Source organism: Desulfosporosinus meridiei DSM 13257, assembly GCF_000231385.2.
Taxonomy (GTDB): Bacteria; Bacillota; Desulfitobacteriia; order Desulfitobacteriales; family Desulfitobacteriaceae; genus Desulfosporosinus; species Desulfosporosinus meridiei.
Map to the genome: position 1 here is coordinate 3,247,303 of NC_018515.1, position 57,671 is coordinate 3,304,973.

Annotated in this window: 55 protein-coding genes, 1 pseudogene and 2 riboswitches (2 of these 58 only partly in view); of the genes and pseudogenes, 13 read left to right on the plus strand and 43 right to left on the minus strand. The window is 39.5% G+C overall.

Annotated features, from left to right (window positions below; translation table 11 throughout):
• A protein-coding gene (locus DESMER_RS14945; protein ID WP_014903897.1) for an aspartate kinase crosses the window boundary here: on the minus strand, positions 1-372 show its 5' end (the start). 1,020 nt of this gene lie to the left of the window's left edge; 372 of the gene's 1,392 nt are visible here — the first part of the coding sequence; it begins with the start codon at positions 370-372; its stop codon lies beyond the left edge, outside the window.
• A gap of 361 nt (positions 373-733) precedes the next feature.
• The gene (locus DESMER_RS14950) at positions 734-1,504 is read right to left on the minus strand and encodes a phosphatase (RefSeq protein WP_014903898.1); all 771 of its coding nucleotides are present in this window, start codon (positions 1,502-1,504) and stop codon (positions 734-736) included.
• A 205-nt stretch (positions 1,505-1,709) separates the two neighbouring features.
• Here DESMER_RS14950 and DESMER_RS14955 point away from each other — a divergent pair, with 205 nt between their 5' ends.
• Positions 1,710-2,867 carry an amidohydrolase gene (locus DESMER_RS14955; RefSeq protein WP_014903899.1) on the plus strand — a complete coding sequence of 386 codons (1,158 nt, stop codon included), beginning with the start codon at positions 1,710-1,712 and terminating at the stop codon, positions 2,865-2,867.
• 171 nt (positions 2,868-3,038) lie between these two features.
• Here DESMER_RS14955 and DESMER_RS14960 read toward each other — a convergent pair whose 3' ends face one another.
• A complete protein-coding gene (locus DESMER_RS14960; protein ID WP_014903901.1) occupies positions 3,039-3,644 on the minus strand; it encodes a hypothetical protein in 606 nt (201 codons plus the stop codon).
• A 363-nt stretch (positions 3,645-4,007) separates the two neighbouring features.
• Between DESMER_RS14960 and DESMER_RS14965 the strand changes: the two genes are divergently transcribed.
• The gene (locus DESMER_RS14965) at positions 4,008-7,256 is read left to right on the plus strand and encodes a DEAD/DEAH box helicase (protein ID WP_014903902.1); all 3,249 of its coding nucleotides are present in this window, start codon (positions 4,008-4,010) and stop codon (positions 7,254-7,256) included.
• 35 nt (positions 7,257-7,291) lie between these two features.
• Here the strand turns inward: DESMER_RS14965 and DESMER_RS14970 are convergent, their stop codons facing one another.
• The 8 genes from DESMER_RS14970 to DESMER_RS15000 all read right to left on the minus strand — a co-directional run bounded on the left by DESMER_RS14970 (position 7,292) and on the right by DESMER_RS15000 (position 15,198).
• A complete protein-coding gene (locus DESMER_RS14970) occupies positions 7,292-9,097 on the minus strand; it encodes a two-component system sensor histidine kinase NtrB (protein WP_014903903.1) in 1,806 nt (601 codons plus the stop codon).
• Between the two features lie 98 nt (positions 9,098-9,195).
• On the minus strand, positions 9,196-9,318 hold the full coding sequence (locus tag DESMER_RS23110) for a cyclic lactone autoinducer peptide (protein WP_014903904.1): 123 nt from the start codon (positions 9,316-9,318) through the stop codon (positions 9,196-9,198).
• 8 nt (positions 9,319-9,326) lie between these two features.
• Positions 9,327-9,908, minus strand: a complete 582-nt coding sequence (locus tag DESMER_RS14975; RefSeq protein WP_014903905.1) for an accessory gene regulator ArgB-like protein — start codon at positions 9,906-9,908, stop codon at positions 9,327-9,329.
• The gene (locus DESMER_RS24480; protein WP_242830988.1) at positions 9,895-10,182 is read right to left on the minus strand and encodes a hypothetical protein; all 288 of its coding nucleotides are present in this window, start codon (positions 10,180-10,182) and stop codon (positions 9,895-9,897) included. Before DESMER_RS24480 ends, DESMER_RS14975 begins: the two co-directional genes overlap by 14 nt.
• A gap of 270 nt (positions 10,183-10,452) precedes the next feature.
• A complete protein-coding gene (locus DESMER_RS14985; RefSeq protein ID WP_014903907.1) occupies positions 10,453-10,902 on the minus strand; it encodes a hypothetical protein in 450 nt (149 codons plus the stop codon).
• 239 nt (positions 10,903-11,141) lie between these two features.
• Complete coding sequence (locus DESMER_RS14990) at positions 11,142-11,693, minus strand: hypothetical protein (RefSeq protein WP_014903908.1); 552 nt, start codon at positions 11,691-11,693, stop codon at positions 11,142-11,144.
• Positions 11,694-11,853: 160 nt separating this feature from the next.
• Positions 11,854-13,593 carry a methyl-accepting chemotaxis protein gene (locus DESMER_RS14995; protein ID WP_014903909.1) on the minus strand — a complete coding sequence of 580 codons (1,740 nt, stop codon included), beginning with the start codon at positions 13,591-13,593 and terminating at the stop codon, positions 11,854-11,856.
• A gap of 246 nt (positions 13,594-13,839) precedes the next feature.
• Complete coding sequence (locus tag DESMER_RS15000; protein WP_014903910.1) at positions 13,840-15,198, minus strand: citrate/2-methylcitrate synthase; 1,359 nt, start codon at positions 15,196-15,198, stop codon at positions 13,840-13,842.
• A 129-nt stretch (positions 15,199-15,327) separates the two neighbouring features.
• On the opposite strand from DESMER_RS15000, the gene DESMER_RS15005 reads away from it, so the two are divergent.
• Positions 15,328-15,909, plus strand: a complete 582-nt coding sequence (locus tag DESMER_RS15005) for a hypothetical protein (RefSeq protein WP_014903911.1) — start codon at positions 15,328-15,330, stop codon at positions 15,907-15,909.
• A gap of 114 nt (positions 15,910-16,023) precedes the next feature.
• Positions 16,024-16,171: riboswitch (cyclic di-AMP (ydaO/yuaA leader) on the minus strand.
• A gap of 92 nt (positions 16,172-16,263) precedes the next feature.
• Here DESMER_RS15005 and mch read toward each other — a convergent pair.
• Entirely contained in the window at positions 16,264-17,232 is a 969-nt protein-coding gene (gene mch, locus DESMER_RS15010; protein ID WP_014903912.1) for a methenyltetrahydromethanopterin cyclohydrolase, read from the minus strand.
• A 200-nt stretch (positions 17,233-17,432) separates the two neighbouring features.
• A complete protein-coding gene (locus DESMER_RS15015; RefSeq protein WP_014903913.1) occupies positions 17,433-17,804 on the minus strand; it encodes a response regulator in 372 nt (123 codons plus the stop codon).
• A gap of 170 nt (positions 17,805-17,974) precedes the next feature.
• Here DESMER_RS15015 and DESMER_RS15020 point away from each other — a divergent pair, with 170 nt between their 5' ends.
• Positions 17,975-18,316, plus strand: a complete 342-nt coding sequence (locus tag DESMER_RS15020; RefSeq protein ID WP_014903914.1) for a helix-turn-helix domain-containing protein — start codon at positions 17,975-17,977, stop codon at positions 18,314-18,316.
• A 94-nt stretch (positions 18,317-18,410) separates the two neighbouring features.
• Here the strand turns inward: DESMER_RS15020 and aguB are convergent, their stop codons facing one another.
• From aguB to DESMER_RS15035, 4 genes are all read right to left on the minus strand, one after another.
• Positions 18,411-19,289, minus strand: coding sequence for an N-carbamoylputrescine amidase (gene aguB, locus DESMER_RS15025; RefSeq protein WP_014903915.1), 879 nt, complete (start codon positions 19,287-19,289; stop codon positions 18,411-18,413).
• Positions 19,286-20,329 (minus strand): agmatine deiminase family protein, encoded by a 1,044-nt coding sequence (locus tag DESMER_RS15030; protein ID WP_014903916.1) that lies wholly within the window; start codon positions 20,327-20,329, stop codon positions 19,286-19,288. Before DESMER_RS15030 ends, aguB begins: the two co-directional genes overlap by 4 nt.
• Positions 20,330-20,613: 284 nt before the next feature.
• Positions 20,614-20,748, minus strand: coding sequence for a hypothetical protein (locus DESMER_RS24760; RefSeq protein WP_014903917.1), 135 nt, complete (start codon positions 20,746-20,748; stop codon positions 20,614-20,616).
• A 359-nt stretch (positions 20,749-21,107) separates the two neighbouring features.
• Positions 21,108-21,395, minus strand: coding sequence for a hypothetical protein (locus tag DESMER_RS15035; protein WP_014903918.1), 288 nt, complete (start codon positions 21,393-21,395; stop codon positions 21,108-21,110).
• A 497-nt stretch (positions 21,396-21,892) separates the two neighbouring features.
• On the opposite strand from DESMER_RS15035, the pseudogene DESMER_RS24950 reads away from it, so the two are divergent.
• Positions 21,893-22,153 (plus strand): annotated as a pseudogene (locus tag DESMER_RS24950) (site-2 protease family protein); the annotation flags it as partial.
• Between the two features lie 383 nt (positions 22,154-22,536).
• On the opposite strand, the gene DESMER_RS15045 reads toward DESMER_RS24950, so the two are convergent.
• The 3 genes from DESMER_RS15045 to DESMER_RS15055 all read right to left on the minus strand — a co-directional run bounded on the left by DESMER_RS15045 (position 22,537) and on the right by DESMER_RS15055 (position 27,859).
• Positions 22,537-24,276, minus strand: coding sequence for a hydantoinase B/oxoprolinase family protein (locus DESMER_RS15045; protein WP_014903920.1), 1,740 nt, complete (start codon positions 24,274-24,276; stop codon positions 22,537-22,539).
• 2 nt (positions 24,277-24,278) lie between these two features.
• Complete coding sequence (locus DESMER_RS15050; protein ID WP_014903921.1) at positions 24,279-26,381, minus strand: hydantoinase/oxoprolinase family protein; 2,103 nt, start codon at positions 26,379-26,381, stop codon at positions 24,279-24,281.
• A 104-nt stretch (positions 26,382-26,485) separates the two neighbouring features.
• Positions 26,486-27,859 carry a UbiD family decarboxylase gene (locus DESMER_RS15055; RefSeq protein WP_014903922.1) on the minus strand — a complete coding sequence of 458 codons (1,374 nt, stop codon included), beginning with the start codon at positions 27,857-27,859 and terminating at the stop codon, positions 26,486-26,488.
• 214 nt (positions 27,860-28,073) lie between these two features.
• Positions 28,074-28,250, minus strand: a riboswitch (cobalamin riboswitch).
• Positions 28,251-28,462: 212 nt separating this feature from the next.
• Between DESMER_RS15055 and DESMER_RS15060 the strand changes: the two genes are divergently transcribed.
• Positions 28,463-30,682, plus strand: a complete 2,220-nt coding sequence (locus DESMER_RS15060) for an N-acetylmuramoyl-L-alanine amidase (RefSeq protein ID WP_014903923.1) — start codon at positions 28,463-28,465, stop codon at positions 30,680-30,682.
• A 96-nt stretch (positions 30,683-30,778) separates the two neighbouring features.
• Here the strand turns inward: DESMER_RS15060 and ilvN are convergent, their stop codons facing one another.
• The 4 genes from ilvN to mutT form a co-directional block, all read right to left on the minus strand.
• On the minus strand, positions 30,779-31,276 hold the full coding sequence (ilvN, locus tag DESMER_RS15065) for an acetolactate synthase small subunit (protein WP_014903924.1): 498 nt from the start codon (positions 31,274-31,276) through the stop codon (positions 30,779-30,781).
• Positions 31,273-32,973, minus strand: coding sequence for a biosynthetic-type acetolactate synthase large subunit (gene ilvB / locus DESMER_RS15070; RefSeq protein WP_014903925.1), 1,701 nt, complete (start codon positions 32,971-32,973; stop codon positions 31,273-31,275). Before ilvB ends, ilvN begins: the two co-directional genes overlap by 4 nt.
• Positions 32,974-33,413: 440 nt before the next feature.
• Complete coding sequence (locus DESMER_RS15075) at positions 33,414-34,583, minus strand: benzoate/H(+) symporter BenE family transporter (RefSeq protein ID WP_014903926.1); 1,170 nt, start codon at positions 34,581-34,583, stop codon at positions 33,414-33,416.
• Positions 34,584-34,602: 19 nt separating this feature from the next.
• Positions 34,603-35,004 (minus strand): 8-oxo-dGTP diphosphatase MutT, encoded by a 402-nt coding sequence (gene mutT / locus DESMER_RS15080; RefSeq protein WP_014903927.1) that lies wholly within the window; start codon positions 35,002-35,004, stop codon positions 34,603-34,605.
• 271 nt (positions 35,005-35,275) lie between these two features.
• Here mutT and DESMER_RS15085 point away from each other — a divergent pair, with 271 nt between their 5' ends.
• Complete coding sequence (locus tag DESMER_RS15085) at positions 35,276-36,472, plus strand: MFS transporter (RefSeq protein ID WP_014903928.1); 1,197 nt, start codon at positions 35,276-35,278, stop codon at positions 36,470-36,472.
• Positions 36,473-36,572: 100 nt separating this feature from the next.
• Here DESMER_RS15085 and DESMER_RS15090 read toward each other — a convergent pair whose 3' ends face one another.
• The 9 genes from DESMER_RS15090 to DESMER_RS15130 form a co-directional block, all read right to left on the minus strand.
• A complete protein-coding gene (locus DESMER_RS15090) occupies positions 36,573-37,379 on the minus strand; it encodes an ABC transporter permease subunit (RefSeq protein WP_014903929.1) in 807 nt (268 codons plus the stop codon).
• 45 nt (positions 37,380-37,424) lie between these two features.
• On the minus strand, positions 37,425-38,300 hold the full coding sequence (locus DESMER_RS15095) for an ABC transporter ATP-binding protein (RefSeq protein WP_014903930.1): 876 nt from the start codon (positions 38,298-38,300) through the stop codon (positions 37,425-37,427).
• 66 nt (positions 38,301-38,366) lie between these two features.
• Positions 38,367-39,377, minus strand: coding sequence for a class I SAM-dependent methyltransferase (locus DESMER_RS15100; RefSeq protein ID WP_014903931.1), 1,011 nt, complete (start codon positions 39,375-39,377; stop codon positions 38,367-38,369).
• A gap of 25 nt (positions 39,378-39,402) precedes the next feature.
• Positions 39,403-39,642: a hypothetical protein gene (locus DESMER_RS23870; protein WP_014903932.1), complete on the minus strand. Its 240-nt coding sequence runs from the start codon at positions 39,640-39,642 to the stop codon at positions 39,403-39,405.
• Positions 39,618-40,931: an ABC1 kinase family protein gene (locus DESMER_RS15110; protein ID WP_014903933.1), complete on the minus strand. Its 1,314-nt coding sequence runs from the start codon at positions 40,929-40,931 to the stop codon at positions 39,618-39,620. Before DESMER_RS15110 ends, DESMER_RS23870 begins: the two co-directional genes overlap by 25 nt.
• A gap of 188 nt (positions 40,932-41,119) precedes the next feature.
• Positions 41,120-41,458, minus strand: coding sequence for a phage holin family protein (locus tag DESMER_RS15115; protein WP_042334601.1), 339 nt, complete (start codon positions 41,456-41,458; stop codon positions 41,120-41,122).
• A 14-nt stretch (positions 41,459-41,472) separates the two neighbouring features.
• Positions 41,473-41,799, minus strand: a complete 327-nt coding sequence (locus DESMER_RS15120; RefSeq protein ID WP_042333836.1) for a hypothetical protein — start codon at positions 41,797-41,799, stop codon at positions 41,473-41,475.
• Entirely contained in the window at positions 41,789-42,226 is a 438-nt protein-coding gene (locus DESMER_RS15125; RefSeq protein ID WP_014903936.1) for an SHOCT-like domain-containing protein, read from the minus strand. The genes DESMER_RS15120 and DESMER_RS15125 overlap by 11 nt, the downstream gene beginning before the upstream one ends.
• 54 nt (positions 42,227-42,280) lie before the next feature.
• Positions 42,281-42,691, minus strand: a complete 411-nt coding sequence (locus DESMER_RS15130; RefSeq protein ID WP_014903937.1) for a DUF2089 domain-containing protein — start codon at positions 42,689-42,691, stop codon at positions 42,281-42,283.
• Positions 42,692-42,926: 235 nt separating this feature from the next.
• On the opposite strand from DESMER_RS15130, the gene DESMER_RS15135 reads away from it, so the two are divergent.
• Entirely contained in the window at positions 42,927-43,253 is a 327-nt protein-coding gene (locus DESMER_RS15135; RefSeq protein WP_014903938.1) for a DUF1904 domain-containing protein, read from the plus strand.
• A 188-nt stretch (positions 43,254-43,441) separates the two neighbouring features.
• On the opposite strand, the gene DESMER_RS15140 is transcribed toward DESMER_RS15135, so the two are convergent.
• From DESMER_RS15140 to DESMER_RS15155, 4 genes are all read right to left on the minus strand, one after another.
• Entirely contained in the window at positions 43,442-44,485 is a 1,044-nt protein-coding gene (locus DESMER_RS15140; RefSeq protein WP_345787927.1) for a potassium channel family protein, read from the minus strand.
• Between the two features lie 298 nt (positions 44,486-44,783).
• The gene (locus DESMER_RS15145; RefSeq protein ID WP_014903940.1) at positions 44,784-45,710 is read right to left on the minus strand and encodes an arginine deiminase family protein; all 927 of its coding nucleotides are present in this window, start codon (positions 45,708-45,710) and stop codon (positions 44,784-44,786) included.
• A 518-nt stretch (positions 45,711-46,228) separates the two neighbouring features.
• Complete coding sequence (locus DESMER_RS15150) at positions 46,229-47,176, minus strand: ketopantoate reductase family protein (RefSeq protein WP_014903941.1); 948 nt, start codon at positions 47,174-47,176, stop codon at positions 46,229-46,231.
• 54 nt (positions 47,177-47,230) lie between these two features.
• Positions 47,231-47,557: a YnfA family protein gene (locus DESMER_RS15155; protein WP_014903942.1), complete on the minus strand. Its 327-nt coding sequence runs from the start codon at positions 47,555-47,557 to the stop codon at positions 47,231-47,233.
• A gap of 266 nt (positions 47,558-47,823) precedes the next feature.
• Here DESMER_RS15155 and DESMER_RS15160 point away from each other — a divergent pair, with 266 nt between their 5' ends.
• From DESMER_RS15160 to DESMER_RS15175, 5 genes are all read left to right on the plus strand, one after another.
• Positions 47,824-48,744 carry an ABC transporter ATP-binding protein gene (locus DESMER_RS15160; RefSeq protein ID WP_014903943.1) on the plus strand — a complete coding sequence of 307 codons (921 nt, stop codon included), beginning with the start codon at positions 47,824-47,826 and terminating at the stop codon, positions 48,742-48,744.
• The gene (locus tag DESMER_RS24485; RefSeq protein WP_242830989.1) at positions 48,737-49,207 is read left to right on the plus strand and encodes an ABC transporter permease subunit; all 471 of its coding nucleotides are present in this window, start codon (positions 48,737-48,739) and stop codon (positions 49,205-49,207) included. The genes DESMER_RS15160 and DESMER_RS24485 overlap by 8 nt, the downstream gene beginning before the upstream one ends.
• Before the next feature lie 123 nt (positions 49,208-49,330).
• Positions 49,331-49,741 (plus strand): hypothetical protein, encoded by a 411-nt coding sequence (locus tag DESMER_RS24490; RefSeq protein WP_242830990.1) that lies wholly within the window; start codon positions 49,331-49,333, stop codon positions 49,739-49,741.
• Between the two features lie 10 nt (positions 49,742-49,751).
• A complete protein-coding gene (locus tag DESMER_RS15170) occupies positions 49,752-50,561 on the plus strand; it encodes a GDSL-type esterase/lipase family protein (protein ID WP_014903944.1) in 810 nt (269 codons plus the stop codon).
• A 62-nt stretch (positions 50,562-50,623) separates the two neighbouring features.
• The gene (locus tag DESMER_RS15175) at positions 50,624-50,809 is read left to right on the plus strand and encodes a ferredoxin (protein WP_014903945.1); all 186 of its coding nucleotides are present in this window, start codon (positions 50,624-50,626) and stop codon (positions 50,807-50,809) included.
• Between the two features lie 285 nt (positions 50,810-51,094).
• Here the strand turns inward: DESMER_RS15175 and DESMER_RS15180 are convergent, their stop codons facing one another.
• The 6 genes from DESMER_RS15180 to DESMER_RS15205 all read right to left on the minus strand — a co-directional run.
• On the minus strand, positions 51,095-52,147 hold the full coding sequence (locus tag DESMER_RS15180) for an HD-GYP domain-containing protein (protein ID WP_014903946.1): 1,053 nt from the start codon (positions 52,145-52,147) through the stop codon (positions 51,095-51,097).
• A gap of 319 nt (positions 52,148-52,466) precedes the next feature.
• The gene (locus DESMER_RS15185; protein WP_014903947.1) at positions 52,467-53,105 is read right to left on the minus strand and encodes a fumarylacetoacetate hydrolase family protein; all 639 of its coding nucleotides are present in this window, start codon (positions 53,103-53,105) and stop codon (positions 52,467-52,469) included.
• A 26-nt stretch (positions 53,106-53,131) separates the two neighbouring features.
• Positions 53,132-53,800 (minus strand): hypothetical protein, encoded by a 669-nt coding sequence (locus DESMER_RS15190; RefSeq protein ID WP_014903948.1) that lies wholly within the window; start codon positions 53,798-53,800, stop codon positions 53,132-53,134.
• A 230-nt stretch (positions 53,801-54,030) separates the two neighbouring features.
• Complete coding sequence (acs, locus tag DESMER_RS15195; RefSeq protein ID WP_014903949.1) at positions 54,031-56,283, minus strand: acetate--CoA ligase; 2,253 nt, start codon at positions 56,281-56,283, stop codon at positions 54,031-54,033.
• A gap of 68 nt (positions 56,284-56,351) precedes the next feature.
• A complete protein-coding gene (locus DESMER_RS15200; protein WP_014903950.1) occupies positions 56,352-56,537 on the minus strand; it encodes a hypothetical protein in 186 nt (61 codons plus the stop codon).
• A 334-nt stretch (positions 56,538-56,871) separates the two neighbouring features.
• On the minus strand, positions 56,872-57,671 hold the 3' portion of the coding sequence (locus tag DESMER_RS15205) for a HEAT repeat domain-containing protein (RefSeq protein ID WP_014903951.1). It continues 607 nt past the right edge of the window; only the last 800 of its 1,407 coding nucleotides appear in the window; its start codon lies off the right edge, out of view — the gene reads right to left on this strand; the stop codon is at positions 56,872-56,874.

Genomic DNA, 57,671 nt, shown 5'->3' on the forward strand with positions numbered 1-57,671 from the left:
ATAACCTGATGCGATAATATCCTCCATACTGTTAAGGTAAGCTTTCGTTTGTTCAATACGTTCTACTAAGAAATCTCGACATACTTTTGGATTTAAACCTAGTTCGACAAAGGTTTCATTGATATTTAGAGCCATACTTAACAAGTCATCCATGGCTGATTCATAATCTTCACCTTTGATAAAGCGCTGATAAATACCCGGTGCCTTGGTCTTTTTATCTTCAAGCAACATGTTGGTCACCCCTGCATATGCAGAAACAACGAACACTCTTCCATAACGAAAACCATCTGAACTTGGGTATCCGATGATATCTTTTAAGACATTTTTAAATTGCAGCATAGATGTTCCGCCGATTTTTTCCACTGTTAGCATAATCTAATTCGAACCCCTCTTCTGTTTTCTTGTTTCTTGTTTCTAAACTATCATAATTCGTCGAGACTCGTAACAATCCTTCAAGCTTTCATAATTTAATCATTCTGTTATAGATAACAAAGCTTCTGACTTGTCCAATTATACGCTAAAAATTCTCAATGATCCAATTCAAAAACAACTTTACTCATAAAATCAATCTAAATTTTAGTCATAGAAGAATAAAGAACTCCAATTTCGAAAATGAGCTTTTATTTTGATCAACTAAATAAGAGGCCATCGAAATGTTATTAAAGACATCCGACAGCCTCCTGATTGTAAGGGAGCCCTCACTTATAAGGGAGACCCCATCTAATTGTTATACTTAAGCAATAGATAACCTATGCATAAGCATAGAAGGTTTTATATCTTTACGTCGTATGCGACGTGCAGCCAGATAATCCAGGACTCGCTCTAGGGAAGTGTTGAGAATATCTTGTCCCGCTATTCCAGCCTCTTGAACCAACTCTATGGCTTCACTAAACTCACCAACTCGATCACAGTAGTGAGCATCACTTCCCAAAATTACCGGACTTCTATACTTTGCCATATAGCGAGCAATCGATTTACAGTTTTTTCGAGCTGCAGCTTTTTCTTGTATTGTTGATAGTGAGCTATTATTAACCTCCAGCGGGACATTTAGTAAGGCAGAAGCATAGGCAATTTTTTCAAGATCCATTTCAAAATCTGGTCGCCCGGGATGAACCATTATATCTGTATATGGATTTAACATTGCTTTGATATAAGCTTGAGTGTTTTCTTCACATGTTCCACCTGGATAACAGATAGGGTGCAGCCCAACAAGGATAAGGCTCAACGTCTCTAAATATTTTAAGGGCATATCTAATTCCCCTTCAGGATTGATGATATTTGCTTCAACACCCGGCATGATTTTTACACCAAATAACTGATCAGGGATAATTGTTAAGTTTTCAAAATGGAAAAGGTGAGGTGCACCCGGCATACTTGGACCATGGTCTGTCATTCCCATCAGTCTAAGTCCTCGACGTGAGGCTGCCAGCGCATTTTCTGTTACCGTACTATACGCATGTCCGCTTGCAAGGGTATGAGTATGCAAATCCACTAACATTTCCATTCTAACACCTCATTATCTCTCAAATTAATTACAATAATCCTTCTAATACCTATCATAAAGGATAATTGTTAATGAGTTATTATCACTTGGTAAAGTTCAAGTTAAAGATTATGGTTATTGATAATCTATAGCATTATTCAAGTGAATTCAGGGAATAACTATTTTGTTAGTGTACAATGATCCTTACGAAATGATGAGGTGTTAAATGGATAGCATTCTGTTAAAAAATTGTTTGACAATTGACCTGAAAACAGGCAATAAAGAACTTAAGGATATTCTGATAGAAGAGGGAATCATTCGCAGAATTTCTACAACTATCGAAACGCCCTCTTGTCAATGCAAAACAATCGAAATCGGAGAACGTTTTGTCCTTCCCGGATTAATCGACTGCCATACCCATTTGGGCATCATAGAAGAGGCCACCGGTAAAATAGGAGTCGATAACAATGAAACTTCCGACTCCGTCACACCTCATTTACGAGGGTTAGATGCTATCAACCCACAGGATATTGCGTTTGTCGATGCTCTACGAGCTGGAGTGACCACGGTTATGACCGGACCTGGAAGTAATAATGCTGTGGGCGGATTAAACTTAGTGATTAAGACCCAGGGAAGCATCATTGACCAAATGATTGTCCGAAGTCCCGCAGGCTTAAAAATCTCACTTGGTGAAAACCCCCTGAGTACCTATGGAGCCCATGGAAAATGCCCGGTTACGAGAATGGGTATAACCGGACTGATCCGAGATCTTTTCATGAGAGCTCAAGACTATCTCGAATTAAAGCAAGCCGGCCAGATCAAATCCCGGGATATCCGCTTAGAAGCAGTAATCCCCGTTTTAACCGGTCATATTTCATTACGGGCCCATGCTCACAGAGCTGACGATATCGTGACTGCTGTCAGGATTGCTGAAGAATTTAAAATAAAGAAGCTGGTAATCGAGCATGGCACAGAAGCCCATTTAGTTGCGGATTACTTAGTTGAGAGGAATATCCCCGTAGCATTTGGGCCTATGCTTACCCCTCGAATTAAAATGGAGTTAAAAAGTCGAAATTATAATTCGGTCTTAAAGCTTACTGAAGCAGGAGTAAAAGTTTCCTTAATTTCTGATCATCCCTACAATTCTATTGATCAGCTTAGAACCGTTGCTATTTTAGCTATCTCCGAAGGGCTATCTCATGTTGATGCGATAAAATGCCTAACTGTCCACCCAGCAGAAGTATTGGATTGTAACAATCGATTGGGACAACTTAAAGAAGGGTCTGACGCAGATCTTGCCATATTCTCTGAGAACCCCTTTAACTCAATGTCCAAGGTAATAATGACGATCATCAATGGTAAAATTGCCTATCAAAAGGATTAATATCAAGTGTGACATTTCATAGCTGCGCTGCGCATTAATTTTCTAGTCCTTTGTCTCTTATGACAAAGGGAGTCTTCAGAAAGCATATCAAAAACCCCTCTAAAATTGATCCGCAAGAAGGGTCTGAAACGCTAAAACGTTTCAGACCCTTCTTGCGATCAGGATATTTGATCATGTCATACCTAAACTCTCATTCTCATTATAATAGCGACTCGAATTAGCTAACATAAAAAGTGGATTACGCAGGTAATCAATTGGGTATAAGTCATCCCTCGAAGAAATAAGAGCCATAATCTTGGAAATCTTTGTCGATGGATCAATGGCTAAGATTACAAATACATCTTTTGCTGCAGTTAATGGATAGATTATATTATTTTTGTTAAAAACATCATGATAAGCATCTAAAGTAAGCACCCGAAAATCCTGATTACGCCAACGAGTATCATAAAGCTTAAAGGCTTGATGGGCAACTAAGGTGAGAAACATGTCCTCAGTCAAATACAGCTCGATCCCCATCATATAACCTTCTTGATCTAGATCATTCCAAAATTCACAATGAAATGCTTTATCCACTGCTTCTCTATAAGTTTTAGTAGCTAAACGCATTTGACTCAAACTCTGCCCCATACTGTTCCATTTAATCCTTGGAATGCTAAGACTGCTTACATCATAAAAAAGACCAATTTCGCTTTTATCGAGGGTATACTCTTCAATAGAGTCATTTGGCATTAGGTAGATATAACCCATTTGCATGTGATTATCGCAGGTGATAAGCAAGGAAAATCCCCCCTAAGCTTCGTATTCTAGCATTACTAGTAATTCTGCACAAGTGTAGTATTTCCTCTATATTTCAATGATACAATAATCGACATTCCTTTACAACTTAGACACTCTCTTGAAGAGAGTGAACTACCATTAAGGCATATCCTTAATAATCCGAAATAATTATCACGACAATAGGCGGGGAAGTTTAGAAGATTAATGCAAATTTTGTATTTATTTTACTATTTAATGGTATATCACGTCTAAAAAATCTCCTCCATATAATTACAATTACATTCACACATTAGACGGATAGCCTTGGTTTATGTTATGCTTAAGTGATCTTCATTCCCTTAAAATCGATCAAAGGAGTATCCTATGTCTCGTTTTACTCTTACTGAACAATTAATTCATGAACTAGCTGATAGTGATCGTGTGTATAAACTAGGCCAGGCTTATTACACTGCAGGAAGAGTCATTAATTTCTCTTTTTCAGCTGAAAAGGGAATTGTTAATGCCTCTGTCATAGGAGGTTTACGTTACGTTGTACAGGTTGCCTTTAATCGTGAAGGCACACTTCGTTCTTACCGCTGCACCTGTCCGGCTTTTACAGATAGTCCCGGAGCATGTAAACATGTCATTGCAGTGTTAAAAGCTTCTCAGCAAAAAATACCCTCGGACTGGCCTAGCCCTATCCCCTCTAACCATATAGTAAATGAACTTCTAAGCGCCTTCGCTAATCACCCTCAAGAATCCATACAGGATAAACTAACTTTAAACATTGAGCTTCAAACAACCCCTTCTCATCGGCTCTCCACTCACCTCCAACTAAAATTAGGTCTGCAACGTCTTTATGTAGTTAAAGACATCGGACAATTGCTCAAAGCAATCAAAACCGGACAATCAATTGAATTCGGTAAGCAATTTACCTTTGAACCTTCAAGGCAAACCTTCAAAGCTGAAGATCGCACCGTTATAACCATGTTGCAAGAGATGTACGACCAGCATGCAGCTATCGCCGAAATGCAGGGGCCCTATTATTACACCCCGCTGTTAAACCAAAAGACCTTGCCTTTAACGGGCTACTACTTGTCTAAGTTTTTGGACGCACTAGGGGACAGGGTATTTCTCTGGAGAATCGGCTCCTCTTCTCTAGAACCTACGCAGGTTAATAGACAAGGTCTACCTATGGAATTCTTATTACAGCCTCAAGGCCCAGACCTTTCTTTATCTCTTAACACAGACGAATTGCCGATTTTATTGACACCTGACGGCAGGTATTATGTTTATCAAGATAAAATATTTCAAGCCTCATCCACACAAAAAGACTTAGTGCCTGCGCTCATAAAAACATTACGAGAAGGGGCTTCAACCCAGATCCTTATTCCTGCTGCGCAGAAAGAGTATTTTGCCTCTGAAGCCTTACCGTTGATCGGAAAGCTCGGGCAAGTTTCGATAGACCCCTTGTTAGACGAGAAATTCTCTCACGAAAGTCTACAAGCTAAGATCTACTTTGACCGGGCAATCGATATGGGAATCACAGCTCGCTTAGAATTTCAATACGGGGATATTATTATTAACCCCTTTGCTTCGACACGAGAAAACAATAGTGTTGTGGGTAATGATGACATGATCCTGATACGTTCTTCAGAACAAGAACGCAGAATTCTTAGTATTCTCGAACACGCCGAATTTATTGTTTCTAAAGGGAAAATACACCTTACGGATGATGAGAAAATCTTCGATTTCACCGTGAACTGGCTTCCCCAACTTCGAGACCTGGCAGAGCTATTCTGCTCCGATCAATTTAAGCTCAAAGTACGAACTTCAACTAACTTTTCCGGGCAAGTACGCTTAGACGAATCACTGGACATCTTGGAAATATCCTTTCAATACACTGATATTCCACAAGATGAATTAGCCAACATTTTTGACTCGCTCCATTTAAAGAAGAAATACCATCGTCTTCGCGATGGTTCATTCCTTGATTTAAACCAACCGGAACTAATCAGCGTTTCAGAACTTCTCGATAACTTAAATCTCAATGCAGATAACCTAAATCAAAACACACTTAATTTACCTAAGTACCGAGCTATGTATATTGACAGTTATTTGCGCAATGCTAACCTGCCAGGGGTACAACGCAATAAAGCTTTTAAGCAATTAGTGCAAAGTATTCTTGAACCTCAGGATGGGGAATTCGAAATCCCTGAAGAACTCGAAACAATCCTGAGAGACTATCAGAAAACCGGCTTTAAGTGGCTAAAGACTTTAGCCTCCTACGGCCTGGGAGGCATCCTGGCTGATGATATGGGATTAGGGAAAACCCTTCAAGTTCTCTCATTCATACTATCTGAAAAGCCTAATTCTAATAACCCGGCACTTGTGGTTGCCCCCACGTCGTTAATCTATAATTGGCAAGAAGAAGCCCAAAAATTCACCCCTACCCTGCGAGTTCTAGTATTGGATGGCCCCCCTCAAGAACGACATGCCCTAATAAAGGGCCTTGAAGAAACACAGTGGGATCTTGTCGTTACTTCTTATCCTATTTTAAGACGGGACATTGAGGAATTCTCGAACACCGAGTTCTCATACTGTTTCTTAGATGAAGCGCAGCATACTAAGAATCCACAAACACTCAATGCCAAATCAGCTCAACAAATTCAGGCGAAAGGGTATTTCGCCTTAACAGGGACACCCATTGAAAACTCTCTATCTGAGCTGTGGTCGCTCTTTAATTTCGTTATGCCAGGCTATCTTCTCTCTCATCAAGAGTTTAAAAAGAAGTACGAAATCCCAATCATTAAAGGCGAAGATGCAACTATTATTACAGAGTTAAGTCGACACGCTAACCCTTTTATTTTAAGACGTTTAAAAAAGGACGTGCTAAAAGAACTCCCTGACAAGATTGAGACCCAACTAAGCGCTCCCTTGACTGAAGAACAGAAAAAACTATATATTGCTTATTTACAAGAAGCAAAAGGATTAATCGCTCAAGAAATAGCTGCCGTAGGTTTTAACAGAAGTCATATTAAAATTCTAGCTGCCTTAACCAGGCTTAGACAAATTTGTTGCCATCCGTCTATGTTTATTGAGAATTACTCCGGAGAGAGTGGTAAAATGCTTCTATTACAAGAAATTCTTACAGACGCTTTGGACAGCGGTCACCGGATTCTGATTTTCTCCCAATTCACAACCATGCTGGATATTATCCAAAACCACTTGAAAACCGATAACATTGAGCATTTCTATCTTTCTGGTTCTACTAAAGCAGCAGAACGCCTGAACATGGCCAATTCCTTTAATGCTGGTCAAGGACAGGTCTTCCTGGTATCCTTAAAGGCTGGTGGTACCGGCTTAAATCTTACCGGAGCTGATATGGTTATTCATTACGATCCCTGGTGGAATCCTGCTGTGGAAGATCAGGCCACAGACCGAGCACATCGAATTGGACAAAATCAAGCAGTACAGGTAATCAAGTTAATAAGCCAAGGTACAATTGAAGAAAAAATCATCGCCTTGCAGGCCAGAAAAAAAACGCTTGTTGATTCCGTCATACAACCTGGAGAAACTATGATCTCTAAGCTCACTGAACAAGAATTGCGTGAGCTTTTTGAAATAAATTAGTAAAACAAGAAATGCAATTATATTAAATCTTTTTCCTAGGCCGGTTTAGCTGGAAAGGCTGTATAAAATGTTGTTCCCTCAGACCCTGTTTTAAAATCAAAGCTTGCTCTATGTCTTTGGGCAATCCCTATAGATATTAATAGCCCCAGACCTGTTCCGCTTTCTTTGGTAGTAAAAAAAGGAGTACCTATCTTTTCTTGAATTGCTTGCGGTATTCCCATTCCTTGATCCTTGATTTCTAGTACTACTTTATCCTCTTTTACATGGGTACTAATCCTAACACATCCATTTTCCGCTGTCGCTTCCAGTCCATTTCTGACAAGATTTAAGATAAGCTGTTTTATTTCGTTTTCGTTAATCATTATATTGGGGAGGTTGTTTAAATCCACAACAACTTCTTTATTATTGTTATAGGCATCTGCTTGTAACATTGGTAACACTTTGTTAATTACTTCATTTAGGTTCTGAGACTTAACATTATCTGAGTTTGATTTAGCTAAGGATAAAAAATCAGTAATGATTATATTTGCTCGATCAATTTCTGCAATCATCAAATCCATATATTCTTTATCATTTTGGTATTGGGCCTTCGATCCAAAAAACTGTAAAAACCCTTTGACCGTAGTTAAAGGATTACGGATTTCATGGCTAATCCCCGCAGCCAATTGACCAATTAAATTAAGTCTTTCTAACCTGTCAATCTCTTGTTGTTGGCGCTTTGCCTCCGTAATGTCCCTAAAGAAAACTGTTAACCCTTCTTTATACGGGTAGGCATGAAATTCATGGTCTTGACTAGGATTTGCCAATCCTCCTGCTTCCCAATGAACGGTTTGATTTTCATCCATAGCTTTGAGGATTTTTTCATAAGATATTGAATCTTTAAATTCCGGGAATACTTCCAATATATTTTTCCCCACAAGGTCTATGTTGCTCTTGCTCTTCCCCATAAACCTTTGAGTTTCCTTATTAACAAAGGTAAATTGCCAGTTACGGTCTATAGCATAAAAACCATCAGAAATACCTTCCATAATTTTAATGAAATTTATTTTAGAGATTTCTAAGGCTGAATTCACTTCTTTTAAATCACTAGTGAAACTTGAAATTTTCTCTAAGACTGGTTTCAGTTCCGGTAATTTATGAAGTATTTCCTCGTTTCCACTATTATCATGCATTATTATGTGTCCGAATTTTTCCAAATACCATTCAAGCTGCTTCATATGTTTTCTGATATAAATCATTATCAATGCCGATAAACTTAAAGCAAGAATAACAATTGCACTTAATGCATTAAAAGACGTTAGCACAAAGTCTGAATTCTGTGCATAAGCAAAAACGTAACCCACTATTCGTCCCTGCTCATATATAGGAAGACTCACCTTAATTATCTTGTTATCTTTCGAGGTGTTATCAGTCCTATCTACAGTTATGTCAGAATTGGGTTCTTCTATAGAGATAGTATTTTTATCACTATCCCAAAAAACCATATTTAGATCATTATCATAATAACCTACCATATGGCTATAATTATTATTTTTTTCTTTAATTATCGACTGGACAATGATCTTAATTTGTCCGATCTTATTATCTTTTGGTAAACTGATATCTTGTTTTAATGCATCAATCTCCCAAATGCGTGATTGTAGATTACCTTGAACACTTGAAACAAACGATAATAGATCATAGTTGAATTTAATAGCTTGTTTCTCCCAAAAGTTTTGTCCATAAAAAAGAATAAATAAGACCAGAAATAAAAAAATACTGCTTATTACTTTAAACAGGGTAATTTGAATAATTGAATGTTTTAATAAATGTTCTTTTATAATTGATGATTTAGCCATCATTTGATCCTCCAGCTGTTAATTAATTGGAGACGGCTTTTCAAAAATTAAAGCTGGGTGTTAAACCCAGCTTTAATTTTGTTAATTTGAAATCTTTTAGACTATCGTTGCAATGATTTCGGAGTTTTAGGTTGATAAGCCCACATAGCACAAGCAAATACTGACGTAGCACTGCCGAGTAGCATCAATATTGATGCAATTACAGTAAAAACATTCTTCTTCATATATCATTTCACCTCCCTTTATTAAATAAGGGCAGCAATGTTATGCATTGGTAAAACACCCCCATTACTGCACTTACACTAAACAACAAATTGTCTGTAAAGTAAACTACGATGAGTGTCATTATTATGAAAGCTATTGAAATTATTTTTAGTGTTTGCTTGAGTTGAATAGAATTAATTGGCTTTGAGTCACTATCTACTGGGGCAAATAGTACAACAAGCCCAAGACAAATGCTCAAAATCACATAAAACGCGCCTTCTGAACTAAATAGGTTATACTCACCTATCTTCTTGGCTACAATTCCAATAGAAGTATAAATAAAAGAACCAAAAACCAAACATTTAATAGGTGTGTCAAAATGTGCCCCCCCTGAAACTCTTCGCAATAATCCACCGAATGCCGCAGCGACAAGAATAGAAAATAGCGAGTTTGAAAGTATTCCTAAAAATACCAATGAAAAAAAACCCAATAAAAATAAAAATAAATTTTCAATGGCATAAGCTATTATTTCTTTCTTATCACTATTTAAATCTAATTCATTAGCTATTATTTCGGTGAGTTTATTGCTAATGTTCTCAGAAAAGTTCATTGATTTCACCTCTTCTTTTTATGAATTTATCTAACATGTAGGCAAAAGCAAACATGAGGAGTACTTGGGGTTCGGTAATAACGATTCTCAGCAGTAGATTCAAAAACAATTCTTCGGGGTTTATTCCAAAAATCGGCATCAACAATGATAAACATAAAAACTCAATAATTACTAAAGCTAAGAAACTTAATAAACTAGCAATTAAAGATAAAGAAAAATCACTTTTTCCTATCCATGTTAACATAACGAATAACAAAACAACTTGTAAGATCATGTGTACCCCAAAAGGGATTGTGAACAACCTAACGGTATAAGAGATGAGTGCTATAACAGATCCAATTGCAACAATTCTATTCCATTTTAAAGGTATCCTTGCAATAACAAAGGCTAAAGTAACTACAGAAATAAGTTCAGGTATACCTTGTAAGATAAATGCAATTAATGGAATATCAATAATTAAACACCCTCTTTTATAAAATCAAGAGATGCCTACAAAAAGGACAAAATGACTCCTGTCCATAATGAAAACCAAATTATTTAACACTTAAGTAATCTTTTTTGATAGAAATGTATTAAGGAGATAAGCTACTAGGAATAGAATTATTACATGGATATCACCTAAGATAATTCTTGGGGCCTGAAAAGGATATAAGGCTTTAGGCGTAAGTCTAGAGATAAGCTCAAACAAAGGTAAACTTGCTGTTTCAAAAATAATAAGAACTAAGATACTTAATAAAGTCGATACAAAAGATTGACTCAAATCCCCTTTACTCAACCAAGTGAGAACAATAAATAATATCAAGATGACCATTATGGTATGTATCCCTAAAGGGATCGGCAATAGTCTAATGGCGGAAACAGAAACAGCTATTGTTATGCCTACCAGGACAATTTGAATAAGCTTCAAAGGAATCCTAGATATTACAAAAGCTAGGGTTGTAATTGCTATCCCTTCAGGTATACCTTGCAATAGAAGCAATAGTAAAGTAATCATAGGATTTCAATTTTACTCCTCCGCGTACTTGAATTAACCTTTTATTCCCTCATGGAAACTATTATTTTATGTTATTATCTCACACACTATATGTCGAAATCGCGTAAATCCTGTAACTGAAAGCCTCTTATTTAGCATTTATTGTTAAATTAGATCCAAATTGAAATAACTAATGCCCCAAAAGCAAAATTGCTTTGGGGCATTATCCATTAGTCTCTAGATGTGTATTTAATGATTAATTATTGATACCATCCCTGTCCGTGCATTTGTTGATTTTGTCCTTGTCCTTGACCCTGGCTTTGAAGCTGTTGATTCTGTCCTTGCTGCCCAAAACTTTGAGTTGTTTGACTACCTTGACCTTGTTGCTGGTTTTGGTTTTGGCTCATATTTTGAAGTTGTTGCTGAGCTTGTTCAATGAAATTGTTCATTTGAGCAAGAACTTGAGTGGACTGAATGTATTGGTTTGCTTGATCTAAAGCCTGCATACCTTGTTGAATAGTCTGTTGTAATTGAGTAAATGCTTGTTGCTGCTGCTGCTGGGATTGAGCCTTAAACTGGGTCATGTGTTGGACTAATTGATTAAGTTGTTGTTGTCCTTGAGCTTGGGTCTGTTGTTGCCCTTGAGTCTGGTTCTGATGAGCTTGGTTCTTGTAGGTGGAAAAGGCTTGTTCCATGCGATAAAATTGGTCTTTCAACTGTCCTAATTCCTCAGCTACCTCCATATCAGTCCGAGCATCCTCTACAGCCAAATTTTTCAATTCTTTAATCCCATCTTTCGTATTGCTGCTCATACAACAACCTCCTTAATTTTTTTAACCTCAATTATTATTGCCCGATTCCAATAAACAATGTTTGGTTATATATGTAAAACGCAATAAAATCCTATCCTTTACAATTCAAGGATAGGATTTTATAAATGATTTTTTTAACAGCAATTATATTTACTTCTGTTTATAGCTTAAATTTAACAACTGCACTCATCAACTTATCCCCTAGGGCGGCAAGAGCTTCTGCTGATTTACTAACGGATACCATCGTTGCTGCCTGTTCCTCTGAAGCAGCGGCAACTTCTTGCGAGCTGGATGCCGCCTGCTGAGAGGTCAAACCAATATCCTCAATAGACTGTGCTGCTGCTGAGGTTCCCACAGCCATTTGTTTGGTAGCCTCAGTAATCTGTTCAATTTGACGAACAACTTGGTTAACCTCTGCAACAATGGTCTGAAAAGAACTTCCGGCTAAATTAACCGCTTCAACTCCGGCAGCTACTTCAACTTTACCCTTTTCCATTACTCCGATAGCAAGTTCTGTCTCTCTTTGAATGTTTTCGATTAGATTGGCAATTTGAACAGTTGAATTAGACGATTGTTCGGCTAATTTACGAACCTCTTCTGCAACAACTGCAAATCCTCGCCCTTGCTCTCCTGCTCTGGCAGCCTCAATTGCTGCATTAAGGGCAAGTAAATTAGTCTGATCGGCAATCCCTCTGATTACATCAACAATTTGTCCGATTTGCTTTGATTCATCTCCTAAGCGAGCTATTACCTCCGCAGATTGAGCTGAAACCTCGCGAACTGCTTCAATCTTGTTTACAGCATTCTCAGCTTGGAAAGCTCCCAACTCAGCAGCCTGAGCTGCCTTTTCACTACTTTGACTGACAGTCTCAGCATTTTTTGCTACTAGTTGAGCATTAGCGGACAATTCTTCAATAACGTTAACAGTCTCAGCCATGGAAGTAGCATTTCGGGTTGAACTTGATGCAACTAAACCAAGGCTTTCCGCCATTTGCTCACTGGAAGCAGTTGCTTCCTCTGAAGCTGCTGATAATTCCTCACTAGTTGCAGCCACACTTTCAGATTGAGTTAATACTTCCCCAATAACCGCTCTCAGCGAGTGAACCATTTCGCTGACAGCTTGAGACAAGACACCGATTTCATCTTTATTCTTAACCTCTTGAATTTCCATGCTCAGATCCCCTTCAGCCACAGCCTGAGCAACTTTCGTAACAGCGACAAGGGGCTTACTTATATGCTGTGCCAATACATACGACAAGACTGCTCCAACTAAAACTGCAAGAACAACAAAAATTAACAGCAACTTTACAACGGAATCTTTAGTAGTTTGAGCATGATGAGTTGCCGAGGCACCCCCGGCAGCCATAGAAGTCATCTGATCTTCCATATCTTTGAGTAACTGATCAAAACTATCTTTACTCTTTTGGGTCAGAATGGGTCTGGCCTCTACATCCCTTCCAACTTGAGTCAACATCCAGACCTGTTCTGCATCCTCTATAAAGGTATTGAAGGATTTTCGCATCTCCTCGCTTTTTGCTATTCCTTCTGGAGTTGTAACATAGTTATTGTAATCAGAAAAATCTTGCTCCCATTTGACTTTTGTGATTGAAAATTTAGTCTTATGCTCCTGAAAGGCCTGGGCATCTGCACGCATCAGAAATCCACCCAAAAGATAGCGACGAGTATCTTCGGTATCCTCAATGACTTTGGCTAGTGAGGTTGTTGCCTTCAACCAATGCTCACCTAAGTCTTCAGCTTCCTGATTTATCTTGTAAACACCATAGTAACCAACAATACCTACTAACGCGGTCAAGAGTAAAACCACCAGAAACCCTAACAATAATTTAATTCGGACACCATAGTTTATAGAGGATTTGGAAGTAATAAGTTTGTTGTCCATATCAGCGCCTCATTTTCTTAATCAAATAATTCTATAATTGGTTTTCTACAAAAAATATAAATATCCTCTTTTTCAACAATAGAAATCATCTTTTCCTAATCTTTGTAGGTTTTTGGTGAAAATCGCACTAAGTTGTTCTCAAAAAGATTTTTAATAATCTTATCAAAAAACAAATGTGTTAGGAGGGTTAATTGGCCCCCCCTAACACATACTGCAAATATCGATTTTAATGATTGCCAAGTAGTTTTATCTTTCATCCATCTTTAGATAACTTCTCCTTGGTGCCACACTTTTGTAAGCTGGTCGAATAATCTTTCCACAGTTAGCAATTTCCTCAATTCTATGCGCACTCCAGCCAACGATCCTGGAAATCGCAAAAATTGGAGTGAACATTTCCATTGGGATATTGAGCATCTTATATACAAAACCTGAGTAAAAGTCCACATTAGCACTTACAGTTTTATACATAGTATTAAACTTTGCGATTACCTGTGGGGCAAGGTTCTCTACCTTAGCATAGAGATTAAACTCGTCCTCCAAACCTTTTTCCTGAGCAAGCTGTGCAACATAGCCTTTGAGTATAACCGCTCGAGGATCTGATATGGAATAAACAGCATGTCCGATACCATAAATTAATCCCGAACGATCAAACTCATTCTTAGAGAGTACCTGAGTAAGATAATGCTCAATTTCCTCGTCATCATCCCAGTTCTTTAGCTTCTCTTTCATGTCATCAAACATTTGAACAACTTTAATATTAGCTCCTCCGTGACGGGGTCCTTTAAGCGCTCCAATCGCTGCGGCAATTGCCGAATAAGTATCCGTCCCTGTTGAAGTAACTACATGAGTAACAAAAGAAGAATTATTTCCTCCACCGTGCTCGGCGTGAAGAACAAGTGCTAAATCAAGCAGTTGTGCCTCTAACTTAGTATAACTACTATCCGGCCTTAGCATCGCTAAAATGTTCTCAGCGATACTTAAATCGGCCCTCGGGCTATGAATATAAAGACTTTGATCTCCATGGTAATGATTAAATGCATGATAGCCATAAACAGCTAAGGACGGAAAGCAAGCAATAAGTTTAAGGCATTGCTTTAATACATTTGGCATTGAAGTATCATCGGCATTTTCATCAAAAGAGTAAAGTGCTAAAACACTTCTTGCTAAAGTATTCATAATATCCTTGCTCGGAGCTTTTAATATTACATCACGAGTAAAATCTTCTGGCAGCCTTTCATAAAGTGATAGAATTTGCAAAAATTCTTTTTGAGCGTTTTGATCCGGGAGATTTCCAAAGAGCAGCAAATAGGCTGTCTCTTCAAAACCGAAGCGGTCATCCTCACTAAAGCCCTTAACAATATCTCTAATATCCATCCCCCGATATATTAACCGCCCTGGAACAGAAACTTTTTCGCCCTCATCCATAATATATGAATGGACTTCCCCGATTTCTGTCAGACCAACTAACACCCCTTTTCCGTCCAAATCACGCAACCCACGTTTGACCTCATATCTACGATATAGTTCAGGCTTAATATAGCCACTTTCTTCAGCCATTTTGCTCAACTTCTTTAAGGCTTCAGATTCCATATCATAATTATTCATAGAATTCACCCTTTCTCTTCCAAATTCTTATTCAAATCAATCACCAAATGGAGTTCTTACTTCCTATTTTTGCTCATAATTATTGATTATTATCTTGATACTTAGCCTAATACTCGATAGGGGGAAAAAATGACTTGGAATATTAGAGAATGGAATTGGTCAGACTCCGTTGTTACCATATCGACAGCAATCTTTGCTTTGGTTTCACTTATTTCTGTCTATATCTCTGTCACAACTTGGCAAACACAGCGTGAAGCTGCACGTCCGTATCTAACCTTTATAGAGTCTCCTTCACTCAACTTTAGCGAGAACTCAGGTTTTGAATTTGAATTCAAATTCAAAAATGTCGGAACCCATCCCGCAACAAATCTATCAAGCAGGACATTAATCTTTGAGCAACAATTACAACAAAAGCCAATTTTTATTGACGATTACACCGTTGTTAATGATATCCCTCGTGATGCAACTACAAGTTTACTCCTCAACCCGAAAGTCAATAGTTTTACCAAAGAATTAGAGGAGATCAATCCACACTTCATCATTATTAGTCTTAAATATTCTGACCCTATTGTCCATAAATCTTATTCTCAGACAATTTATCTCAAGTGGGCGGGAGTTATTAATAACAAACAGCAACCAATTATCCATGTCGAAATGAGTGAAAAATCGAATATAGAACACTATTTGAAAATCCACCAATTACTTGATTAATCTATAAAATTGCAACTGTATTACCATAAGGTATCAAAAAAACCCTTGACCACAAAGTCTAGGGTTTCAGCTAATTGACAGCAGTACAAAACAGCAAAGCTAGGGCATGCTGCCAGTATCTCCTTTCAACGCTTACGAAGTTAGCTGACGGATTCGGGTTGAAAAGTAACCCTACCTTCACAAACTCAGAGTCAAATGATGTGAAGGATTCACCCCAAAAATGGTTTCCCCGCTTCATGATAGAATTAAGCGACAGAGATATTAAGTTGTGGTTCAACTATAGTATAAATTAAATTGTATCATAGCTTATTTGTCTTAGTCAACTTTAGATTTGTTTCATATAATTGTGCAACATCAAAGACCGAATGCACTGCACAAAATATCGGGACGTAAAACCCCTGCGTGAAATGAACGGCCACTATTCAAGTTACACAACCATACTTTGGCTGCACTATAAACTGCTGGGTCTATGTCATAAAAACTTCCTAATTCGTTGAGTATTTCAACAAATGACCTTTCATAATGTTGTGAAGCGCAAAATGGAAGCTGCCCTACCAGATCTTTTAAGGTTTCATCCTCATCCCTAAGGTTATAAAGTACCGTTGAACCATAAAAAATCCCATCGTTGGACCTGCCTAACGCGTCACGTTTGCTGCTTGCTACGGAAGGGATTGGACAAGTTCCCCAACCGGATTCTATTCTTTCTAAATCATAGCCAAGTACATTAAGTTTGGATAGACCTGTTTCCAAGGCTCGGGCAGCTATCTGTACTGACCCTACTAAAGAAGCTGTGGGAGCAACGAGTATATAGAGATTTTTTGGATTACATCCTAATTCCTCTGAGAGATATTTAACTACCTCAGTTGTTGGAAGTTCCTCACTTTCCAGACATAGAATAGCCGTATCGGAATAGTCCTCATAGCCGTTCACTTCATAAATATTGCCTTTATGTATAATTGCTCGCCCCGGGCCAGAACCCATAGCTGTTTGCCTTCCGTTCTGTATTGGCCAACCAGCATATTGGGACGCTAAACAAGCTTGAACTGGATGATCTGTCACAACTTCAGCTGTAGGCCAGCGGAACCCATTAAACTCTGACCAATATAAATTAACCTTCGCCAACCCACCTAGGCATACTTTTGCAAACAACACTCCTGCTTCCCAACCGCCCTGGGCTTCAACTCCGCAGTCAACAACAGTTGCCTCATTAATCTTTTGAACGTTGACTCGCAGAAGTTCACTCTTGGCGACCAATTCATTGACGAAAGAAAATGCTAACTGATTTGGACTTAGATTCGATCGTTCGGTAATTGAAAAAAACATGTTTATTCTTCCTTTTCATCGTTCTAGAATATACATGTTTTTAGCATACCCTATTTTTTGGTCTTGTACGCTAAATGCCCATTCTATATACTAAATACCCTAAATTAACCTTAGCGTTTTTCTCTGTACATCCTTAAAAATGGGATCAAATTGGATTTTGTGGTTAAAAATATTCCCAGCGCCTTGTAAGAAGTAGATCCCTAAAGTGCACACTCCAAGGTCTCCTCAACAGTTTTAAGCAAAACGTTCAAGTCCAAAGGCTTGCTTAAAAAATCCCGCACTCCAAAGCATCGCGCGGTTTCTTCAATATCAGACTCAGCACTTATCATAATGACGGGTATATTTTTAGCTTGTTCATCTTGATTAAGTATCGATAATACTTGAAGTCCCGTCATTGTTGGCATTCTATTGTCCAGTAAAATTAGAGAAGGTCTGTTTAAGGATATTGCAAGCTTCAAACATTCCGGTCCATTTTCTACTGCTTTTACATTATAGCCTGATTCTTCCAAAACCTTATGAATAAGAAGTCGCACTCCAAACTGGTCATCCACAACTAAAATATATCCCGACAAGTTTCTTCCTCCTATCAAAATTAGTTATTATAACTAATTTCTTATTGTTTCTATATATTGACTACTAATATCATATTCTATAACTATATGTCTTCTTTTTCAACATAATTAGAAACACACAGTCGGTAAGATGTTTATGGCGACTACCTTAAAATGATGGAGAGGTGATAGTGTTGTCTAACAACATACAAGAGGTTGCTGGGAAAAATATACGTTTATTTCGACAGACAAAAGGCCTCACCCAAGAAAAACTTGCTGAATTAGTAAGTGTCAGTAGTTCCTATATAGGTTATCTTGAACGCGGCCTTAGAGCCCCTTCGCTAGACTTGCTAGCAAGAATAGGCACCGCTCTGGAAGTAGAACCTACCGATTTACTCTATACTACCGAAAATGCTTCTGATCCAACCCTTAAGAAGCTCAATGCCCTCTTAGTGGGAAAAAACCCTAAATCGATTAATTTTCTTTATGAAGTTGCAATGGCCTATTTTGTATCTACCAGCGATTCCGTTTAATCATTATTTGTTTTAACCCCATACATTTTATGTAATTAGGAGATTAGAGAAAAACCCCCGGCCTAAAGCCGGGGGAATACAAATTGTGAAAAATTTATTTAATTGTTATCTCACCATCATAGGTTCCAATGATTTTATATAAATCAGGTCGACGATCTCGAAAAACTCCCCACTCAAGACGCTGAACTTCAAGTTGATCCAGATCAAATTCCGCAACAATTATAGTTTCTTCTGTGCGGCCAGCTTCAATAAGCTTATTTCCTTGTGGGCCTGCAATAAAAGATGATCCATAGAAGGTGATACTTGATTCATCATCCTCCTCAACTCCGATACGGTTCGAGGCAATCACCGGCATTAGATTGGCGGCAGCATGCCCAAGCATACAGTTCTGCCAATGCTCTTTAGAATCGATCAGGCCATCTTGGGGCTCTGAGCCAATAGCTGTGGGATAAAAAAGCATTTCGGCACCCATCAGTGCCATACATCGAGCTGCTTCAGGGTACCACTGATCCCAGCAAACCCCCACTCCAATTTTTCCGAAACGAGTATTCCACACTTTAAATCCAGTATCTCCCGGATTAAAATAGAACTTTTCCTCATACCCAGGGCCGTCCGGTATATGACTCTTGCGATATTTTCCCAACACTTCTCCATTAGCGTCAATCACTGCCAGAGAGTTATAACGGGCATAGTTTTTTTTCTCATAGAAGCTAATCGGCAACACAACCTGAAGCTCCTTAGCAACCTGTTTGAAATGATTAACTGCTTTGTTTTGTTCAAGTTCCGTAGCATATCCATAGTAGCTTGATTTTTCTTTCTGACAGAAATACGGAGTTTCAAATAATTCTTGCAACAAAATGATTTGAGCACCCTGACTTGCCGCTTTCCTTACTAATTCATCTGCTTTTGAAATGTTTGCATCGATACTCTGGCTGCAGCTCATTTGAGTTGCAGCTACCTTAACCTTTCTCATACTCTAAATCCTCCCGCTGGCATCTGTTGAGTTGTGCAATGGACATTTCCACCCTCACGAATGATTCCCATTCCATTCACCCGGCGAATCCTCCTCTGAGGGAACGCCTTATTCAATACTTCTACCGCTAATTCATCAGTTCTATTAGCTTCTCCTCCAAAAACCGGTAATATAATTCCTTCATTGACAAAGTAAAAGTTTAAATAGCTCAAAGTTAACCGAGTCTTCGAGACAGAATCGTATCTCTTAGGAGGCTGTTGAATAGGGATTATTTCTAACTTCCTTCCTTGTGCGTCTATCTCCTTCTGCAGTATTGCTAAGTTTTCTTGAGTTATCTCATAATTATCATCCAAGGGATCCTCACAAACCTGGAGCAGTATTTTACCCGGTGCTGCAAAGCAGGCTAGATTATCAATATGACCATCCGTCTCATCCCCATCTAGTCCTCTTTTTAGCCAAATAACTTTTCGGATGTTCAAGTATTTCATTAACTCAGCTTCGATCTGATCTTTCGTTAAGTGGGGATTACGATTAGCGTTTAAGAGACATTGCTCAGTGGTCAGAAGTGTGCCTTCCCCATCCACATGGAAAGAGCCACCCTCCATAACCAGGGGAGCATCAAATTGTTTTAATCCAAGGTGATTGAGAACTTTAGCAGCTAATAAGTCATCTAAATCCCAGGGAGCATATTTTTCTCCCCAAGCATTAAATCTCCAGTTGACTCCGGCTATATCTCCATCTTCACTAATAACAAATGTCGGCCCATTATCTCTCAGCCACGCATCATTATGCTCAACGGATAGAATTTCCACTCTCTTGGAACCGAGCTTACCGGATACCGACCTATAATCATTTGCATTCACTAAAACTGTTACCGGCTCAAATTCGGAAATTGCCCGGATGATTTCACTATAACCTTCACAGACAGCATCGTATTCTTCCGGATAACACATAGACGTCTTTATAGGCCAAGAAATAAATGTTCGTGCATGTTCAGACCATTCCGGAGGCATTTTATAGTTTAAAATATTTGGATGCATGTATATTCCCTCATAATTCATAGTTTATGACCAATCCAGTACTATTATCTATGATATCGTCTGGAACCTTACAATCTGAAATTTCAGCTCATTGAAAAGTTCGTTTCGTTTTACTGAATCAGTTAAGACTATATTATAGCATAGAGACTCAATAATTTTAATCATTCCCAGTATTTCTCTCTGCACCATTATCAAAGAGGGCGTAACAAAGTAAAACCTTGTTACGCCCTCTTATATTACAGGTTCAAGTTATTAATTGTACTAAACCTTTTTAATCAACTGTATTATCTTTGTAATGAATTTTCTGGTTTCACCTTTTGGGTTTCAGATTTATGACTAACTGAAAGAGTCATATAGCATAATCCATAACCTAAAACCGAAAAACAGATAGCCGTCAGCAAAAAATCCAGTCCTTCCATACGAGCCCCTCCCTTTCAATTAACCATAATCTAGTGCAGAATATATATTAAGAATTTAATTAGCTTGTACCACTGAGCGGTATCATCCACGTCTGGACTTGCCGCTCAGATATCCAACTGAGTCATGGATCAGGCCTGATACCAGACTCGTTGGAATAACTCCCTAATGTAAGGAGTCCTTACTAGTTATTTTAAACTAATTTTCTTTATTATATCTAAACAATTTATTAACAAATTATAAACTTTTTCTCGTCTTCATATTTCTTCTTCCGACAATGTCACAATGAAAAAAAATCACCCTATTGAGATGCCTTACTCAGGTAATCTCAAAGGGAGTGATAATGGGATATACAAAAATTTTAGAGTCTTTTATATTCTCCCTTTTCATTTAAGTACTGGATATCCTTACAACCATAGTATTCTCCATACATATCAAGGGGATCAAAACCCTTCTTATGAGTACAATCATCAGAATAGCCGATATAGAAGACTTCACCATCATAGTCACACATACGAAATTTGTACTGTGGCTCTGATTCAAACTTTCTTATCAGCTCTTCAAATTCCTTGGTTCCTTTCTCGGCATCTGAGCTGAAGTATTCAGTGAAGGTCTTTTTTTCCAGACAATCTTCGGTTATTTTAAACATTTAAATACCCCTCTTCTTTTTTACTTAATAATTCTCTAAAGAACCATTGCAATAGAAATAAGCTAAGTCTTTTTAATCTTCTTGGATTTTATGCTAAGCTAAGTTTAGAGCTGCTTTTAATCAAGAAAGCAATCCAGATCTACATTAGTAATATAATAACAAAATCTTTAACAACTTCCAACTTTATTGATTATGAATAATCACTATCAACCTACAACCAACTAACTGCATACCAGTAACTTTTTAGGAATAAGAGATAAAACAGAAATAAAACTAGTAATTATGTGATTTAAGGGGTGACCATTTCAATGCATAACGACGAGGACAAACTCAAAGACGATTACCAATTGAAACCTAAAAAGAAGAGTTCTAAAACGATCTTCAGTATTCTTATCACGGCGCTTTTAGGACTACTTAATTTCAGTAAATTAGCAGTAATTGGCAAGCTGCTTTTTACACTGCTTAAAGCCTCTAAGTTTGCAGGAACCTTCATAAGTATGGGCTTGACCGTCGTTCTCTATGCTCAATTCTATGGATGGTTATTTGCACTGGGCTTTGTTGCTGTCATCTTCGTTCATGAGATGGGGCATTACCTGACAAGTAAGCAACTTGGGTTGGATGTCTCGGCCCCAACCTTTATTCCCTTCCTTGGTGCTTTCATAAAAATGAAGACTATGCCTAAAAGTGTTCGCGAGGAAGCAATAACTGCCATTGGCGGACCATTAGCAGGTGCATTTATAACGCTAGTGTGTATTGTGCTTTATATATTAACCAATAACCATTACTGGGCAGGGTTAGCTTATCTTAGTGCCTTCCTAAATCTCTTTAACCTGCTCCCCTTTGGTTCATTAGATGGAGGTAGAATTTCCAAGGCAATCTCACCCTTTATTTGGGTGATTGGGCTAGTTATGGCTCTCTTTCTAATTTGGAAACTCCACGCTTACATATTGTTGATAATCGTATTCTTCGGGATTTATGAAGTCTTCACAATGTTTCAAAAAAAATCGGAAACTGCCCAATATCTCTTTGTTGAACCCAGCTTCAGATTAAAAATCGGTTTTTCTTATCTGTTACTGATTTCGGCACTAGCCGTTCTTATGATATATTCGTTAGATATTTCAAAGTCTTTTACAGATTCTCTTTACCGCTGATTCCCCGAACGACGATCGTTGGTTGCAGCCCAATCTACACCCTCTTGCCCTATCAAAACCCCATAGTCTTGCTCAGCTTTATCCACTGTAATAATTTCATCCAAGACATCTCTCCATACTCTCTCAGGATCTCTCTGCCAAGGATCTCCCCAGCCCCCGCCTCCTGATGAGACAACCGTTAGTATCGTACCGTGTGCTAAGGAACGGGTACTTTCTTTACTGGCAAGACAAATTGTCTCTCCTTGCACTGTTTTTATTTCAACGTAGTTTAAACTTCCTGACTTTCCTGAGGCCGCTCCAAACGGAGGGATTTTCATCCCATCCCCGAACATCACAATATTTGTTGGTTCCCCTTGAAACAGTATGCTATAACGAATTCCTGCCCCCCCTCTCCACTTTCCGGAGCCGGCGGTATTGCTTTCCATTTCATGACACAAAGTTAAATGGGGGTATTGAATTTCGTTGGCTTCAATGTTGGGAGCACGTACTCCTCCATAGTTTGATAAAGGGGCCATATAGGGATACCCATCTCTCCCTAAAGTTCCTCCGCCTGATCCTAATGCACAAAACGCAAAACCTACATAAAATTCCTGTGTGCGAGGGTCAATGCCGTAAAATGATGGCCCACAGTAACGTCCAAACCCTGCCGGCAATTGTACCCCTTTAATAGAACTTAAAGCTTGAAATATGGCACTTATTATTTCACTTGCCGGGGTCAATGTACTTAAAGTAACCGGGGCGGGATCCTTAGGATTGACTAAACTACCTTCAGGCAATACTACCTTAATCCCTCGAAAGGCTCCGCTGTTTCGAGGGATATCAGAACCTAATGCCCAAAGAGCACCAATCCAAGCCGCAGTTGTACTTGTCACAAATGCTGAGTTGACGAAGCCTTTGACTTGAGGATCAGTACCCTTAAAATCAAGGGTCATCTGCTCTCCACGAATTCTAACTGTAACCTTTATTCTAATGGGATTTAGTTGAAAACCATCATCATCCACCCATTCTTCACCCACATAGTCCCCATCCGGCAACTCCTTAATGGCTTGTCTTGTGAGTCTTTCAGCATGGTCTAAGAGGTATCCCACCGTCTCCTTTACCTTAGAGGAAGAGTAGGTATGGATTAATTCTTTCAGGCGCCTTACCCCGATCTTGTTGGCGCCTATTTGCGCCCACAAATCATTTTGCAGCATGTCAGGATTTCTGACATTTCGGGTGATCAGATCCATTACCTCATTGATAACTTGCCCTTTACTGACAAGCTTAATTGGTGGAATGCGCAGCCCCTCCTGAAAAATCTCCGTTGCTTTGGCATTGTAACTCCCTGCTACAGACCCACCGATATCTCCGTGATGAGCCCTGCTTACACAGTAGAAGATAACTTCTTCATCCACAACCAAGGGTGTGATTATCCCAATATCGGGAAGATGGTTGCCTCCTTGGTAAGGATCATTGATGATAAAGACATCTCCTTCTTCAACTTGCCCTGAGTATTTTCGAATCACTTCTTTTATGCTAAAGGTCCCTGCAGCCGCTAAAATCGGAATACCATTAATCTGTGATACTAAGTCTCCATCACCGTTACATATTCCACAGGCGAAATCACATGCCTCAGCAAATATCGGAGAACGGGACGACCGCTCCAAAGCATAGCCCATTTCTTTGGTGATGGTGTCCATACGATTGGCAATCACTGCCCGCTCGATTACTTCATCTATTTTGGCAATCATAGTTAATGCCTGTCCTTTCCAATATTAATGATTAAGTTCTTGGCCTCATCTAGTTTTGCCTGGCAGTTCTCTTCTAATAGAATAGTCGTATACTCCTTTTTTATCAGGGCGGGACCTGGTAAATCCATTCCATTCCTTAAATCTTTCCAATGGAATACTTTCACTTTTCGAAAGCCCCCTTGTAGATAGACCATTTGCATCTCGATACTTGTTGGTGAAGCAGTATTTTCTCCTACAATACTATTTGCATTTATAAAGCTTTCCTCAAGTCTAGGTTCTATTCCACTCTGTGGAAGCCTTTCCTTTTCTTGAGCAACCAGTCGGAAATTAACTAAAACTAATAAATTCTCAGGCTGACAATAACCATAAAGTCTTTCGTGAGCTTCATGAAACTCCTTAGTAAGCTGCTGCCAAATCTCTGGATCACTTACAATACCTCTGACGGGAATATTGATTTCGTGATGTTGATCCTGGTACTTTAAATCTGCAGACCACGTGTATTCACGCTGATCCCCACTTACCCCCAAACGAGATAGTTCTTCATCAGCTTGAAATCTCAATTCCAGCATAGCCTTACTCCAACTTAGGCTTGGGACTTCGCCTAACACTTCATAAAGGTTACGCAAACCCTCGAACTGAAAGTTCGAGTGAAATAACCCCTGAGCACAAAAAACCGGGGCAAGTTCCGGAACCACAACTTGCCTTATCCCCACTCCTTTGGCCAATGCAGTTGCAAATAAGGGTAGCGCGCCTCCAACAGCCGCCAAAGCGAAGGAACGGGGGTCATATCCCTTTTTAACAGTCATTAAGTAAACAGCATCTGCCATTAAGGAAAGGGCTACTTGATAAATAGCATAGGCTGCTTCCGGAACAGCTAGTCCCAATGGTTTGGCTACATTCTTTTCGATTGAAGCATAAGCTAATTCTTTATTTAAGACCATCCGACCACCTAAAAAACTTCGATCATCGATTAACCCCATAATCAAGGCCGCATCCGTAATCGTCGGCTCTTGACCACCTAACCCATAGCATGCCGGACCGGGCTTAGCACCTGCAGATTGTGGACCGACCTTCAGCATCCCTCCCTTGTCCAACCAGGCAATACTCCCTCCGCCAGCCCCTACAGTATGAATATCTAACATAGGAAGTTGGACTGGGTATCCTGCGATCTCTGCTTGAGGGGTTAGTTCCATCATACCTTGCCGTATTAAAGAAACATCAAAACTCGTCCCCCCCATATCTCCGATTACCAAGTCAGATAACCCTTGCCCCCGGGCCAGGATCCAACCTCCTTTCACTCCACCTGCCGGACCAGAAAACAAAGTGTTTACTGCACGCCTACCTGCTTGAGTTAAGTCAGTAAGGCCGCCGTTGTTTTGAGCAATCGATATAGGAACCCGCAGTCCTTTAGCTCGCAAATGCGCCCGCAAATCTTGTAAGTATTTTCCGAGAATGGGGCTTAAACGAGCGTTTAAGACGGTTGTCGAAGTACGTTCATATTCTCCAAGCTGAGAAGACAATTCCGAGGAGAGTGTGACAAATACATTTGGCAAAAGTTCCTGAAGATGTTCTTTAAACTCAACTTCATGCTTCGGATTCCGACAAGCAAACAGCAAACAAACTGCGACAGCTTCCACCTCTTCTTGACGGAGAAATTCCGCAAGCATAGGAATTTGTGTTCTATCCACAGGTTTAACTGCCACGCCCCGGTAATCCATCCGTTCCCTCAAGCCAATCCGCAGATGACGAGGAACTAAAACCGGAGGCAGAGAAACACTAAAATCCCATTGCTCATTTAAACGTGAACGCCGTAATTCTAAAGCATCACGAAATCCCTCAGTTGTGATGAGGGCCGTTTTTGCTCCTTGACCCTGTAGCAGAGCATTTATACCGACAGTGGTTCCGTGAGTAAACTTTTCGGTCTGGGCAAGGAATTCTTCAAGAGTAATGTTGAAATGTTCCGCAAGTTCATTCAAACCACGAATAATTGGTTCAAGGGGGTTCTCAATACTAGACGGTATCTTTGCAGTAGCGGCACATCCCCCCTCATCACGAACAATAAAATCAGCAAAGGTTCCGCCTACATCGACTGCAACTTTAAACATCTATTCTCCTCTTCTTTCAAGTCATTTCTAGATCCCTTATACAATCTCAAAACCCTTGACTTAATTCATATATTATAGAGACTCTTCCCGAAACTAATACTCCTTTATAGTCCAAAAGACCCCAGGAAACGACGAACTTGATTCTGCACTTCAACTGACATTGTTACAGTAGGGGCAAACCCTTCAAGTGGTTTAGTGGCATCAATCCCCATCTTAGCGGTTCGACTTAGGTCATCACTTGATGGGTCTAGAGTACATCCCATGCCCATATGCTGTGGGACAATCGTCACTCCCTTGTCTGCTTGAAGCCGGGTAGCCATAGCCCATAACACCTGACGTTCATCAAAGACGTCTACATCTTCATCAACCACGACAACCATTTTTAAATTATGATCAACCGAGAAAGCAGTAAAAATGGCCTGTTGGGCCTGCCCTTCAGCAATCTTTTTCATGGAAATATAGCAATGAAACAGGCCGCAGGCAGATATAGGAGCATGAACACTTTTAATGTTTGGAAGAGTCCTATTTAAGGCATTTAGCACATCCCCTTCTCTCTGTACTGCCACTATAGTAATGTGCTCCGAACTCATACCTGGAGTGATGTCCTGATAGAGGGGTTTCGTTCGATACTGAACCGCTTTAACCTTAAAGATATTTTCCGTACTGCGGTAACAGGCGTAATTTGTAAATTCTGCAAAAGGCCCTTCTGATTCTCGTTCTCCGGCTACGATTTCCCCTTCAATAATCACCTCAGCATAGGCCGGAACCATTAGATCCACTGTATGGCAGCGAGCAACCTCCAGGGGAGCCCCAAATAGTCCTCCCATTGCTGCGAATTTACCGAGATCATAAGGAATCAAAGCCATCGATCCCATAGAAATATTGGGATGAATACCTAGTACGATGGTTGCCTCCAATGATTTCCCCAGTTCTTCAGAGCGTCGAAAATACTCCCATAGACGTTGCCGGGAATGGAGGCTAATCCCTAATTTGTCTTTTCCTTTTAACTGCATCCTATGATAACCTGCGGTATCAGCACCCGTGAGTGGATCCTTAGCAATCACTAATCCTGCTGTGATATACGGCCCTGCATCGATGGGAAAGTGGGTTAAAATCGGCAGCTTGTACAAATCAACCTCCGAGCCCACAAAAATATTCTCCCGAAAAGGAGCTTCCTGTACCTCAACAGGTTCAATTCTTTGATTAATTCTCTTGGAGAATTCAGCGGCCAATTCATTGGGATGAACCCCCATTGCTAACGCTAGACGTTCACGGGGAGCTAAAACATTCGTAACTACCGAAATATCATGTCCTTTGACATTTTCAAATATCGTCAATGGATAACGCCGAGCCTTTTCTAATTCCATGATTAAAGTACTAATCTCATACTTGGGATCAATTTCCTCTTGGACATGAACAACCTCCCTAGGATTTTGCTGCTTTACTTGATCTATAAACGATCTCAAATCCTGTTCCAAAATAAACGCCTCCTATTTTTTCCTGACCCATTTGGACCGCTAATCCCCACTAATTCCCCTCATCCATCTCCAGCACGCGCCTGTTCCGAATAATTGACCTCCCAGGCAAATCCAATTCTTCAAGAGCCCTTACGGAAAACCAAAAAAGACGATAGAAAAAGCCCGCAGTCATTGACTGGGGGCTTTACCATCGTCCACCAAAGCCTGAAAACAGGCTTATCGTATATTACAGGCAGGTCTTCTGGCTCAAAGTTCATCATCTCCGCACGCCTTCCCAGCCGAAGCCAGTGGCCAATGTACGAGACTCCCTTCTCACAGTGGTGGGTCCGCTCAGGATTAATACCTGATTCCCTATTCTCCCTATCAGGGCACCTGTAATAGGTATTTTACCAGCTTGGATTTTTCAGCTAGTTTATTTGAATATATCCTTCGACATTGAGTTAGTATTTCCTGCTATTTCATAATTTTTTGTTTAATCTATATTGTCGATGTTTGTTTAAAACCGAGGGGGTCTTTCGTCCTATTTTTAGATGAACTTTATCTAAATTCATCAAACCCTGTTAGCTTTTATGATATAATCTTCATAACTTCATATAAGAGAGGGTGGACCAACTGAAAAAGCTAATTTTTTCCGTCATTACTACGCTTGCATTCGCCTTATGTGCACCTCTAATTGCACAAGCAAGCCCCTTAGCCTTTACTTCCGAACGTATCGCAGGACAAGACAGAGTTGAAACAGCTCTTAAGATATCTCAAAAAGGATGGGACTCCGCTCTAACCGTAATTTTGTGTGAAAATAATGATTATCCCGATTCTATAGCGGCAACTCCTTTTGCTGTAAGCTTAAACGCACCTATTTTATTGACTAAGGGCGACACAATCGACCCTCGAGTTATTAAAGAGCTGCAGCGCCTCTCACCGGATAGAGTAATCCTCCTAGGCGGCACTGCTTGCTTACAACCGGCCATTGAAAAAGAACTTGAAGGACTTTCTTTACACTGGGAGAGAATTGGGGGAATAGATCGTTATGAAACATCCGTTCTTCTGGCTAAAGAGTTATACAGTGATTCAATGATTCTTGCTAATGGAGATAATTTCCCCGATGCTCTATCGGCGGCTACATATGCGGGAATAAAACAGATCCCCATCGTTCTTACCTCTACCACGCTGCCTGATTCAGTCATCAAATATTATCAAGATAATGCTCCAAAACATTTAATCGTAATAGGTGGAGAAGTAGTTGTTCCTTCTAAAGAGTTATCTAAGCATAGCTTCGTGATTGAAACTCGTTTAGGCGGCTATGATCGGTACGAAACCAATGCTAAAGTTGTCTCCTTTATGAAAGAAGCTTATTCGTCAAATGATCTTTTCTTAGCTTCGGGCATCACATTTCCCGATGCTGTAGCGGGAACTGTACTTGCCTCTAAATCTAACGCCCCCCTTTTACTTACAGAAAAAGATGATATTCCTCCTGCAGTTTACAGTATTATGCGTCAACATATGAAAGTCGAACCACCTACTCAGGGACCTTCAAATAATAACTCTCTAAATCAAGGAACAGTCACTGCTTCAGGAGGTTTAAACCTTAGAGAAACACCCTCTGCCAGCGGCAACGTACTTATTACGATTCCTACAGGAACGACAATTAATCTTATTGAAAAGCAAGATCAGTGGTATAAAGCCAGCTATCAATCGAAAACAGGCTGGGTCTCGGCTAACTATCTTAGCGTTATAGCGAAAAAGGGAGTTATTAGTGCTTCCGGGGGATTAAATCTTAGAGAAACCCCCTCTTCCGACGGGAAAATGCTTGTCACAATACCCAAAGATGCATCCGTTGAGCTTATCGAACAGCAAGGGGATTGGTATAAGACAACCTACCAATCTCAGACCGGTTGGATTTCCGCTCAATATGTAATACTTGCCGGAACAAACATAGAAACACCTCCAACTTCTACAGCTATTAACTTAAGTCCCAATGGTAAAGTTTATATTCTAGGGGGAACAGGCATCATCGGCTCATACGCTCAAAATATTATGGAAGGAAAGTCTCCTTCTAAATACCCTGACAATCTCAAGGCTTTTCCTGCCTTGCCTGCTGAAATTAAAGAACCCTCAAGAGGTGACGATGATGTCCCTACCCCTCCCACTAATCCCTCTGATCCTCCTGCAACAACTTATGACCCATCCACAGAAGTACTGATCAATCCTTTTGATGGAATTCCCGCCAATGCATTGTCCGGAAAGACTATCATGATTGACCCCGGTCACGGCGGCCCGGATACAGGGGCAATCGGCCCTTCTAAAACCTACGAAAAAAATAACACTTTAGCAATTGCCCTAGCCTTACGGGACACCCTAAAACAAGCCGGCGCTACCGTTATCCTTACCAGAGATAAAGATATCGCACTTTGTCAAAACTACACTGAAATTGAAGATCTACAAGCACGGGTTAACCTGGCAAATAACGCAAAGCCAGACTTATTTATCAGTATCCATAATGATGCAAATACAAAGTCCGATATTCAAGGTACCTCAACCTATTATTCTCAAGATAACCCTCAAAACTTCGCCAGCCAACATTTAGCTAATAGCATCCAATCTGCTGTAATCGGTACGATTAAATCTAATAACCGCGGACTTAAACAAGCAGGATTTTATGTTTTACGCAACACTACCATGCCTGCAATCCTTTTAGAAACAGCCTTTATATCTAACCCTTATGAGGAAGCTAGATTACAGAACCCTAACTTTCATAAGAACGTTGCCAGTTCCATTCTGATTGGAATCTACAACTATTATAAAAACCCCTTGCCTAAGGCATGATCCCAATCAATAATACCCATCTATAAAGTCACTAAAAAACAGGGTGTTTCGCATCTACGAAACACCCTGTTTCTTCATATAAACCCATCATCAAGCTCATTGAGCTTTAGCGGGAATAGGTCCTCGGGAAAGAGCAATTTTTCCTGTGCGAGCGATTTCGATAATTCCATGATCGTCATCTAAAACCTGACACAGTGCATCAATCTTTGTTTCATCTCCGGATAGTTCTATGACCATTGTTTCTCTATTGACATCCACAATGCTTGCTCGAAAAATCTCTACAATATTAATAATATCCGATCGGGTTGCAGCACTTGCTTTCACCTTAATCAAGGCCAGCTCCCGTTGAATTGATTCAACGGCAGTAAGATCACTGATTTTTATGACATCAACAAGCTTTGACAATTGATTGACAACCTGTTCTTGCTCGATTTCATCCCCTTCTACCACAATAGTAATTCTTGTGGTATCAGCTTCTTCCGTATAACCTGCCGCAATGCTCTCAATATTAAAAGCCCGACGGCTTATCAATCCGGATATATGGGTTAAAACTCCCGGTTTATTTTCGACTAAAACAGCGAGTGTATGCTTCATTCTTCTATTCCTCCCAACATCATCTGATCCAAACAGGCACCGGCTGGAACCATTGGAAAGACATCTAATACTTCCGGAATCCGGATATCCACCACCACGGGACCGGGAATTGCCAGAGCTTCTTGCAAGGTTTTTTCTAATTCTTCCGGTTTAGACACTCTTAAACCAGCGACACCCATAGCCTCAGCCAGTTTTACAAAATCCGTAGCCGACCCTTTTAAACTCGTCTGGGAATAGCGTCCTCCATAAAACATTCTTTGCCATTGAGCTACCATTCCCAGGCATTGATTGTTTAGAATTAAAACTTTCACAGGAAAATTAAATTCTGCAGCAGCAGCCAGTTCCTGACAATTCATCATGAACCCACCGTCACCTACAAAAAGAATAACGGCTCTATCCGGAAGACCACACTGAGCCCCTAAGGCTGCGGGAAGACCATAACCCATTGTACCCAGACCGCCTGATGTCAGAAGTGAGCGGGGATTTTTAAAACCATAAAATTGGGCCACCCACATCTGGTGTTGTCCTACATCAGTAACGATAACCGCATCACCTTGGGTTAATTGACTCACTTTCTCAACAACTGCTTGGGGCATTACGGAATCTGAGTTTTGCACATAAGTTAACGGCTTTTCCTTGTACCAATTACGCACTTTCTCCAGCCAAGTTCGAACTCGCCCTTTTAGTTCATCTGATACATTCCTAACCTCTTGGTTAAGCGCTGGAAGTGACCATCTCATATCTCCAACCACACGCAAGTTTGCTATCACGTTTTTATTAATTTCAGCCGGATCAATATCAAAATGGATAATCTTTGCTTTTGCCGCAAACTCGCTCAAGAGCCCTGTCACTCTATCGTCAAAACGCACCCCGATTCCTATCAGCAAATCACATTCCGTTGTAGCCATATTTGCAGCATAGGTTCCGTGCATTCCAACCATTCCGAGGAATTGGGGATGGTCGTTTGCTAAACACCCTAAGCCCATTAAGGTTGAAATCACCGGAAATCCGCTAAGGTCTATCAACTCTTGAAGTTCCTTAGAAGAATCAGATAGATTGACACCGCCCCCCACAAAGATAAGGGGCTTTTGAGCTAACCTCATTTCTGCCAGAACCTTATCAAGGATACTTGAATCACCTTCAAATACAGGTCGATAACCACGCAACTTAACCTCTTCAGGATATTGGTAATCAAAGGAAGCAGCAAAAACATCTTTCGCAATATCAACAACAACCGGTCCCGGTCTGCCTGTGCGGGCAATATAGAAGGCTTCTTTAAGGGCACCGGGTAAATCTTCAACTTTTTTTACCAAATAATTGTGTTTAGTTATTGGGGTTGTAATTCCTCGAATATCAGCCTCCTGGAAGGAGTCTCTCCCAATCAAAGGAACGGACACTTGACCCGTAATAGCCACTAAAGGAATAGAATCCATGTAAGCTGTGGCAATCCCAGTTACAAGATTTGTTGCTCCTGGACCAGAGGTGGCGATAACAACTCCTACCTTCCCTGTAGCTCTTGCGTAACCATCAGCAGCATGGACAGCTCCTTGTTCATGTTTGGTGAGAATATGTCTAAACTTTGCTTGATACAAAGCATCATAAAGCGTCAACACTGAACCACCGGGATAGCCAAATACCACATCAACATTTTCGTTTTTAAGAGACTCTATAATCGCTTCTGCTCCTGTAATTATCAAATTAGTTACCCTCACTTTCTCTTCTGCGCAAATATATTATTCAAATATATCAAATAATCTTCATCTTTTGAACAGCTTGACCAAAATATCCATAAATTCGTTGGCTTTTTTCCTCATAATTATAACATAAGAATACATCTGAGCGGACTAAGATGGGTTGATCTTAATTATCCCTTTGTTTCTAGAAAAATTAACATAGAATTATTTATACAATATTATAATAGATTACAAAAAATTTTTCTATACTATAAAAGAAACAATAACTACTTAAACGAATCAAATATTATCAAATTGAGAGCGAACATCAGTCATCATCTCCTGAGCCATCCAGTTCTTTGTAAGCGATAAGTTGAAAAAAGTAAAAGGCGCCTCGCTTTTTGACGAGGCACCTTGCCTTTTTGGATAAAAACCTTTTCTATCTAATCTGCAGTTTTGAGTTGCTAGCTTTGGGTTTCCTCAACATAACGTGCAATAATCGTACCTACCACTAATGCCCAAACTGGGGAACTAATATTAACGATGGAAATATTGGATACAGCAATGATAAAGGTAAAGGCCGTGCTCAATTTCATCGATGGTTTGGAAAACCCTACAGATAGACTGTTCCCAAAAACGCCCAACAACGCAATCCCTACAAGTATGGAAACGAACCCTGCCGGCAATGCCTGAATCCAAGGCACTAGCCGCCATGAAAATAAGCCAAATATAATTATGATAATCCCTGAGACAACTGCACCCATATAGCGTGATTCATGTGGTCCGGCCTCTTCATCAGAACAAATTGCCGTCATCATTCCCGCTATATTAGCTGATTGGCCGCCAAAAAAACTTGTAATAATCGAAAAGGCTCCACTTAAGGTTACAATTCGATTCACAGGCGGGCGATAATTATTCTGTTCTAAGGCACCAATCCCTATTGCAGCGTCATTACTCAAAATTAGTAGCGCTAAAGGAAGGGAAACGGAAAGAAAACTCAAAAAGTTAAATTCAGGAATTTGAACCCTTGGAACTACAAACCCTGCCGATAGGATATCTACGCTCAAAGGTTGTGTCAAAAGTAACATAATAAAACCTGCCAAAATAGCAGCAACCATTGGGGGAACAAACTTCTTCTTTTTGTTAAAAATTAGATAAACAACAATTGCAATTCCACCAACGATAGGAAGTTGATGAATCGAAGATACAAACGAAACCATATACTTAGTTATCATCCCAGCCAACATCACGGAAATAATTTGTTTGGGGACGTAATCAATTAGCTTTGAAAATACTCCCAGATAACCAACGGCCAGCATTAAGACACCCGAAATAATATAGGTACCGATAAGTTGATGATAACTAAATTGAGCGGTAACAGTGGCTAAAAAAGCAACACCGGTTATTGAGTGAGCACCTACAATAGGCATTCGATAATATAGCGGAATCCAGATGCTATAAATCCCGCCAAACACATAGACCGAGAACATCCATAGAATGGTTTGTGTCAGAGTAAAGTTACCCTTAGACGCTGCCTCTAAAATAATTACCGGTGGCCCAGTTACTGCTAAAAGCCCCGAAGCAATGCCTGCAGCAATGTTTTTATGATTTAGATCAGCTAAATTACACTTCATTATTAAGCTCCTGACTTCACTAATTATTTAGGAATCTTTTTAATTTTCCCACTAAAGGGATATCTGCAGGAGCAAATTCATAGCGATCTAATTCCCCTGGATAAACCCAATGGATTTGGCTATGTACTCGATTAGAAAATTCTCCGACAGTCCATCTACACCAAAAAGCTATAAGCTTAATAATTCCATTTTCATATTCATAAATACTTTCTCCGAAAGGCTCCAGAACCTCTACTTCAACTCCTAATTCTTCATTTATCTCACGTTTTAAACACTCTCGCAAGGTCTCCCCAACTTCTATTTTACCACCAGGAAACTCCCATTTTCCAGCTAATTTGTCATCATCTGCTCGCTGAGCAATCAGAACTTGACCATCTTTTAGAATTATTGCTGCAGTAACTTCTTTCATACTACCGACCATTCTAATTCTCCTCGTACCTCCAATTTCAGCTCAAATATCAGCTATTATAAATTTGATCATATAATGCAAAATTCCTGCATTAATAGGAATTATTACTTGTATTTTATTGTTACTAATTTTGGTCATTCATTTTTACAATAAAAAATTCCCCAAAAAGCACTTAGATATTCTCGTAATATTAGTTGTCATAACAACATTTAAATAGTATATTGAGTTTAGGAGTTTGTTACGAAGCTATCTCTCAATAATTTAAGCGAGGTGGGGTCATCAAATGATCAAAGCTAATCCCTCACAAAACGAACAGATATGGAGTAAGACCTTTTTTTTAATTCTGTTAGTTTCATTCTTAATGTTTTTGTCAATGTACATGCTGCTCCCAACCCTTCCATTATATGCTCAAAGTCTTGGTGGAAATGAAACTATTGCCGGAACAATCGTTGGAATTTTTACACTCTCAGCAGTACTAGTTCGCCCTTGGTTCGGGAACCTGCTTGACTACAGAGGTCGAAAACTAATCTTAATAATCGGTATCGCCATTTTCCTGGTTTCAGTGCTTGCTTATAACCTAGCCTATACGATTATTTTCCTGTTAACAATAAGAGCAGTTCACGGTATTGGCTGGGGGGCTTCTACAACCGCTACCGGAACAATGGCTTCAGACGTTATCCCTGCAGCCAGGCGTGCTGAAGGGATGGGGTATTATGGGATAGCTGCTACTATAGCAATGTCTCTGGGACCAGCTTTAGGGCTATATTTAGTTAAAAATAACAGTTACTCACTTTTGTTCGCAGGCTCAGCAATCCTGGCAGGTCTTGGTTTTATAGGCTCATTTTTTATTAATTATGAGACTTCTCCCAAAAGACAGGCCAAGAAGAAAGATCCGCGTGTAAAAGGCGTCATCCTGGAAAAAACTGCAATTCCTTCAGCCTTGGTATTGTTCTTTATCACCTTGACCTATGGTGGAATTGTGAGCTTTTTACCTGCATACGCAGGCTTCCGGGGGGTAGATAACATTGGAATATTCTTTACTGTCTATGCCCTTGTCTTATTATTGGGTCGCCCGATTATTGGAAAATTATCTGATAAGTATGGCCCTCGGAGGTTTTTAGTCCCCGGTATACTTATGCTAGTCGCTGCTCTGGTACTTCTTTCAATGGCCTCTTCATTATCTATGTTTCTACTGGTTGCTGTGGTGTACGGACTGGGGTTTGGAACAGTACAGCCAATTTTAAACGCTCTGGTTATAACCTTATCACCACCTGAGCGGAGAGGAGCCGCTAATGCAACTTTTGCAGTAGCAATGGATCTAGGCATTGGACTTGGGGCAGTTATTCTCGGGTTCATAGCACAAGAATTGGGATATGTATATATGTACGGCAGCTCCGTAATTTTTGCATTATTAGCATTGGTTATGTACTTCTCCTTCCTTCGAAAAAAACTTCCGGATGAACCTAGAATCCTTAGTTAAATGTGTAGATATATTTAATATGAATTTCAAAAACCCTCCACTAAGTAAGCTTATCTATGGTAACTTGTGGAGGGTTATTTACGGGTTTATACTTATGGGGTTATATAGCAAGATCCTGTGACTCAAATACCCTTTTTGCCCATTGCCATAGAACTATTGAAACCAAATTAAGTCCTACAATAGAATCAACTGGATTTTTAGTTCCTTCTAATACTTCTTGAGGCTGAAACAATTGAAAAAGAGAGATTTTCTTCAGCCAGGAATATTTATTACTTAACCCTCCGACAATATCTAAACAATAAAACATAAGAGTTAACCCTGCAGCATAGGTTAATGCCCGTTCCTCCTCAACAAACCAGGCCGAGAAAAAAAGACTGTAGATTTCGATTAAAGAAAAAAAGGAGAATCCTAAAAGCCCTAAGCGTACATACCTGTCGTGACAGATGGTAATCCCTGAGCGAGATGCACCAAAGAAGAGTCCCAGAATTGTTACGGTGACCAATATCCCCCCCGAAAAAATCAAGACAGCCGCTTGAGTTGATAGTATCTCACTTCTCGATATCGGTGTTGATAAAAGCAGGGCTATAGAGCAATCGTCCACCATTTTAGCTAATAAGTTATTGGCTGTTTGAATTCCATATACAGCCATGAGCATAACCCAAATCCTCGCAAAAAACTGTCCGGATATAAACGCCTCAAATGTATCAGTACGTGCATTTTCAGGAACTCCGAACACAGTCTTTACAGCAGCCGGTAATGATACTGCGATCTCTGTAACAGCCGGATTTTCAGCAATCACTGGATAAACCCAAGTTAAAAGTCCTTCATAGAGAACAATCCCGGTTGAAATCACAGCAATCTTTTTTCTGTGTTGCTTAAACATTGCCCTAAATAATGCTCTGTTCATGGTCACCCCACCTTAAGTCTAATCATCTCTCATTAGATCTAATATCTATTTATAAAAATCCAAAAAGGCCTCTTCAAGCTCCAAGGAGTGTTGCTTAAAACGAACTACATGAACTTGACCCAATGCCATCCACAGACTATCCAATTCGCCGGCAACACGAATGATACATGATCTGCCTTGTAATAGGATCAAATTCAGCTGACTCTCTTTAAGCAGCTCTAAATCCTCATCACTTTCCACTTCGATTTGAAATGTTTGATACTCTGCTTCTCTAAGCTGCAAGATACTTTTTATGGCCAGAAGTTTGCCTTCTCGAATTATTCCCACCTGTTCACAGGTTCGCTCAATCTCTGGAAATTGATGGGATGACATAAATATGGTTTTTCCCCTTTTCTTTTCCTCCAGGATTAAATCAATGAATACTCTTTGCATTAACGGATCCAATCCTGATGTCGGTTCGTCAAGAATAAGCACCTTAGCATCCAGCATAAAGGCTGCAATTATACCTAACTTTTGCTTCATTCCTTTAGACATTTTCCGAATTAGAATTTTCGAATCTAAATCGAGGGCATTTATAAAATACTTTTGGTTCTTCTTGATCTGGAAACGGTTCCTATGCATACCAGCTATAAGGTTAAGAAATTCCAAGGCTGTTAAGTTTTCTACAAAATGAAGTTCACCGGGAAGATAACTGACCAGCTTCTTAACCTCTGTTTTTTGTTCCCAACAGGCCAGACCGTTAATCGTTACTTGCCCTGAATCAGGCCTTAAAAATCCCATCAGAAGGCGTATTGTCGTGGTTTTCCCTGCTCCGTTGGGACCTAAAAACCCAAATGCCTTCCCCTGATCAACATCAAAGCTAATTTTCTTTATCCCTCGTCCTTCGCGGTATATTTTGCTCAGTTCTTTTACCTCGATCATTTCCTCCCTACTTTCTATAAGGGGCCAGACTCTCAATGATAGAAACTAATAATTATTGATGCTAATTTACGCTAATGGTTTTCTGGCAAAAAAATAATGAGATACTTTAAAGGGCAAAGGAATAACCTCAACCTCAGTAAACCCGGCTTGTTCTAATAGATTAAGCACCTCTTTTTCCAAAGGTAATCCCTCAAAGCCATCATGACAAGAAAGGAAGAAACTCATCAAATTTTGGGGAATATGGGTTTTGAAAATCTGGAATGCCGGACTAACTCCTCTTAGAGCCGTCAAAATCCCAATTTTGCCACCTGGTTTTAAGAGATCCGTGACAGTTTTCAAAAGATCTAAACGCTGTTGGCCAGTGAAATAATAAATAAGATTATTTAGCAGACAACAATCATAGATTTCTAAAGCATCTTTAAAATCAAAAACATTCGTCGCCTCAATTCGAATACGCCCTTGAAAAGGTTCTGTTTCCATCGCGGCACGATTGGCTACTGACTGGTTAACTTCAAGCCCCACACCGTGTAAATTCGGGAATTCTTCAACCAGTCTGCGTAGTAACACTGCTTCACCGCAACCAACATCTAGTACATGATGCCAGTCTTCTTTTTCACATTTCCCTCTAAGCACAGGCCAGACAAAGAACTCCGAAGATTTTGAGGCTCTTGATATAAGCTCATTCTCCATTTCATTATCCATTTTTAGCCTGGGTATCTGGCGTCTTATTAGTTCCGGCAATTGTGCAAAACTAGCCCCCCAATAGAGAGCAAACTCTTTGTACATAGCCTCTAAGCCATAGTTACGATAACCATGGATGGCCTTCCCCGTTTTACTAAGCTTATATTTTCCTTTAGTTAAAACGACAAGTTCTTGAATTCTAGCTTGTTCAAGCCAATGATCAAGCAAAAGAGGATCCCAATCCGGGTTTTCGGCCAGGAAATCCTCTTTGTTCCTTTCTTTCAGGAAGCCCTCCCAAAGATTAAGCTCGTAACCGGTGTGTACAAGCCAGAGAAACCCTAGATTTTCCATGAGTGAAATGGTTTTTCCGAGAAGCGATAGCATTCCTATATCCACGATTTCCACCTCATCTTTTTTGTTCTTATCCCTTTAATAAAGGAGCTTCCAAAAGAAAATCAGATAGCGCCAAGCCTTTAAGCGTCGGCGCTAATACTAAAACAAATACAAATACTAATACTAATGCTAATACTAATACTAATGCTAATACTAATGCTAATGCTAATGAACAATCGCCCATAGTTATTAAAATCTTTACTACTTTTATATGTGCTTTAGTGAGCAGTAGTGTTTGTCTCCCTACCTCCTCAAAATTATTTTCCATAATTTTGAAATGCCGACACTTCTCCAGATAAACCTTCTACTAAATGGTTTGGCCTGTTCCACCAGACTTAAAGAAGGGCATAAATCCCTTAAAGTTCCTTCCAAGGTAAGAAAAGTCTTGCCTAGAAGCACAAATTCGGGGGGTATATGAATTCCATGCTTAGAGATGATGGCTAAAAAATCCTGGATACTCTCTCCTATAGTAAATTTCTTTTGTTTTAGGCTCAAATACTTATGGCGCAAGTTTTGAATATCCGCTTGGAACGAATCCCGATCAACGAATGATGATATACCCATCTCAGAAAGAGTCTTTAAAAGTAAAGCATCGTCTTCACGGATTATTCCAGAAGTCAATAGAGATAGCTGAGCCTTCATGGGGATGGAGAGATTCCCAATAATTCCGAAGTCGATTAAGCTAATTTTTCCATCCGGAAGAATTAGTATATTTCCCGGGTGAGGATCAGCGTGAAAGCAGCCTTCCCGAAGTATTTGCTGCAGGAAAGCTTTACTTAAATGATGGGCAATATTACAAGCATTTTTGGAACCTTTTTCCGAACCGGAAATTTGATGTAAAGGGATTCCCGGTATATATTCCATTGTAAGAACCATAGAATTCGTTAATTCCCAATAAATCTTTGGAACCAAAATATTGGAGTTTTTCTTACTGAGTTTAAAGATTTTCTCTGCATTTTTTCCTTCTTGAAGAAAATCCAACTCTTTTATAATAGTCTCGGAAAACTCCTCAAGTATTAAGCGAACCGGATAGCCTTTCCCCCACTTTGTATTCAGCTCAATTCGTTCTGCAAGCACCTGGAAGATCTCCAAATCTGTCTTAACTCTTTCGTGAAGGAATGGGCGTTGCACTTTTACGGCAACTTTTTCTCCATTATGCAAAACTGCCTCATGCACTTGAGCAATCGAGGCCGAAGCCACTGGGATTGGATTAAAATGTTTAAAGACTGACTCTAAGTTGACCTTTAAAGACTCCTCGACTACTCGACGTACTATACTAATGGGCAGCGGATTAACATGATCTTGGAGTTTTTCTAATTCTTTAATGATCGGTAGTGGAAGCAAATCAGATCGGGTACTCGCCATTTGGCCAACCTTAATAAATGTTGCCCCAAGTTCTCCTAAGGCTGCTCTCAGATGAACACCGAGTAGTGCTAAATCTTTTTGCTCTATTTTGTTAAGATTTCCAGGGATGATCCAGTAACCAAGTCCATGTCTAAACAGTACGGAAAGGATCTCGTAGTAACGAGCAAAATGTCTCTCCGGTATTCCAAACATAATGAAACTCTCCGTTTCTTCAAAGCTATTATATAGTTATGGATCGATAAACATAATGTTACAAAGCTAATCTTAACAATACTCACTCGTTCTCCTGTTAGAAAATCATAGTAATATAAAGAAAAGTGGCTAGCACCAAAGTCATAAGACTTCGGTGCTAGCCAGATATTATGGTTCCCTTTATTTTGTCATTCGGATCTCATTTCTTTAAAAACCCAATTGGCCAAAGACACGATAATCGAGACAAGGAAAGCCACTCCAAATCCCGGCACAGAAAATCCCGGCAGCAGCCCACTTGTGAGCATAATCATCCAGGTATTAATAACAAGTGTAAAAACTCCTAAAGTTAGAAGATTGAGAGGGATAGTCAGTAAAATCAGCAACGGCCGAATCATTAGATTGACAAGCCCCAGAACTATCCCTGCCCATAAGAAATGAAGTGGAGTTGATGCGACCATAGGCAAGAATTGGGCCGCAATAAAAAAGGCCAGTGCATTTACTAGTACACGATAGATCTTTCGTTTCAACTCTTCACCTCCGCTCATTTTAAGCTTATTTTCACCTGAACATCTGCAGTCTTAACATCAACTATATCCAGGCCCTTATACTTACATAAATCTTTGATAACCATTTGCGTTCCTGTTATAATACCACTCGGCGAAACAGTTTTGACCCAACTCATCTGCTGGCGAGACCGTTCATCTTTAGGAAGCGGAATTCGTTTGAGAGCCATTTCCCCGATCCATACTAAATCAGTAAGTGCTGTGAGAAATTCGTTGACCACCCAAACGGGCACCGGAAATGTGTATCCCCTACGCTTTTGAACTTTGATTCGAACCATCAAAAACAAGGCGGATTTACTCCACATACACTTCAACCTTGATTCTTCCCTCTTCCGGATCAGCGACTTCTACATCTACAATCTTACCATCAAGACTCTCTTCAATTATTCGAGCAAGGCCTTCTACATCCAGATCTGTTAAGTCTAGGCCTTTCTTCTCTAACTCCGCCTTCTTATCCTCAGGCACAAAACTCATTGCATATACCACAAGCTTTGAAGCAGAACGTATCAAAGTCAAAGGAACATTTACATTAACCTTAAGTGTTTTCTCACCTTGCACACGAACCCTTAAAAAACGTTCCCCCTCTTTCTTCACAAGATCCTGTTCAAAAATCTGCGAACTGGTTTTATCTGAGTTTCCTTCGTCGATTGCCTTCAAGAGATCTAAACCTTCGACAGCTGTCAGTTTACCTTCTTGAACCATTTCGAGGATCTTCATCTTTTCACTGCTCATTTTTATTTCCCCTTTACATAATAAATTTAATAATTGAAGCTAAACCATCTAGTCTCAATCCTTACTAGACTTTCTCATCTGAAGCGCAGCTTCCTGAGCCGATATCTCACCTCGTTCTAGGGCTTCTAGAATTTCCTGTCTACGCAAGCTTCCCTCAGAAGAGTTAGACTTTTCATAATCACTCTCTTTCCCCTTCTCAGCTCCATAACCTAGCGCCTCAATGACACTATCTAAGCGACTTCTTACCGTCGGGTAGGAAATACCTAACTCTTTTTCCACCTCTTTGATATTCCCCCGACATTTAATAAATGCCTCCGTAAAAACTAATTGTTCAGCTGGCAGCCGACAAAATTTACAGGAACTAAACTCTCCCTCGATTTTTGTGGGACAATGTGTACAAGAAAGCTTACTTATTTTCATTTCTTGATCGCACACAGGACACCGATGGGGCATCTTATAATTCAAGGCAACCACCTCTAAATCAAAATTACACAGCGCTTCTGTGATTAGATAATAAACCCATTTATTAATATTGTCAACATAAATATTAATAAAATTAAGGTATGTTTTAATATCGTTAAGTTGGGTGTGATTATTTGTAGATGCAACTTAATTGGAACTCTAGTAAAATTATAATGCAGCCCGTCTACGGAAAGACTAGCTGCATTAGTTAACAAACCAAAATGAGGAGGGGCTATTTATGCCACAAATAAAAATACGAGGAATTGAGACAGACACAATACGTCAGGTAAGCAAAATTATGCTTGATGAGCTATCGATACTTATTCAATCTCCAAGGAGCGACTTTACTCTAGAAGTGATTCACTCTACTTTCATCCTCGATGAGGAGGTTGTGCAAGGGTATCCTTTTATCGAAGTTGCCTGGTTTGACCGCGGACAAGAAATTCAAGACCAAGTTGCCCAAGCCATCAGCCGGATAATTAATCAAGCCGGGTACCCAAGCGTAGATATTATGTTTACCGTTTTAGATAGAGTTCGCTATTACGAAAACGGCGAACACTTTTAAAATTGCCATAGAGCAATTAGATTAAGTTAATTACAGTAAGGATAGTGTAAGACAATCTACAATTTCCTCCTCGAAAGGTTCTGATCATCATTAAGAGTCGTTAATACCTTGCAAATAGATCTAACGTCTTCACTACTTAAATTATCAAAGTCGAGAAGCTTTGCACTAATACTCTGAAATGCTTCATTTTACACCACATTGTTAATTTTTTTGTATACTTCACCGTCACAAATCGCAAATAATTTCGCATCTGTTGGAATTGGTTGATTTAACTTAGTGTTTATTGTCATATCACTCTTGTTTGATACTAATGTAGCCCCTTGTTTGATAAGAGCTAAAAAAGCATCCTCATATGTTTTCCATTCAGGTCTGATCGTTACGTGATATACATCAGCACCTTTTTGGCGACTTAATAATTGGGTGAAAATATCTAGGCTTCCTTCATTAAGTGCTGACCTTACAGCTAATCTAGATACAGCATCGTGGGAGAGAACGAAATCATTAACTTTAACGTGTTTAAAGTTTTGAATATGTTTCTCCATCATGATTTCAACTGTGGTATGTACTTTAGGTGCTATACTCTCTATAGTTGAAGCTAAAAGTAACGATTTACCATCAACAAGAGCAGGCTCATCAATTCTTGCATCAGCAAAAACGATTGCCGAACGAGCATTCTTAATATCTGCTTGTTCTAGTATATCGATGGAACTTGGGTCACCACTAATAAAATGAATTTTAGGTTTATCATAAGGATGTTTGTCTATCTCATCAATAATTACAACCTCAATATTGGGGTCTGTAGATAGAATTTCTTCTATCGCATATTGTGCTTTCTTACTCCAATTAACTATGATAACGTGGTTTTTACCTTGATACCTCAAGCGCCCAGCTTCCCTTCTCCTATTAAAATCTGCAACAGCATCTATAATCTTACCAATGACTAAACTTAACAAACCAATTCCAAATACGTAAATGAAGATAGTAAGCACTTTTCCTGGAAAAGTGCTTGGCGAATAATCACCATAGCCAACTGTCGCCATCGTTGTTAAAACAAAATACAGAGAATTAAACCAAGTTTCAAATGTCTCTGCCTCAATCATATAAGCAAATGTTGAAGCGCTCAGTACAAAAGCAATAAATCCAATCGCAAGTGCTGTATTCTTCATTTTCACTAATTTCATTGATAAGCGAAGCAAAAAGTGCAAAAGGTCTTTCCTCCTACAAAAATACATTATGGTTCTTACTATCTAGTTCACCCCAGGCTTTTCTCGTAAGAACGTATTTCCAATAGATGCTTGAAATACTCATTGTAACCCTCTAGATTAAAAACCTGATGGAAATCATATGCTATACTTCTACAAATTAAACTAGTTCTCCTTCAAAAAGCTATTAAAAAACGCTGTTACGATAAGCTAATCCTTTCTCTACTAATTTTCATAGATGATCTGAAAATCCGAGAATACTGACTTTAAAAAGCGGGACAATTTAGCTGACGCTAAACCGCCCCACTTTATTCCCATTACCCGAAACTTAAGCCCGCCACAATCTTAAGGTAAGACATCGCAGACTTCCTCCTCCAGCCAAAAGAGCTTGAGGGTGAAACTCAATGACATCAACGCCACGCTGCTGCAATCGTTTTTTAGTCTGATTATTAAAAGCAATATCATAATGGATAATAACTTTGGGCTCTAATGTAACAAAACTACACCCCCAATTTTGCTGCTCTACATCATTCAGTTCAATAAGTTCGATATTCCGTTCAGCAAAAAACTCTCGGACATTAATCTCTACCCGCTTTTGTTTGGTGATTAAAAATGTTTGCAGAAATGCTGGCGGAAAATAGACTCCTAATTGTTCGCTGATTCTATTAATAATCATATCGGCATGCATGAACCTTCGCTCCTGAGGTGTATTTACATAAATTACTTCTTCAAATATTTCTAGGGCTTTTTGAAAAAAGCTCTCTATGGTACTAGTTTTCAGTCGTTCCGTGTCTACTATAATCAATGTTCTTGGCGAAAAAGCCATGCACCCTTCGAATTCGTCATCATCTCTAAATTCATGAAAGATAGGGATATTGAGATTATTCAGAACCTCTTTAACTACTACTTCCTCTCCGGCTCTGGTGCCCGGACACATCTTAGATAAAATCGCTCCATTACTCGTTACTACTGCGATATCATTAAGATAAGCCAAATTTGGAAGCTTCGCTAATAAATCTTTCGTTTTCCCGACAAAGTTTCTAAGTTCTAAGACCTCAACATCATGGGCTTTTAACAACTGGGCATATTGTTCATGCTCCTTATGATACTGATCAACCTTCGGAACGTTATTGAATAAATGGTATTTATAATTCGATAGAGTAACAGAAGCTAGGGACTCAACCGGGTTATGTAGCAAAACTTTCCTTAAGCGGGCTAGTTTTTCATTTCCATATTCCATATTCAAATTACTCATAATAACCCTATCCCAAGCCCAAAGTTAAAAGCCTCCAAAGTAACAATATCGGCCTTAAAGATATTCTTTTGCTGGATAGGATTCATAATTAGCTGGATTTTTTCCCTGAATTCACAGTACTTGTCCATAAATCTTCCAACCTCTTTTCTACAACAATTCTTTGATTATGTTTATATCATAGAGGATGTACAATAGGGACTAAAACATACATGAATTACTCCAAGCTGGCAGGCCTTTAAGGAAGAATCACCAAATCCCTGATTGAAGCAATAGAGTTCACTGCTGAAGATTGTAATGAAGATTGCATAAAAGCCTGACCTTCGGAAAAACTTAGATAGAAAAATCTTTAAGGAGCTATTATCCACTTAAGGCCGCTGACCCCGTAGTGTCTCAATCTCTTGGTAATATGTATGATGTTGTCCAAGGGCCAGCTTCAGTTTTACAGTAAAATTATTATAAACCCCCTTAATAAGTCCGTTCACTGAACGGACTTATTAAGGGGGTTTATGTATCCTGCTTTAGTCTCGTAGGCTAAAGCTTTCCTTTGCTTTCACCATCGCCACTATTACTTCGTTCACAGGAACTGGGACTCTAGATTCCTGAGCAAGTTTAAGAACCGCTCCATTTAAGGCTTCTATTTCTGTTCGACGACCGTTCCGAATGTCTTGTAACATTGAAGCATGGTGGGCAGATGTTGGAGGAATTAATTTTTCATAAAAATCGGCCAAATAAGTTTCTGCATCGGGCCAAAACATCGGAATATTTCTTGCCCTAAGCACGTCGAAGATTTCTTCAATAATCTTATTCATGAGGTCGCGTGTAACCGACTCCCGAGCCAATTCGCCATAACTCACTTCAAAGATGGAACCTAAGGAATTGAGAGCGGAATTGTAGATAATCTTTCCCCATATGTACTTCATGATATCTAAAGATGCTTTTGTGGGAATAAGCGCTTTGCGGAAAATCTCGGCGAATTCTTCTAATACCTCTGGAATAATAAGATTTTTGGGAGAACCAATCATTACATCGTCAGCGATGACAGTCACCTTGGACTCTCCAGGGGCTAAAGTCTCCGCCCCAAAAATCACTCGTCCTAAAAGAAGCTTATCCTCCCTGATTGATTCAGCAGCAGCCTCAAAATTTCCATACCCATTCTGTAGTAGGAAGACGAAGGTCTTATCTCCTACTACAGGAGCAATATCCCTGGCAATCTCTTCAGTGACAAATGACTTTACGGTGATAATTATCATATCAAAGGTCTGCTGCTCAAGTTCTGAGACATTAGCCACAACATTGGAGAGCTTAGTATTATAATCTCCCCAAATTCCGGATACCTTTACTCCCTTCTCTTTGATTCTTGCAATACTTGCTGGTCTACTTAACCCCGTCACCTCATGACCAGATAAGCTCAACAGACAAGCGTATACTGTACCCAAAGCTCCTAATCCAATAACTAGTATTTTCATTTATCGTTCTCCAATCTATCATTTAAAAAGGGTTAAGAAGCATAGTTTTTTGTTTTAATGACGAGGAGCCCATAACATTACAGAAACACCCACTATACATATGGCAGCACCTAGCCAATCGTAGGTGTCGGGAATTTTCTTATCAACTGCCCATCCCCATAGAACAGCAAGAACAATAAATACCCCTCCATAAGCTGCATACACTCTCCCAAAACTCGGGAACTTTTGTAATGTTGGTATGATGCCATATAAGACAAGGATGCCCCCCCCCAATACCCCATACCAAACAGGCTGAGATTCTTTGAGCCAAAGCCATACTAGATAGCCTCCGCCTATTTCAGCCAATCCAGCAATAATAAATAAGAGAACCGCTTGAAACATAGATATTCCCCCTCCTATTAGTAGCCGAAATACGAAAAAATAACTTAAGTGCTAAAGTCCCTAATTTAACAATATAACGTTATCTCTTTGAAATCAACACCTTCTCCTGATACCATGGCCGCTTAATACAAAGTATTAAAGCAATCAACTATGATTCGAAAAAAGAGAACTTAAACTTTCTATTCACACAAATTTTATTTATAATGAAAACAATAGCTTACAAAACCATTTCTCTAAGTTTAAAAGATGTTTTTAAAGGAGAAATCATGCAGGAAACAGCAGTCTTGGAATTAACCAATTTATCTAAAACAATTAAAGGAAAGGACATCGTTAAAGGGATAAACCTTACTCTCCAATCCTCCCAAATTTACGGGTTCCTAGGGCCAAATGGAGCTGGAAAAACAACAACAATTCGGATGATTGTCGGCTTAATAAAGCCTACTCAGGGAACTGTCAAAATCTGCGGCCACTCTGTTGCTCACGAATTTGTCAAAGCCCTATCCAATGTCGGCTGCATCATAGAAAGCCCGGACATGTACCAATACTTAACAGGCATGGAAAACTTGCTTCAGTTTGCTGGCATGAATAAAACAATAAGTCATCAGCGTATTAAAGATGTCATAGAAATGGTTGGTCTTAAACATCGAGTTAATGATAAAGTTAGTACCTATTCTCTAGGTATGCGCCAACGTCTGGGTATTGCCCAAGCTATTATTTCAAAGCCAAAACTTTTGATCCTGGACGAACCTACTAACGGTCTTGACCCTGCCGGCATAACAGAATTTAGAAATTTAATCAGAAAACTTGCCTATGAGGAAGGGATGACTGTTTTTGTTTCTAGCCACATACTTTTAGAAATACAGCAAATGTGTGACATGGTCTCGATTATCAAACAAGGAAGCGTCGTCAAAACAGCCAATGTCCAAGACCTTCTCCAAGACAATGACAAGATTGAATGGCAATTAAGTGATCCTGATGCAGCGATCTCTCTTTTAAGAGAGCATTGGAGTATTCAGGCTACTCAGTTAAAGAAAAACACTATCAGCGCTAACATAGGTCAGCATTCCCTTGAAAAGCTTAACGAATTTTTAATCTCACAGGGTTTAGCACTTACATATTGTTCTGCAATGCGTAATACATTAGAAGACCTATTTTTAGACCTAACGGTAGGTGATGAAATTGTTTAGTCTGATAGAAAATGAAGTTATCAAAATGATTTCTAAGAAACGTCTATTGTTTGTCATAGCCATACTTGTTGCACTAATTTCGGTTTTTGCTTATGGTCAACACCATACCTCCGAAAGAACAAAGGCTCAACTCGCTCAAAGAATGGGGATTAGTGCAACTACCGACTGGCACAAACTAGCTGACCAGCAGCTGATCGAGCTTAAAAACAGGTTAGATAGTCCTTATAGAGACGAGAAAGATAAATCAGCCCTCAGAGTAAGAATAGAACAACTGCAGTATAATCTTGATAACGATATTAATCCACTAGAACAGTCCGCGGCAAAATTCACCACTAAATTTATGGAACAATCGATTTTCTTATTCTTACCTCTTCTCATTATTATGTTAGCTTCAGATATGGTGTCAGGGGAATCCTCCAGTGGAACTATAAAACTTCTGCTCGTCAGGAACATTCCCAGGTGAAAGGTTCTGCTCAGTAAGTTCTTAACTTTAATTATGCTAGAGATTATTGTGCTATTTTTTGCTTTTGTGTTATCCGAATTCATTTCTGGTCTTTTCTTTGGCTTCGGAGGATGGAATGCTCCTGTGGCAACAGGTTTCAAACTAGTCGCTGGAACGTTAGACACTTCCACAGTCCTAAATGTTCCACAGTGGCGCTACACTCTCATGGTTTATGCTTTAGCCTTTTTTGTTTCCTTTGTTGTAGGGAGCATCTCATTTATGATTTCTGTCTTAGTGAGAAGTACAGCAGCTTCAATCGGAATTATTATGTCAACCCTTGTAGCCGGCAACTTTATAAGTTACTTTCTCTCTGATTGGAAGATAACACGCTACATGTTCATGGTCAATCTCCGACTGACTGATTATTTATCAGGATCCTTTCAGCCTATCGAAGGTATGACTTTGCTTTTCTCAATTTTAGTTCTGCTGGGTTGGGCTTCTGCTTCAATCATAATAAGTTTCGTCTACTTCACAAAAAAAGACATTTTAGTCTAAGGAGTAAAAAATGTTCAAAAAAAGCATGTGGTACTCAATTCTTGTGATTGCCTTTGTCGGCTTCGTTATTCTAGCTAACGGTTTCTACCAAGCTATCCTCGTCACAACACAGGCTAATCCTCAACCAACTTCGGAATCATCACCCCTGGAATCGGCAACAGATTTAACCCCAAGCTCCAAGAATCCAAACACTATCCAAATCCTCATCCTAGGAGATTCTGTCGCTAAAGGGACAGGAGACGAAAAGAGCAAAGGTTTTTCAGGCTATTTAACGGAGTATCTTAAAAACAATACCTCTAAAGAAATTATTTCTGATAATATGGGAATTGATGGACTGGAAAGCACCGGATTACTGGAACAACTCCAAAGCCATCGGCTAGAGCAACAACTTACGCATACAGATATAATCTTAGTTTCTATTGGAGGCAATGATATACGAAGTATTCTCACTCTGAATTCTTTTGACAAAGAAAACGAATTCAAGGTGAGGCTAGATAGATACTTGAGTAACCTAAAGTTAACCTTCAAGGAACTGCGAAGGACTAACCCCAATTCGATTATTATTTTCTTAGGATTGTATAACCCCTATGAAAAGGCAACTAATCTCGTAGATTCTCAACTACTAAACAGCTGGAACTTCAATACCCAACAGCTAGTAGAAACAGATAGTAAAGCAATTTTCATCCCGACCTATGATCTTTTCAAGTACAACACCGGAAAATTTGTAGCACAAGATGGCCTACACCCGAATTCAGCTGGATATCAGGCTATATCTAATAGAATTAGTAGATCTCTGGAAATGATCATTGCAGGATTATAATAAAATTCCCGGTAAACTTAACAAAAACCAATTAATTCCAAACGAGAAAGGATCGTGAATTTATGTACGCTACCGTAAATTCTGACTGTATTGGCTGCGGTGCTTGTGAAGCAATTTGCCCTCAAGTTTTCCGAATGAATGGCTATGAAATCGCTGAAGCCTACAAGAATCCAGTTCCTGATGAGGCCGAACAATCAACTAAAGAAGCCGCTAAGAGTTGCCCAGTAGCTGCAATAATTTTAGAATAGTTCTCCTTCTCCAGTATAGGGTATTAAGCTCTTCTTAATCTTGCGAATACCACCACGGGGATCGGCTACATCCCCTTGATAACGGAGCAGTAACGAATTTCTTATTTTGGAAAAATTCGCTTTAAGCTTTCTTGGTCAGTCTCTGCATCCGAAACATATTGAGATAGAAGAACCCACTAAAAATTCTACAAATGTGTGGTCATAAGAGTTACTTATTCAAGTAAATCCTACAAATACAGCAGGAGAGCTATAAGCTCTCCTGCCGTATTTGTATATCAATAACTATTATTCGATCACGTAGTTAATAAATAAAGTTAACTCTTTTGCTAAATCATACTCCGTAACTTGCACTTGAGGATGATTACCTTCAAAAACACGCACGATCGGTCGCATAGGTAACCCTTTGTTCTGTCCGACAATAACTCCTGTATCTCCATTATTAAGCTTAACCGTATACCCTGTAGGATAGGCAGCGATATATTGTAAAAAGATATGGATTAGCTCCTTGCGAAAACGCACTCCAGCGTTTGCCATGAGTATTTCGCAAGCAACATGGGGTAATACTCTGGGAATTCCCGGAGATCCATGGATCAGACAATCATAAAAATCCGCTATAGCAACAATCTCCGCTAAGGGGTGAATAGCATTTCCTTTTAATTGTCGAGGATACCCTTTGCCATTTGTCCATTCGTGATGTTGATAGGCCATATGAGCAACGATGATACTCGTTTGTGCTTTGTTCCGAATCAGCTCATAGCCCTGAGTGGTATGACTATTATATAATTCTCTTTCCTCATCAGTTAGCTTACTTCTTTTATTAAGTATCTCAGCAGGTAAATTAACAACTCCCACATCGTGGAGCAAGGCACCTTGAGCAAGCTCATTAAGTTTCTCGATTGGGAGACCTAATCCTTTCCCCAACACACATGATAATACACAGACGTTAACAGAATGAGCGTAAACTTGATTATCCATGTTTCGCATATCCATTAAGCTAATCATTATTTCTCTCTGAAAAAGAATATCTTGGACAATGTTACTTACTGCCTCTTTGATATTAATTTCTTTATTCTTGTCATCTTGAATTGTTTTGCATGATTTTTCGATGGCACGCATTGCCTCAAAGCGGTGCTTATCCGATATAACATCTTCAATAATGATATCACTGGTTAAATCGTCTTCAATATAAACACTATACATTTCCATTTGCTTTAATCTATAAATAAACTGAGGCTTTAATACTACGCCCTTGCCAAGAAGTATCTTACCACTAGAGGAATAGATCTCTTTTGCTAGCACATCTCCTTCTTTAAGGCGCTGAACGCTGATTTCTCGCAAGTCCTCTTCCTCTCTTCCTTATAGTCACCATTTCATCGATAATCGACACATTTTTCTTAAACACTATAGTATTTCGTCATAGATCTCCAATATCCTTTAAACAAAGACTTCGTTTTGCAGACTGATTAGTACTAGTGATTAAAAGACTGGATGCATAAGACAAATAGACAAAGTTACGCACAAGTAACTCAGTATTTTTCGAAACAATCTATTTTTCGACCTGAGATTTTAGAATATAAGGTGTAAGTACAATGCCATTAAGGCAATATGAATTTAGCCCACGTCTTAATATTCAAGGCGTGGGCTATTTGAGTGTCTTTTAAGAGTTGAACCTTAAGAGTTTTATTAAACAGCTTCCTAATTCATGATCCGCTAATTTTAACGAGAAAAAATCCTGATTATGAACGGCCCCCACACCTGCCGGTGTGCCAGTAAAAATAATATCCCCTTGGTCAAGTCCAAGATTTTGAGTCGTATACTCTACAACGGTTTCTAAGTCAAAAATCATATTTTTGATATTCCCTCGTTGAACTTCTTTCCCATTCCTTTCCAAGGAAAAGTCAACCTCCATCAACGCTTTTAGACCTGGGAAAGGGTGCCAAGAGCTAAGTACTGCAGAATTCCTAAAGCCTTTAGCAATTACCCAAGGATAACCTTTCTTTTTCAGCTCAGTCTGTATATCACGCAGTGTAAAATCAATACCCACAGCTACTTTGTCTACTAGGTCTTCTAGACTAATTCCCGGCTCATATCTTCTATTAATATGGAATACAAGTTCAACTTCATATTGAAGTTCCCCCCTATCCCCCGGAAGTATTATTTCACTTCCGTTAGCCTCAACTAGAGAATGGGTTGGCTTAGTAAACAATAGCGGAACTCGGGGAAGTGGATTGTTAAGTTCTTTAGCATGTTCAATATAATTGCGACCAACACAAATTATGTTTTTTATTTCTCGCATACCCGCCTCCTGCTGTGTTTTTAACACTAAGTACGAACTTTAGACAAAAGCTGGGCTCTTTTGTTAGACTTAGCCTGTTCATAAGCTGCCTTATTGGAAGCAATTACATCAGTAGGCAGATTATTAGCCACTAATTCAGCCTGCATTGCATTAAGAGTACTGTAGAATTGGTTATCCACGTTAGCCTCAAGCATAGTCCCAGCCTGGATATATTTTTGAGCCAATGCTGACCGGTTTAGAGTACCTGCTTTGCGGAGCTGTTCGTACTCCTTAGCTGCCGCAGAATACAAGGTATCTAAGCGACCCAAGGCTACATTTTGCAAATAATTAAACTTGGGTTGATACTTATTGATTACTTGCTCTTTAGTTATCTCTTTGTCCAAGACCCCTTGATTCCCATCGGCCGCAGTATTACTTATTGCATTTCCTTGCTGCACCTTCTCTGTAGCAAGTTCCGAACTTGGAGCATCCCCCGCTAAATTCATACCATTAGTTTTTTGTTCATTATTTGAAGCACCAGAATTTACATCTGTAATTTCATCATTGAAGGATTTAAAAAAGTCTTCTCCAAATTGATTGTTAAGTTGTTGTTGAATTTCAGGGTCAGACTTAAAGAAACTATTATATCCCCAGACACCTGCCCCAGCGAGCATCAAAACCATTATGCTTGTAATTATTATAATCTTCTTTCTCATAACATCTCCTTTTTCCATCGCTTACCAACGCAAAGCTCTTCGTCTCTGATTAGCCACCTTATTTCTTATCAAGGGTAATTACTATTTTGGGTTTCAAGATTATTATAGCAGGTTTTTGTGCTCTACTCACATTTTTTCAAGTGAGTTTTATACGCTATATCTAAGTCACAAAAAACCATCCTTGAGCAATCCTAATGGATTCCAAGGATGGTTTTTGTTTATCAATGCCTTTAGCCTTCGGAACCACAAAAACAAATTTGCGCTTCTTCTGCCAAATCATCCGTAATATTTCCCTCATTAATTACAGCATGGCTAAAATCCGGAGCACCATTTGCGAAAATTGCCTCGAAAGTATCTTTATTGTTTATCATTATGTTCGTAACCGCACAGATTATTTCGGAGACAGAATTCAGTCTTTCTATCCACTGAAAGCAATAAAAATGAGTAACTGGATGACGCAATCCATCCTTTGCAGGAGTAGAGAACCATACTGTATAACTATATCCTTCGTAGGACTCATCTTTACAGCGATTAAATACAGCCGTGTCGGGTATGGAAATTTTATTTCTACCCAATTTTATAGCTACATTATGAGCAACTTCAGTTTTTTGAATTGTAGCTGTCTTTTGGTTAACATTTTTCTTAAGCAAATCGACGATCGAAGCATCAGCTAAAGTGCTGGTATCCCCCATTGCCCTACCTTCAGCAATATCCTTTAACAATCTCCTCATAATCTTACCGCTTCGGGTCTTCGGCAATTCATCTGTCAAAAAAATATCATCAGGCCGTGCTAATGAACCAATCTTCAAGACTACATGGGCCTTAAGTTCAGCAATTAAACTGTCGTGAACTACTACACCTTCTTTGAGACTTACAAAAGCAAAAACTGCTTGACCCTTAACTGCGTGAGTTCTACCGACACAAGCGGCTTCTGCTACCGCAGGATGATCAACTAATGCGCCTTCAACTTCCGCCGTTCCAATCCGATGTCCTGAGACATTAATAACATCATCCACACGTCCTATTACCCAGAAATACCCATCTTCATCCCATTTGGCTTCATCCCCGGTGAAATACATACCAGCATACTGTCCCCAATAGGTGTCTTCGTAACGTTTATCATCACCATAGACAGTTTTGAGCATTGCCGGCCAAGGCTCACGAACTACTAAATATCCACTATCACCTTTTTCTACGGGTTTTCCTTGATGATCAACAATTCCCACCTTGACCCCAGGAAAAGGGACAGCACAAGAGCCCGCCTTTAGAGGAGTAACCTCAGGTATAGGGGTGATCATAATCATCCCTGTCTCAGTTTGCCACCAAGTATCAACTATAGGACAACGTTCTTTTCCGATATGTTTGTGATACCACATCCAAGCATCAGGATTAATGGGTTCTCCCACAGAGCCTAAAAGTCGCAGACTGGAAATATCCCGGCCCATAGGGTATTTTTCTCCCCATTTCATAAACGTACGAATCGCAGTGGGCGCTGTGTAGAGTATAGTAACCTTATATTTTTCAACAATCTCCCAATACCGATCTTTATCTGGATAATCCGGAGCACCTTCGTACAATAAAATTGTTGCACCATTGGCCAATGGGCCATAAACCAAATAACTATGTCCTGTTATCCAGCCAACATCCGCTGTACACCAATACACATCTTCATCCTTGAGATCAAATACCCTCTCATGAGTTGTTGAGACCCCAACCATGTAACCCCCAACACTATGGACAATACCTTTAGGTTTGCCCGTTGTTCCACTCGTGTAGAGAATGAATAGCATATCGTCTGCATCCATTTCCTCTGCCGGACAAACTATTGGTATATTCTTGACAACTTCGTGATACCAAATATCACGGCCTTCTTGCATAGCAACTGACTGGCCGGTTCTTTGAACAACAATTACTTTTTCCACACAAGTAACGGTCTTGAGCGCTTGATCTACATTTTCTTTAAGAGGAATTATATTCCCTCTCCGGTAGCTGCCATCTGATGTGATGATAACCTTAGACTGAGCATCCAGAACCCGATCTTTTAATGCTTCATAACTAAATCCACCAAATACAACAATATGAGGGGCACCAATCCTAGCACATGCAAGCATCGCAATCACAGTCTCAGGGATCATAGGCATATATATTGTCACACGATCCCCTTTTTCTACTCCGTAGGATTTAAGAACATTCGCAAATCGGGATACCTCTCGATGAAGATCTTGATATGTTAGAACTCGATAGTCTCCCAACTCTCCTTCGAAAATTAGTGCAGCTTTATTACGACGTGCCCCGTTTAGGTGCCGGTCTAAACAATTATAAGCAGCATTTAATTTCCCACCGGCATACCACTTGGCAAAAGGATTATTCCATTCAAGAACTTTATCCCAAGGTTTAAACCAGTCCAAACGGTTTCCCTGGTCGCCCCAAAACTTTGTCTGATCTTGCCCAAGGTCGAAAATTTCAGGGTTTCGAATAACCATGTCAACAATCCTCCTTTCAAATAGTCCCTATGACGACAGGCCGGCTTAACAAACCCCAATATAAAGGGTTATTGTTTTATATAATGAAACCCAGTTTCATAATTGTAACAAAGTTCAATAGCTTTAATTGCTTCTTTAACTTTAGTTCGAATCTCAGCCGAATCTACTCTTTGACTTTCTTTCTTACTATCTTTTGCATCCGTTGAAGGAATGTTTCCGATAGAGCTCTGCTTTTTTGCTTTTTCAATTGTCACTAATCTAACCTCCGTTAATATATTTGCATCGTTTTATATCATGAAACTATGTTTTACAGATAGAAAACAAAATTTATAAGTTACCTTATATACTACCTAAAGATTAATCAAATGGATATTTATTTTCCCTGCATCCCTCCTAGACCTTGCGCGTATTTTCACTTGACAAGATAAAAATAATACCTAACAACTTGAAAATCCATTTCAACCATAAATGAATAATAACACACTTTACTGAATATTTCAATGATTTTTTTATATTTTTTTCTTTTGATTACATATTAAATTTAAACCAGAGGTGCTCAGATCGCTGAACACCTTGGTTTAAAGATCATTAATTCCTACGGCGACTTTCAATTTTCAGAATAGCCTTCCTAGCTTTCTCTCTTATATTTACTGATTCTCCGTAATCTTCAGATACCCTGGAAATACACTCAATCGTCGAGCTATCTCCTACTTCTCCTAGGGCTTCCACTGCCAATTCTCTCACCCCAACAACGGGATCTTTCAACAATTGAAGCAATGAAACAGCTGCTGATCCATTTCCCATCTGTGACAAAGCGTCGCAAGCTCTCGCTCTAATTAAGCTATCATTATCACCTAAACATCTTATTAGCAGATCAAAGGCCGTAGGGAGCTTGGCGAAGGCCTTTATTAGATGAATATCAACCCTTCTACTCACCTTTTGATAGATATTACTTAATATCTCAAACCCTTGCTCATTATTAAATTCAGTGACAACCCAGTCAATTAAATGGATTAGAACAGCTTCGTTCTGACCTAATAATATTCCTTTGGCTAATTCCAGATCCTCAATTTCAACAGCTCTTTTTAGCTGCTCGCCAAGTTTCGGTAATAAGAAACCTGCGATTATTTGAGCACTTTTCTCACTTAATGCTAGCTTTCCGGCTTTGTTCTTTTGAATATAGTGCAAGGATATCAGTCCATCAATAACACATGAGAAAAGGTTAACTCTTTGGTCACCTCCGGAAGCCCCAATCCCTGAACCCCACATTCCTGCAGCCTCACTCATGGCTGAAATTAAAGACTGCTCATCCAACCGTCCTTCATGGGTATGGATTATCTCTAATAGAGTTACCAAATCGGGAACCATTAGTGGCATTCCCAAATCCC

Bases quoted from the DNA above. Each gene is read 5' to 3' on its own strand.
- DESMER_RS14950 (WP_014903898.1), bottom strand. From the start codon at position 1,504: ATGGAAATGTTAGTGGATTTGCATACTCATACCCTTGCAAGCGGACAT.
- DESMER_RS14955 (WP_014903899.1), top strand. From the start codon at position 1,710: ATGGATAGCATTCTGTTAAAAAATTGTTTGACAATTGACCTGAAAACA.
- DESMER_RS14965 (WP_014903902.1), top strand. From the start codon at position 4,008: ATGTCTCGTTTTACTCTTACTGAACAATTAATTCATGAACTAGCTGAT.
- DESMER_RS14970 (WP_014903903.1), bottom strand. From the start codon at position 9,097: ATGATGGCTAAATCATCAATTATAAAAGAACATTTATTAAAACATTCA.
- DESMER_RS23110 (WP_014903904.1), bottom strand. From the start codon at position 9,318: ATGAAGAAGAATGTTTTTACTGTAATTGCATCAATATTGATGCTACTC.
- DESMER_RS14975 (WP_014903905.1), bottom strand. From the start codon at position 9,908: ATGAACTTTTCTGAGAACATTAGCAATAAACTCACCGAAATAATAGCT.
- DESMER_RS24480 (WP_242830988.1), bottom strand. From the start codon at position 10,182: ATGATCTTACAAGTTGTTTTGTTATTCGTTATGTTAACATGGATAGGA.
- DESMER_RS14985 (WP_014903907.1), bottom strand. From the start codon at position 10,902: ATGATTACTTTACTATTGCTTCTATTGCAAGGTATACCTGAAGGGATA.
- DESMER_RS14990 (WP_014903908.1), bottom strand. From the start codon at position 11,693: ATGAGCAGCAATACGAAAGATGGGATTAAAGAATTGAAAAATTTGGCT.
- DESMER_RS14995 (WP_014903909.1), bottom strand. From the start codon at position 13,593: ATGGACAACAAACTTATTACTTCCAAATCCTCTATAAACTATGGTGTC.
- DESMER_RS15000 (WP_014903910.1), bottom strand. From the start codon at position 15,198: ATGAATAATTATGATATGGAATCTGAAGCCTTAAAGAAGTTGAGCAAA.
- DESMER_RS15005 (WP_014903911.1), top strand. From the start codon at position 15,328: ATGACTTGGAATATTAGAGAATGGAATTGGTCAGACTCCGTTGTTACC.
- mch (WP_014903912.1), bottom strand. From the start codon at position 17,232: ATGTTTTTTTCAATTACCGAACGATCGAATCTAAGTCCAAATCAGTTA.
- aguB (WP_014903915.1), bottom strand. From the start codon at position 19,289: ATGAGAAAGGTTAAGGTAGCTGCAACTCAAATGAGCTGCAGCCAGAGT.
- DESMER_RS15030 (WP_014903916.1), bottom strand. From the start codon at position 20,329: ATGCATCCAAATATTTTAAACTATAAAATGCCTCCGGAATGGTCTGAA.
- DESMER_RS24760 (WP_014903917.1), bottom strand. From the start codon at position 20,748: ATGGAAGGACTGGATTTTTTGCTGACGGCTATCTGTTTTTCGGTTTTA.
- DESMER_RS15035 (WP_014903918.1), bottom strand. From the start codon at position 21,395: ATGTTTAAAATAACCGAAGATTGTCTGGAAAAAAAGACCTTCACTGAA.
- DESMER_RS15045 (WP_014903920.1), bottom strand. From the start codon at position 24,276: ATGATTGCCAAAATAGATGAAGTAATCGAGCGGGCAGTGATTGCCAAT.
- DESMER_RS15050 (WP_014903921.1), bottom strand. From the start codon at position 26,381: ATGTTTAAAGTTGCAGTCGATGTAGGCGGAACCTTTGCTGATTTTATT.
- ilvN (WP_014903924.1), bottom strand. From the start codon at position 31,276: ATGAAGCATACACTCGCTGTTTTAGTCGAAAATAAACCGGGAGTTTTA.
- DESMER_RS15075 (WP_014903926.1), bottom strand. From the start codon at position 34,583: ATGAAGTGTAATTTAGCTGATCTAAATCATAAAAACATTGCTGCAGGC.
- mutT (WP_014903927.1), bottom strand. From the start codon at position 35,004: ATGGTCGGTAGTATGAAAGAAGTTACTGCAGCAATAATTCTAAAAGAT.
- DESMER_RS15085 (WP_014903928.1), top strand. From the start codon at position 35,276: ATGATCAAAGCTAATCCCTCACAAAACGAACAGATATGGAGTAAGACC.
- DESMER_RS15090 (WP_014903929.1), bottom strand. From the start codon at position 37,379: ATGAACAGAGCATTATTTAGGGCAATGTTTAAGCAACACAGAAAAAAG.
- DESMER_RS15095 (WP_014903930.1), bottom strand. From the start codon at position 38,300: ATGATCGAGGTAAAAGAACTGAGCAAAATATACCGCGAAGGACGAGGG.
- DESMER_RS23870 (WP_014903932.1), bottom strand. From the start codon at position 39,642: ATGGAAAATAATTTTGAGGAGGTAGGGAGACAAACACTACTGCTCACT.
- DESMER_RS15110 (WP_014903933.1), bottom strand. From the start codon at position 40,931: ATGTTTGGAATACCGGAGAGACATTTTGCTCGTTACTACGAGATCCTT.
- DESMER_RS15120 (WP_042333836.1), bottom strand. From the start codon at position 41,799: ATGTGGAGTAAATCCGCCTTGTTTTTGATGGTTCGAATCAAAGTTCAA.
- DESMER_RS15125 (WP_014903936.1), bottom strand. From the start codon at position 42,226: ATGAGCAGTGAAAAGATGAAGATCCTCGAAATGGTTCAAGAAGGTAAA.
- DESMER_RS15135 (WP_014903938.1), top strand. From the start codon at position 42,927: ATGCCACAAATAAAAATACGAGGAATTGAGACAGACACAATACGTCAG.
- DESMER_RS15140 (WP_345787927.1), bottom strand. From the start codon at position 44,485: ATGTATTTTTGTAGGAGGAAAGACCTTTTGCACTTTTTGCTTCGCTTA.
- DESMER_RS15145 (WP_014903940.1), bottom strand. From the start codon at position 45,710: ATGAGTAATTTGAATATGGAATATGGAAATGAAAAACTAGCCCGCTTA.
- DESMER_RS15150 (WP_014903941.1), bottom strand. From the start codon at position 47,176: ATGAAAATACTAGTTATTGGATTAGGAGCTTTGGGTACAGTATACGCT.
- DESMER_RS15155 (WP_014903942.1), bottom strand. From the start codon at position 47,557: ATGTTTCAAGCGGTTCTCTTATTTATTATTGCTGGATTGGCTGAAATA.
- DESMER_RS15160 (WP_014903943.1), top strand. From the start codon at position 47,824: ATGCAGGAAACAGCAGTCTTGGAATTAACCAATTTATCTAAAACAATT.
- DESMER_RS15170 (WP_014903944.1), top strand. From the start codon at position 49,752: ATGTTCAAAAAAAGCATGTGGTACTCAATTCTTGTGATTGCCTTTGTC.
- DESMER_RS15175 (WP_014903945.1), top strand. From the start codon at position 50,624: ATGTACGCTACCGTAAATTCTGACTGTATTGGCTGCGGTGCTTGTGAA.
- DESMER_RS15185 (WP_014903947.1), bottom strand. From the start codon at position 53,105: ATGCGAGAAATAAAAAACATAATTTGTGTTGGTCGCAATTATATTGAA.
- DESMER_RS15190 (WP_014903948.1), bottom strand. From the start codon at position 53,800: ATGAGAAAGAAGATTATAATAATTACAAGCATAATGGTTTTGATGCTC.
- acs (WP_014903949.1), bottom strand. From the start codon at position 56,283: ATGGTTATTCGAAACCCTGAAATTTTCGACCTTGGGCAAGATCAGACA.